The 57173-nt window shown below is 66.2% G+C and carries 49 protein-coding genes, 1 other RNA gene and 1 riboswitch (2 of these 51 cut by a window edge); of the genes, 28 read left to right on the plus strand and 22 right to left on the minus strand.

Going from position 1 to position 57173, the window contains the following annotated elements:
• Nucleotides 1-173 carry the start of an aminopeptidase N gene (gene pepN / locus BO1_RS00565; protein ID WP_028215866.1) on the minus strand. It extends 2518 nt beyond the left edge of the window, so only the first 173 of its 2691 coding nucleotides appear in the window; the start codon lies at nt 171-173; its stop codon lies off the left edge, out of view.
• A 252-nt stretch (nt 174-425) separates the two neighbouring features.
• Between pepN and BO1_RS00570 the strand changes: the two genes are divergently transcribed.
• Nucleotides 426-1124: a DUF4136 domain-containing protein gene (locus BO1_RS00570; RefSeq protein ID WP_028215867.1), complete on the plus strand. Its 699-nt coding sequence runs from the start codon at nt 426-428 to the stop codon at nt 1122-1124.
• 103 nt (nt 1125-1227) lie between these two features.
• On the opposite strand, the gene BO1_RS00575 is transcribed toward BO1_RS00570, so the two are convergent.
• The 8 genes from BO1_RS00575 to BO1_RS00610 all read right to left on the minus strand — a co-directional run bounded on the left by BO1_RS00575 (nt 1228) and on the right by BO1_RS00610 (nt 12226).
• Entirely contained in the window at nt 1228-1800 is a 573-nt protein-coding gene (locus BO1_RS00575) for a TMEM165/GDT1 family protein (RefSeq protein ID WP_028215868.1), read from the minus strand.
• Nucleotides 1801-1808: 8 nt separating this feature from the next.
• Nucleotides 1809-2032: riboswitch (yybP-ykoY riboswitch) on the minus strand.
• A gap of 59 nt (nt 2033-2091) precedes the next feature.
• A complete protein-coding gene (guaD, locus tag BO1_RS00580) occupies nt 2092-3399 on the minus strand; it encodes a guanine deaminase (RefSeq protein WP_028215869.1) in 1308 nt (435 codons plus the stop codon).
• Between the two features lie 186 nt (nt 3400-3585).
• Nucleotides 3586-4629 carry an adenosine deaminase gene (locus BO1_RS00585; protein WP_028215870.1) on the minus strand — a complete coding sequence of 348 codons (1044 nt, stop codon included), beginning with the start codon at nt 4627-4629 and terminating at the stop codon, nt 3586-3588.
• 33 nt (nt 4630-4662) lie between these two features.
• Entirely contained in the window at nt 4663-5808 is a 1146-nt protein-coding gene (gene xdhC, locus BO1_RS00590; RefSeq protein WP_028215871.1) for a xanthine dehydrogenase accessory protein XdhC, read from the minus strand.
• A gap of 12 nt (nt 5809-5820) precedes the next feature.
• Nucleotides 5821-8214, minus strand: a complete 2394-nt coding sequence (gene xdhB, locus BO1_RS49205) for a xanthine dehydrogenase molybdopterin binding subunit (protein WP_043283467.1) — start codon at nt 8212-8214, stop codon at nt 5821-5823.
• Entirely contained in the window at nt 8211-9785 is a 1575-nt protein-coding gene (xdhA, locus tag BO1_RS00600; RefSeq protein WP_028215872.1) for a xanthine dehydrogenase small subunit, read from the minus strand. Before xdhA ends, xdhB begins: the two co-directional genes overlap by 4 nt.
• Nucleotides 9786-10126: 341 nt before the next feature.
• A complete protein-coding gene (locus tag BO1_RS00605) occupies nt 10127-10657 on the minus strand; it encodes a disulfide bond formation protein B (RefSeq protein ID WP_028215873.1) in 531 nt (176 codons plus the stop codon).
• 168 nt (nt 10658-10825) lie between these two features.
• Complete coding sequence (locus tag BO1_RS00610) at nt 10826-12226, minus strand: amidase (protein ID WP_028215874.1); 1401 nt, start codon at nt 12224-12226, stop codon at nt 10826-10828.
• Between the two features lie 207 nt (nt 12227-12433).
• On the opposite strand from BO1_RS00610, the gene BO1_RS00615 reads away from it, so the two are divergent.
• The 3 genes from BO1_RS00615 (at nt 12434) to BO1_RS00625 (ending at nt 16820) form a co-directional block, all read left to right on the plus strand.
• On the plus strand, nt 12434-14200 hold the full coding sequence (locus BO1_RS00615; protein WP_028215875.1) for a cation:proton antiporter: 1767 nt from the start codon (nt 12434-12436) through the stop codon (nt 14198-14200).
• Between the two features lie 229 nt (nt 14201-14429).
• Nucleotides 14430-15896 (plus strand): gamma-glutamyl-gamma-aminobutyrate hydrolase family protein, encoded by a 1467-nt coding sequence (locus BO1_RS00620; protein WP_028215876.1) that lies wholly within the window; start codon nt 14430-14432, stop codon nt 15894-15896.
• Nucleotides 15897-16097: 201 nt separating this feature from the next.
• Complete coding sequence (locus tag BO1_RS00625) at nt 16098-16820, plus strand: DUF2968 domain-containing protein (RefSeq protein WP_028215877.1); 723 nt, start codon at nt 16098-16100, stop codon at nt 16818-16820.
• A 189-nt stretch (nt 16821-17009) separates the two neighbouring features.
• Here BO1_RS00625 and BO1_RS00630 read toward each other — a convergent pair whose 3' ends face one another.
• Both BO1_RS00630 and BO1_RS00635 read right to left on the minus strand, forming a co-directional pair.
• Complete coding sequence (locus tag BO1_RS00630; RefSeq protein WP_156992073.1) at nt 17010-18248, minus strand: hypothetical protein; 1239 nt, start codon at nt 18246-18248, stop codon at nt 17010-17012.
• Nucleotides 18249-18525: 277 nt separating this feature from the next.
• A complete protein-coding gene (locus BO1_RS00635; RefSeq protein WP_028215879.1) occupies nt 18526-19068 on the minus strand; it encodes a GNAT family N-acetyltransferase in 543 nt (180 codons plus the stop codon).
• 370 nt (nt 19069-19438) lie between these two features.
• Between BO1_RS00635 and tcuC the strand changes: the two genes are divergently transcribed.
• Complete coding sequence (gene tcuC / locus BO1_RS00640) at nt 19439-20734, plus strand: MFS transporter (RefSeq protein ID WP_028215880.1); 1296 nt, start codon at nt 19439-19441, stop codon at nt 20732-20734.
• Between the two features lie 105 nt (nt 20735-20839).
• Here tcuC and BO1_RS00645 read toward each other — a convergent pair whose 3' ends face one another.
• Nucleotides 20840-22804 carry a tetratricopeptide repeat protein gene (locus BO1_RS00645; RefSeq protein ID WP_028215881.1) on the minus strand — a complete coding sequence of 655 codons (1965 nt, stop codon included), beginning with the start codon at nt 22802-22804 and terminating at the stop codon, nt 20840-20842.
• 159 nt (nt 22805-22963) lie between these two features.
• Between BO1_RS00645 and BO1_RS00650 the strand changes: the two genes are divergently transcribed.
• The 3 genes from BO1_RS00650 (at nt 22964) to BO1_RS00660 (ending at nt 26250) form a co-directional block, all read left to right on the plus strand.
• Nucleotides 22964-23284 carry an ArsR/SmtB family transcription factor gene (locus BO1_RS00650; RefSeq protein WP_156992074.1) on the plus strand — a complete coding sequence of 107 codons (321 nt, stop codon included), beginning with the start codon at nt 22964-22966 and terminating at the stop codon, nt 23282-23284.
• Nucleotides 23281-24381 carry a cation diffusion facilitator family transporter gene (locus BO1_RS00655; RefSeq protein ID WP_028215883.1) on the plus strand — a complete coding sequence of 367 codons (1101 nt, stop codon included), beginning with the start codon at nt 23281-23283 and terminating at the stop codon, nt 24379-24381. The genes BO1_RS00650 and BO1_RS00655 overlap by 4 nt, the downstream gene beginning before the upstream one ends.
• A gap of 99 nt (nt 24382-24480) precedes the next feature.
• Nucleotides 24481-26250, plus strand: a complete 1770-nt coding sequence (locus BO1_RS00660) for an FAD-dependent monooxygenase (protein WP_028215884.1) — start codon at nt 24481-24483, stop codon at nt 26248-26250.
• Between the two features lie 96 nt (nt 26251-26346).
• On the opposite strand, the gene BO1_RS00665 is transcribed toward BO1_RS00660, so the two are convergent.
• The 4 genes from BO1_RS00665 to BO1_RS00680 are packed head-to-tail and all read right to left on the minus strand — an operon-like array spanning nt 26347 to nt 31633.
• Nucleotides 26347-26589 carry a formate dehydrogenase subunit delta gene (locus BO1_RS00665; protein ID WP_028215885.1) on the minus strand — a complete coding sequence of 81 codons (243 nt, stop codon included), beginning with the start codon at nt 26587-26589 and terminating at the stop codon, nt 26347-26349.
• A 16-nt stretch (nt 26590-26605) separates the two neighbouring features.
• Nucleotides 26606-29542, minus strand: a complete 2937-nt coding sequence (gene fdhF / locus BO1_RS00670) for a formate dehydrogenase subunit alpha (RefSeq protein ID WP_028215886.1) — start codon at nt 29540-29542, stop codon at nt 26606-26608.
• A gap of 13 nt (nt 29543-29555) precedes the next feature.
• A complete protein-coding gene (locus tag BO1_RS00675) occupies nt 29556-31121 on the minus strand; it encodes a formate dehydrogenase beta subunit (protein ID WP_028215887.1) in 1566 nt (521 codons plus the stop codon).
• Nucleotides 31118-31633 carry an NAD(P)H-dependent oxidoreductase subunit E gene (locus tag BO1_RS00680; RefSeq protein WP_028215888.1) on the minus strand — a complete coding sequence of 172 codons (516 nt, stop codon included), beginning with the start codon at nt 31631-31633 and terminating at the stop codon, nt 31118-31120. The genes BO1_RS00675 and BO1_RS00680 overlap by 4 nt, the downstream gene beginning before the upstream one ends.
• Before the next feature lie 131 nt (nt 31634-31764).
• On the opposite strand from BO1_RS00680, the gene BO1_RS00685 reads away from it, so the two are divergent.
• The 4 genes from BO1_RS00685 to BO1_RS00700 all read left to right on the plus strand — a co-directional run bounded on the left by BO1_RS00685 (nt 31765) and on the right by BO1_RS00700 (nt 35044).
• A complete protein-coding gene (locus tag BO1_RS00685; RefSeq protein ID WP_028215889.1) occupies nt 31765-32850 on the plus strand; it encodes a substrate-binding domain-containing protein in 1086 nt (361 codons plus the stop codon).
• 129 nt (nt 32851-32979) lie between these two features.
• Nucleotides 32980-33246 carry a hypothetical protein gene (locus BO1_RS00690; RefSeq protein ID WP_028215890.1) on the plus strand — a complete coding sequence of 89 codons (267 nt, stop codon included), beginning with the start codon at nt 32980-32982 and terminating at the stop codon, nt 33244-33246.
• 570 nt (nt 33247-33816) lie between these two features.
• A complete protein-coding gene (locus tag BO1_RS56145; RefSeq protein ID WP_156992075.1) occupies nt 33817-34734 on the plus strand; it encodes a hypothetical protein in 918 nt (305 codons plus the stop codon).
• Between the two features lies 1 nt (nt 34735).
• A complete protein-coding gene (locus tag BO1_RS00700) occupies nt 34736-35044 on the plus strand; it encodes a hypothetical protein (protein WP_028215892.1) in 309 nt (102 codons plus the stop codon).
• Nucleotides 35045-35141: 97 nt separating this feature from the next.
• Here the strand turns inward: BO1_RS00700 and BO1_RS00705 are convergent, their stop codons facing one another.
• From BO1_RS00705 to ompA, 6 genes are all read right to left on the minus strand, one after another.
• Nucleotides 35142-35456, minus strand: coding sequence for a hypothetical protein (locus BO1_RS00705; RefSeq protein WP_028215893.1), 315 nt, complete (start codon nt 35454-35456; stop codon nt 35142-35144).
• On the minus strand, nt 35449-35589 hold the full coding sequence (locus BO1_RS58755) for an Arm DNA-binding domain-containing protein (RefSeq protein ID WP_028215894.1): 141 nt from the start codon (nt 35587-35589) through the stop codon (nt 35449-35451). Before BO1_RS58755 ends, BO1_RS00705 begins: the two co-directional genes overlap by 8 nt.
• A gap of 184 nt (nt 35590-35773) precedes the next feature.
• Nucleotides 35774-36143: a transfer-messenger RNA gene (gene ssrA, locus BO1_RS56820) on the minus strand.
• A gap of 98 nt (nt 36144-36241) precedes the next feature.
• Complete coding sequence (gene gph / locus BO1_RS49215; protein ID WP_043283469.1) at nt 36242-36967, minus strand: phosphoglycolate phosphatase; 726 nt, start codon at nt 36965-36967, stop codon at nt 36242-36244.
• 24 nt (nt 36968-36991) lie between these two features.
• The gene (gene ubiG, locus BO1_RS00720) at nt 36992-37690 is read right to left on the minus strand and encodes a bifunctional 2-polyprenyl-6-hydroxyphenol methylase/3-demethylubiquinol 3-O-methyltransferase UbiG (RefSeq protein WP_028215895.1); all 699 of its coding nucleotides are present in this window, start codon (nt 37688-37690) and stop codon (nt 36992-36994) included.
• A 252-nt stretch (nt 37691-37942) separates the two neighbouring features.
• Nucleotides 37943-38605, minus strand: coding sequence for an outer membrane protein OmpA (gene ompA, locus BO1_RS00725; RefSeq protein WP_028215896.1), 663 nt, complete (start codon nt 38603-38605; stop codon nt 37943-37945).
• Nucleotides 38606-39192: 587 nt separating this feature from the next.
• Here ompA and gyrA point away from each other — a divergent pair.
• From gyrA to rfaD, 16 genes are all read left to right on the plus strand, one after another.
• On the plus strand, nt 39193-41796 hold the full coding sequence (gene gyrA / locus BO1_RS00730) for a DNA gyrase subunit A (protein WP_028215897.1): 2604 nt from the start codon (nt 39193-39195) through the stop codon (nt 41794-41796).
• Between the two features lie 204 nt (nt 41797-42000).
• The gene (locus tag BO1_RS00735; protein ID WP_028215898.1) at nt 42001-42606 is read left to right on the plus strand and encodes a DUF2059 domain-containing protein; all 606 of its coding nucleotides are present in this window, start codon (nt 42001-42003) and stop codon (nt 42604-42606) included.
• 216 nt (nt 42607-42822) lie between these two features.
• Nucleotides 42823-43905 carry a 3-phosphoserine/phosphohydroxythreonine transaminase gene (gene serC / locus BO1_RS00740; protein WP_028215899.1) on the plus strand — a complete coding sequence of 361 codons (1083 nt, stop codon included), beginning with the start codon at nt 42823-42825 and terminating at the stop codon, nt 43903-43905.
• A gap of 106 nt (nt 43906-44011) precedes the next feature.
• Nucleotides 44012-45094, plus strand: coding sequence for a prephenate dehydratase (gene pheA, locus BO1_RS00745; protein ID WP_028215900.1), 1083 nt, complete (start codon nt 44012-44014; stop codon nt 45092-45094).
• 171 nt (nt 45095-45265) lie between these two features.
• On the plus strand, nt 45266-46390 hold the full coding sequence (gene hisC / locus BO1_RS00750) for a histidinol-phosphate transaminase (protein ID WP_028215901.1): 1125 nt from the start codon (nt 45266-45268) through the stop codon (nt 46388-46390).
• A gap of 31 nt (nt 46391-46421) precedes the next feature.
• On the plus strand, nt 46422-47393 hold the full coding sequence (locus BO1_RS49220) for a prephenate dehydrogenase (RefSeq protein WP_043283471.1): 972 nt from the start codon (nt 46422-46424) through the stop codon (nt 47391-47393).
• Between the two features lie 66 nt (nt 47394-47459).
• Nucleotides 47460-48764 (plus strand): 3-phosphoshikimate 1-carboxyvinyltransferase, encoded by a 1305-nt coding sequence (gene aroA / locus BO1_RS00760; protein WP_028215902.1) that lies wholly within the window; start codon nt 47460-47462, stop codon nt 48762-48764.
• A gap of 28 nt (nt 48765-48792) precedes the next feature.
• Entirely contained in the window at nt 48793-49503 is a 711-nt protein-coding gene (cmk, locus tag BO1_RS00765) for a (d)CMP kinase (protein WP_028215903.1), read from the plus strand.
• Nucleotides 49504-49657: 154 nt separating this feature from the next.
• On the plus strand, nt 49658-51388 hold the full coding sequence (gene rpsA, locus BO1_RS00770; protein ID WP_028215904.1) for a 30S ribosomal protein S1: 1731 nt from the start codon (nt 49658-49660) through the stop codon (nt 51386-51388).
• A gap of 25 nt (nt 51389-51413) precedes the next feature.
• On the plus strand, nt 51414-51737 hold the full coding sequence (locus BO1_RS00775) for an integration host factor subunit beta (RefSeq protein WP_027817382.1): 324 nt from the start codon (nt 51414-51416) through the stop codon (nt 51735-51737).
• Nucleotides 51738-51797: 60 nt separating this feature from the next.
• Nucleotides 51798-52031 carry a hypothetical protein gene (locus BO1_RS58760; protein WP_156992076.1) on the plus strand — a complete coding sequence of 78 codons (234 nt, stop codon included), beginning with the start codon at nt 51798-51800 and terminating at the stop codon, nt 52029-52031.
• 18 nt (nt 52032-52049) lie between these two features.
• A complete protein-coding gene (locus BO1_RS00780) occupies nt 52050-52343 on the plus strand; it encodes a lipopolysaccharide assembly protein LapA domain-containing protein (protein ID WP_028215905.1) in 294 nt (97 codons plus the stop codon).
• A 105-nt stretch (nt 52344-52448) separates the two neighbouring features.
• Nucleotides 52449-53624, plus strand: coding sequence for a lipopolysaccharide assembly protein LapB (gene lapB, locus BO1_RS00785; RefSeq protein WP_028215906.1), 1176 nt, complete (start codon nt 52449-52451; stop codon nt 53622-53624).
• Nucleotides 53625-53768: 144 nt separating this feature from the next.
• A complete protein-coding gene (locus BO1_RS00790; RefSeq protein ID WP_028215907.1) occupies nt 53769-55184 on the plus strand; it encodes a UDP-glucose dehydrogenase family protein in 1416 nt (471 codons plus the stop codon).
• The gene (gene rfaE1 / locus BO1_RS49225) at nt 55165-56139 is read left to right on the plus strand and encodes a D-glycero-beta-D-manno-heptose-7-phosphate kinase (RefSeq protein WP_052409329.1); all 975 of its coding nucleotides are present in this window, start codon (nt 55165-55167) and stop codon (nt 56137-56139) included. The genes BO1_RS00790 and rfaE1 overlap by 20 nt, the downstream gene beginning before the upstream one ends.
• A 130-nt stretch (nt 56140-56269) precedes the next feature.
• Nucleotides 56270-57173: the 5' portion of an ADP-glyceromanno-heptose 6-epimerase gene (gene rfaD / locus BO1_RS00800; protein WP_028215908.1), read on the plus strand. Its footprint extends 89 nt past the window's final position; only the first 904 of its 993 coding nucleotides appear in the window; the start codon lies at nt 56270-56272; the stop codon falls past the right edge of the window.

Raw genomic sequence — 57173 nt, forward strand, 5'->3', positions numbered from 1 at the left:
AATTCGAGGTGCGCGTCAGGCTTGGCATCGGGGTTGCGGCGCACGCGCAGCGTGCTCTTGACGAGGGTGCGCTCGGGCACGAGGTCGAATTCGAGGTCGACGGTGTCGATCAGGAAGGCGGGCGGCGCGTACTCTTCGCGGCGGATCACGGTGGGCGTGGCGGTATCGGACATGGTCTCGTGCGGGAAAGCTTCGGGTCGGATGGCGATATGGGGAGGCCGCGCCTTGACGGTCAATGCGGCGGCCGGTCGTCCCATTGTACAAAGGCTCGGTCGGCTTGTCCGAAGTGGCCCGAAGGCGTGGGCCGCGGCACGGCGCCGAACTTTCGCGCCGGCGCGCGAGTCAGTATGATCGGGGCCTGTCGCGAAGACGACTGTGAGACGACAGCCTTTCACCACCCCTGGCAAGACTGCAACGAGAAGACCATGATGCCCGACCGATGGACCCACCGCGCGCTGCTGATGCTGGCGGCGCTTGCCGTGACGCTGTCCGGCTGCACCACCTACGTGACAAGCCAGGTGACCGCGTTCTCCGCGTGGGAGGGCGGCAGCGACGCCACGCGCACCTACGCGTTCACGCGCAATCCGGACCAGCAGCAAAGTATCGAGCAATCGACCTACGAGAATCTCGTCGCGGGCGGCCTCGCCCCGTATGCATTCCGCCAGGTGCCCGAGCAGCAGGCGCGCTATCTCGTGGGCCTCGCCTACGGCAGCCGCATGGACACGGTGACGGTCGCGCAGCCGGTCTTCTACAACCCGTGGCCTGCCCCGTACTGGGGGCCGTTCAATCCGTGGGGGCCTTGGGGTCCCTGGGGCCCCGCCTACGTGAACCAGACCTACCCGGTGTATTCGCATGCGCTTGGCATACGCATCACGGAAAAAGCGAGCGGGAAGGAAGTCTATAACGTCACGGCACGCACATCGGGCGACGATCCTTCGCTCGTGCATGTGATGCCGTATCTGGTGCGCAGTGCGCTGTCGAACTTCCCGCTACAGAACGGCTCGGTGCAACAGGTCAGGCTGCCGGTGGACAAGAACGGCGGGGCGCCGAACGAGGCGCCGGCCGCCGCCGCGTTGCCGCCGGCGGCTACAGCGGCGCCGGCAGGGGCTGCCCCGGCAAAGTGACCGGTCAACCTGACGGTTGGCATGAGTGAACGAAAGCGCGCCGGACTCGAAGGTCAGGCGCGCTTTGCTTTTGGGGCGCTCACGCGTCCCGTTCCCCGTTGCGTCAGACGCCCACGCCCATGATCGCGAGCACGCCGAGCACCACGAACAGCACGGCGGCAATGCCGTGCACGAGCTTCGTCGGCAGCTTGTGCGCGAAGCGGTCGCCCAGCAGGATCGCGGGCACGTTCGCGATCATCATGCCGAGCGTCGTGCCGGCCACCACGCCGAAGAAGTCGTGAAAGCGCGCGGCGAGCGCGACGGTCGCGATCTGGGTCTTGTCGCCCATCTCGGCGAGAAAGAAGGTGACGACGGTAGCCCCGAACACGCCCAGCCGCGTGCGATTGACGTTGGCTTCGCCTTCGTCGAGCTTGTCGGGCACGAGTATCCACAGCCCCATCGCCACGAAGGATGCGGCAAGCGCCCAGCGCATCACCGAAGGCGTGACGAGCGAGCCGAGCCAGGTGCCGAGCGCGCCCGCGCCCGAGTGATTGACGAGCGTGGCGACCAGCACGCCGAGGATGATCGGCATGGGCTTGCGATAGCGCGCCGCGAGCACGAGCGAGAGCAACTGCGTCTTGTCGCCGATTTCGGCGAGCGCGACCGCGCCTGTTGAGACGAGAAAGGCTTGATTCACGTTTTGATGATCCTCGGGCCGAGATGAGTGCGAGCGACGACCCACGACCCGCCGGGCCCTGTAGCGGCGGTCATGAGTCATCGGTCTCGCCAGGCCCGAGGCTGCATCCGCCATGGCCACGCAGGCCAAGTCTGTTGACGGACGCCCCCGCCTCACGTGCGCGGCGCGCGGCAAACCATGAAGGCTGGCCGGGTGGCACGAGGCGGGGCGGCTACTCCCCAATGAACGCCGGATTATAACACCGGCATTTTCCGACAAGATGCGTTACCGATCCTGTCGGATCGACGGTTCTCAGCGCTTCGCTTCATCACGGCTGTGCACGCGTGCACCGGCCGCGTAGGTCTCGAACACGGCGCGGTCGTCGCCGAGCAGGGCGAGCGCGAACAGCAGCTCTTCGAGCGATTCGGCGCGCGCGGTGCGGCGCGCGAGCAGCGGCGTCGCCTGCGGGTCGAGCACGACGAAGTCCGCTTCGCTTTGCGGCGCGAGCGTGCCGATCTTGTCGGCGAGATCGAGCGCGGCCGCCGCGCCCGCCGTGGCGAGCCAGAACATGCGCGTGGCGGTCAGGTGATGGCCGCCCATGCGCGCGACCTTGTGCGCCTCGTTCATGGTTTGCAGCATCGAGAACGACGTGCCGCCGCCCACGTCCGTCGCGAGCGTGACGGGCATCTGCGAGGCCTGGGCCTTGTCGAAGTCGAACAGGCCGCTGCCGAGGAACAGGTTCGAAGTCGGGCAGTGCGCGGCAACCGTGCCGGTCTGCGCCATGCGCTGGCGGTCTTCGTCGTCGAGCCAGATGCAGTGGCCGTACACGGCGCGGCGACGCAGGAGTCCGTAACGATCGTAGACGTCGAGATAGCTGCGCTGGCGCGGGAACAGCTCCTTCACCCACTTCACTTCGTCGAGATTCTCCGCGACGTGGCTCTGAATGAAGATGTCGCCGTGCGCCTTCGCGAGTGCTTCGCACGCTTCGAGCTGCGCCTCGGTCGAGGTGGGCGCAAAGCGCGGCGTGAGCGCGTACATCTGACGGCCGTTGTTGTGCCAGCGCGAGATGAGCTCCGCGCTGTCGTCGTAGCCGGTCTGCGGCGTGTCGCGCAGGAACTCGGGGCAGTGGCGGTCCATCAGCACCTTGCCCGCGATCATGCGCATGTTCTTCGCCGCGCTCGCCGTGAAGAGCGCGTCGGCCGACTGCTTGTGCACCGTGCAGTAGACGAGCGCCGTGGTCGTGCCGCAGGCGAGCAGCTCGTCGACGAAAAAGCGCGCCGTGTCGCCCGCCACGCCTTCGTCCGCGAAACCGCGCTCGGTCGGGAACGTGTACGTTTCGAGCCACGGCAGCAGACCCGGCGCGGGCGACGCGATCATGTCGGTCTGCGGGTAGTGAATGTGCGTGTCGATGAAGCCCGGCACGATCAGCTTGTCGCGCAGGTCGTGCACCGTCGCGCCGTCGGCCACGCTGGCGCGCAGCGCCGACCAGGCGCCCGACGCGGCCACGCGGCCATCTTCGACGATCACGACGCCGTCTTCGTGGAACACGGCGGCATCGGGCGACTGCGCGGGGTCGCCGGTGAACGTCAACAGTTTTGCGCGATAAGCCGATTGAGTCATGGGAACATCGTCTCCAAAAATTTCAGGTATTCATAAGCAGGATTCGCGCGTGCCTTGCGTCTTCGCAGATGGCGCGCTGCGTGCGCGCCGCTCCTGAAAACGCGGCGCGCAAAAGCCCTGGGGCCGGCGCTCGCGCGCCGGTCCCTGTAAAGGGTGAAGCCCTAAGTTGGGACGTCCTGCGCGGGATCAGACCACGGCGCCGCTCCAGTACTGATCGAGCTTCGCGATCAGCGCAGCGCGTTCTTCGGGCGTCACGAACGACGCCTCGAAGCCGTTGCGCAGGATCGTGTACACCTCCTGGTCGTCGAGCTTCAGCGCGCTGATGATGGCGCTGTAGTTCTCGTTCACGTAGCCGCCGAAGTAGGCGGGATCGTCGGAGTTGACGGTCACCGCGACGCCTTCGTCGAGCAGTTGCTTGAGCGTGTGCTTCGTCATGTCGTCGAACACGCAGAGCTTGAGGTTCGAGAGCGGGCAGACGGTGAGCGCGACGCGCGTGTCGGCGAGGCGCGTGACGAGCGCAGGATCTTCGATGCTGCGCACGCCGTGATCGACGCGGTCGACCTTGAGCAGGTCGAGCGCTTCGTAGATGTAGGCGGGCGGGCCTTCCTCGCCCGCATGCGCGACGAGCTTCAGGCCCTTCGCGCGCGCCTTCTCGAACACGCGCTCGAATTTCGAGGGCGGATGGCCGCGCTCGGACGAGTCGAGGCCTACGCCGATCATGCGCGGATAGCGGTCGAACAGCGGCAGCGCGGCGTCGAACGTGGCGAGCGCATCGGCTTCGCTCAGATGGCGCAGGAAACAGAGGATCAGCTTGCTCGTGAGGCCGCGCTTTTCGGCGTCGGCGAGCGCGCGGTCGATGCCCGCGACCACGGTTTCGATCGCCACGCCGCGCTCGGTGTGCGTTTGCGGATCGAAGAATATTTCGGTGTGCACGACGTTGTCCGCGAGCGCACGCTCGCAGTAGGCCATCGTCATGTCGTAGAAGTCCTGCTCGGTGAGCAGCACGCTCGCGCCCGCGTAGTAGATGTCGAGGAACGACTGCAGGTCGGTGAACGCGTAGGCCGCGCGCAGGGCTTCGATCGACTCGTATGCGAGCTTGACGTGGTTGCGCTGCGCGAGCGCGAAGATCAGCTCGGGCTCGAGCGAGCCTTCGATATGGATGTGCAGCTCGGCCTTCGGTGCGCGCGCAGCTTTCTGCACGAGCGGGTTCGCAGGGGTCGTGATGGTCATGGTTCGCTCAATCGAGTTCGTTAGTGAATGACATCACGCGGAATGGATTGTGCCGGGGACCGCAACGCCAGCGTGCACGGATGCATGCAGGCCAGCCGCGGCGGCCTCGATCGCCTGCAGCAATTGCGCGGCGGCCGAGATCGCGATGACTTCGGGCGACTTGTCGACGATGCCGTCCACGCCGAGCGGACACTGCATGCGCGCGATCTGCAGCGGGTCGATGCCGCGCGCGGCGAGCCGGTGCTCGAACTGCTTGCGCTTCGTGTGCGAGCCGATCATGCCGAAGAACACGAAGTCGCCGCGGCGCAGGATGCGCTCGGCAAGATCGAGGTCGCGCGAATGATCGTGCGTCATCACGATGAAGCTCGTGCCGGGCGGGGCGGCGTCGATGGCTTCGTCGGGTGCGTCGTTGGCGTCGATCGCGACGTTGGGCGCACCCAGTGCCGCGAACGCTTCCGGCGAGGGAAACGCGGCGTCGCGCTCGTCCACCCAGCGCACATGGCACGGCAGCGTGCCGAGCACGCGCACCAGCGCCGCGCCCACGTGGCCCGCGCCGAACAGCACGACGGGCCAGTCGTTTGGCGCGATGGTCTCGGTGAGCAGCATCGTGCCGTCGCCTTGACCGGGCGTGCCGGTGTCCCAGAGCAGGCAGTCGGGCGTTTCCACGCCTGGCTCCGGCTCCGAAAGCATGACGGTCGCAACCGCCGCGCTTTCTGCGCTCGCGTCTTGCCGATCCTGACCAGCAGCGTGGCGAACTGCGCCGCCCGACGGCGTCCCATTCCGCGAGGAGCGGAATGATACGCTACGCACGGTCGATGCGCCCGCCGCGAGCCGGTGCGCGAGCGTCGAGAGCCAGCCGAGGTCGGACACGTCGAGGCGCTCGAACGCGAGCACGACGGCGCCGCCGCAGCACTGGCCGAGGCTCGGCCCAAGCGCGAAACGCTCGAGGCGCCGCGCATGCGGCGTGCGCATACCCTCGCGCAGCACCTGGCGCGCGGTCTCGATGGCCTTCCATTCGAGGTGACCGCCGCCAATCGTGTGGCGGGCTGCTTCGCGCGTGACGATCATCTTCGTGCCGGCTTCGCGCGGCGCCGAGCCTTCGACGCGCGCGACGGTCACGAGCACGGCGGCGTCGCCATGCGCGAGCAGATGCTGCAGATCGGTGAGCCAGGCTTGCATCCGGCAGTTCTCCTACTTGACGACAACTTCAATGGGGGCGGCGGCCTGCGCGCTGGCCGTGCGCGCACGCAGGGCATCGAGCGCGTCGAGGATCGCTTCGGGCGTGGCGGGCGCGATGAGCGGCGCGGCCTCCCGGGCCCCGGGCACGGCGGCGCCGATCGCATCGCGGATCGCGAGGAGCACCGAGAACGGCAGCAGCAACGGCGGCTCGCCTACGGCTTTCGAGCGGAACACGGTGGGCTCGGCGTTCTCGTTGCGGTAGAGCTGCACGTTGAACGCCACGGGCGTATCGCTGATCGCCGGAATCTTGTAGGTGGACGGCGCGTGCGTCATCAGCTTGCCGTCGCGGTTCCACCAGAGCTCTTCGCTCGTGAGCCAGCCCATGCCCTGGATGTAGCCGCCTTCCACCTGGCCGATGTCGATGGCGGGGTTGATCGACTGGCCCGCGTCGTGCAGCACGTCGGCGCGCACGAGCTTCCATTCGCCCGTGAGCGTGTCGATGACCACTTCGGACACCGCCGCGCCATAGGCAAAGTAGTAGAACGGATGGCCGGTGAGCGTTTTCGCGTCCCAATGCACTTTGGGCGTCGCGTAAAAGCCATCGGACCATAGTTGCACGCGCTTCAGATACGCGAATTCCACGAAGTCCGCGAACGCGATTACCTGGCCGTTTGCGTGGACTTTGCCGTCTTCGAACACGATTTCGCCGGGCGTGCCGCCGTGCTGTGCGGCAGCGAGTTCGGCGAGGCGCGCGCGGATCGAGAGCGCCGCGTCTTCGGCGGCCTTGCCGTTCAGATCGCTGCCGGTCGAGGCGGCGGTGGCGGAGGTGTTGGCCACCTTCGACGTGTCGGTCGCGCTCACGCGCACCTGTGCGAGCGGCAGCCCGAATACGCCGGCCACCACCTGTGCGACCTTCGTGTTGAGCCCCTGGCCCATTTCGGTGCCGCCGTGATTCACGAGCACGGAGCCGTCGCGATAGACGTGCACGAGCGCGCCCGCCTGGTTCAGGTGCGGGACGTTGAACGAGATGCCGAACTTCACCGGCGTGAGCGCGATGCCGCGCTTGAGCACGGGGCTCGCGCGGTTGAACGCGGCGAGCGCGGTGCGGCGTGCGGCGTATTGGCTCGACGAGAGCAACTCGTCGGTGAGCGGAACGAGCACGTTGTCCTCGACACGCTGCCCATACGGCGTGACGTCGCGCTCGCCGACGCCGTAGTAGTTCGCGCGACGCACCTCGAGCGGATCGCGCCCGAGCGCCCTGGCGATGCTGTCGAGCATCACCTCCATCACGAGCGCGCCCTGCGGTCCGCCGAAGCCGCGGAACGCCGTGTTCGATTGCGTGTTGGTTTTGCAGCAGAGCGCGACGATCTCGACGTCCGAAAGGTAGTAGGCGTTGTCGAAATGGCAGACCGCGCGCGTGGCGACCGCGCCCGAAAGATCGGCGGAATAGCCCGCGCGCAGCGCGATTTCCACGCGCGCGCCGAGTAGGCGGCCTGCGTCGTCGTAGCCGGCTTCGTATTCGTAGAGCGCGTCGTGGCGCTTGCCGGTGATGAGGAAATCGTCGTCGCGGTCGGCGCGCAGCTTCACGGGGCGCCCCAGCTTGTGCGCGGCGAGCGCGGCCACGCAAGCGAACAGCGCTGACTGCGATTCCTTGCCGCCGAAGCCGCCGCCCATGCGCCGACATTCGCACATCACGCGATGCACGGGCCAGTTGAGCAAGTGCGCGACCAGCTGCTGCATCTCGCTCGGGTGCTGCGTCGAGCTGTAGACGAGCATGCCGTCCTGTTCCTCGGGCAGCGCGTACGCGACCTGGCCTTCGAGATAGAACTGCTCCTGGCCGCCCACGGCGAATGTTCCGGCGATACGGTGCGGCGCCGCCGCAATGCGCGCCGCCGGCTCACCGCGCGTGAGGCGCAGCGGTGGCAGGACGTATTGCTGGCGCGCTTTCGCGTCGGCGATGGTGAGCACCGGCTCGAGCGGCTCGTAGCGCACCACGTCTTCGCTTGCGGCGAGCGCGGCCGCGCGGCGCGCGAGCGCGTGGCTCGTCGCGATCACGGCGAACACGGGCTGGCCGAGATACTGCACTTCATCGTGCGCGAGGACCGGGTCGTCATGCAGGACCGGGCCGCAGTTGTTCTCGCCGGGGATGTCGGCGGCGGTGAGCACCGCGACGACGCCCGGCATGGCGCGTACGCGCTCGAGATCGAGCGATGCGATGCGCGCATGCGCATGGCGCGAGAGGCCGAGCGCGGCATGCAGCGTGCCGTGCAGTTCGGGGATGTCGTCGGTGTAGCGCGCTTCCCCGCTTACGTGCAGGTCGGCGGACTCGTGCGGCAACGGCGCGCCGAGCGCAGCCTGGGCCGCATGCGCGGTTTGTGCAACGAACGGATCGGACTGGCGGTTCATGGTGCATCTCCCGCAAGTGCAGCGCCGGGGGCCACGCCGGTTTCGTCGACGACTTCCGCCTCGGAGGCAAACACGAAGGCGTTCACGTCGCACAGCGCGAGCGGCGCGTCGTCGCGCGTTTCGAGCCAGCAGCGCCAGAGCAGATTGCGCGCGACCTTCAGACGATACGCGGCGCTCGCGCGCATGTCGGTGAGGGGCTGATAGTCGGCGTCGAGCGCGGCCATCGCGCGCTGCGCGGCCGCTTCGTTCCAGTGTGCACCCGTGAGTGCCGCTTCGGCATGCGCGGCGCGCTGCGGGATCGCAGCCATGCCGCCGTACGCGATGCGCGCGTTGACGATCGTGCCGTCCTCGCCGATCTCGAGCGCAAACGCCGCGCAGACCGCCGAGATGTCCTGGTCGTAGCGCTTGGACACCTTGTAGGTGCGAAACCGCAGCGTCGGCACGGGGCGCGGCACGCGGATCGCCTCGACGAACTCACCGGCTTCGAGCACGCTCTTCTGATAGCCGGTGTAGAACGCCGCGAGCGGCAGCATGCGCACGCGCGCGGCGCGGCGCAGCACGACCACGGCGTCGAACGCGAGCAGCGCCGGCATCGAGTCGCCGATCGGCGAGCCGTTCGCCACATTGCCGCCCAGCGTGCCCGCGTTGCGGATCGGCAACGAGGCGAAGCGCGCCCACAGCTCGGCGAGCTCGGGATAGTCGACGGCGAGCGCCGCATAGGCATCTTCGAGCGGGACGGCGGCGCCGATCGTGAGCGTCTGCGCGTCGCGCGCGATGGCCCGCAATTCGGCGACCTGGCCGGTGTAGATCACGTCGCCCAGATCGCGCAGCTGTTTGGTGACCCACAGCCCGACGTCCGTGCCGCCCGCGAGCACGCGCGCCTGCGGATGCTCGGCGCGCAGCGCGGCGAATGCTTCGAGCGTGCGCGGCGCGAAGAACGTGGCATGGCCGTGCACGGCGCCACGCGCGTCGGGGCCTTCGTAGACGAAGGTTTCGCTGCGCGCGATCGAGCGCAGCGCGGCTTCGAGCGGCTCGCGCGCGAGCGCGACGCGCGGATAGCTCGCCACGTCGAACATGCGTTGGGTCGCGTCGATGATCGGCCGGTAGCCGGTGCAGCGGCACAGATTGCCGGAGAGCGCCTGATCGATTTCGTCGCGCGTCGGCAGGCCCGCGTCGGCGCCCTGGCGCTCGTAGAGCGCCCACATCGACATGACGAAACCGGGCGTGCAGAAGCCGCACTGCGAGCCGTGGCAGTCCACCATGGCCTGCTGGACGGGATGCAGCGCGCCGTCGTGGGCGCGCAGGTCTTCGACGGTGAAGAGCGCGCGGCCGTCGAGCGTGGGGAGAAACTGGATGCAGGCGTTGACCGCCTTGAGCGCGAGATGGCCGTCCTCGTCGAGTTCGCCGATTACGACCGTGCAGGCGCCGCAGTCGCCCTCGGCGCAGCCTTCCTTGGTGCCACAGACGTGCAAATCCTCGCGCAGGTGCTGGAGCACGGTGCGTGTGATGGGCGCGTCATGCACCTCGTGCACGGCGCCACGACGGACGAAGCGGATGGTTTGCGTTGTCATGTGAAACCCGGGAGACATTGCGGATCAGGCGCGCGTTACGCAGGGAGCCGGGGCGCGCCTTGACTGCCAGTCCGGCCTCGCGCACGTAGATCGCCATCCAGTTCCGAATTTAGCACCGACAGCGGCCGGAAAGTATTCCTTCTGGAAGATGGGGGTTATGCGGCGGCGCCCATGACAGAACGCTGCATGATCCGGCCCTTTCGGGCGGTGGCGAGGAGGGGGACGCGCCGCCGGATGAGGGGCGGCGCGGGGGAAAGGGTCGTGCCTGGCCGGGTATGCGAGGCGGGTGGATGGCGCCGCAAACGCCGGTGGTTATGGGGCGGCGCGCGGCGCGACGGCGCTTAGCGCCGGATGCCGGGCCACGCCACCTGGCGGCGGCGGTTGCGCCACAGGCTGGCGAGCACCACGATGAACATGACAGCGAAGGCGAGCACCGACCAGAGCGGCAGCGTGAGGCCGAGGATCGGCGGATAGGTGGTTTCGCACAGGCCCTGGACCTTGAAGACGCCGGGCAGCCAGTGCGCGGGTGGCAGCGCGTCGACGATGGGCTGCAGCGTGTCGAAGCCGCAGCTGAAGCTCGGCACGGCCTGCACCCAGGCGAGCTTGGCGGAGGCGAAGATGCCGCCCGCCGCCGAAATCACCACCAGCGCTTCGAGCGTGCGGACGGCGCGCCAACTGGCGAAGCGCGCGCCAAGGAACGCGAAGATCGCAATCAGGATGAAGAAGTAGCGCGAGAGGATGCACAGCGGGCAGGGGTCCTGGTGCTCGACGTACTGGAAGTAGAGCGCCCCGCCCAGCAGCGCGAGGCAGATCAGGCCGAGGAGGACCAGCAGGCGGCGCTCGCGGCGCAGCCGCGCGTTATCGTCGTTCATGTGACTCGTTTATTCGGGTTGAACAGCGCAGCCGGCCTCGGGCAAGTCCTGGTAGCGGCGGCTGCAGCGGCGTTTCGCGATTCTAGCGCGAAGGGGGGATCGCGCGAGCGAGCGCCCTTGACCCCGCGCAGGCGAAGCCTGCACGGGTCACCGCGCCCCTTTTTACGGTTAGCGCAGTGGGGCGAGCACCGCTTCCACGCCGCGGCCGATCGCGAGGATCGTGTCGTCGGCGTAGGGGGCGCCGGCCAGCATCAGCCCCACCGGCGCCTCGCCGGGATGGTGGATCGGCAGCGAAAGGGCGCAGGCGTCGAGAAAGTTGAAGGCGCTCGGGTTGCGCAGCACGAGCGCATTGGCGCGCGCGAACGCGTCGTCGTCGGCGACGAGCGGGGCGAGCGCGGGCGGCGCGATCGGCACGGTCGGGGCGATCACGGCGTCAAAGCGCGACCAGAGCGTGGCCTGCGCCTCGTCCATCAGGGCGGCGCGCGCGGCGATCAGGTCGAGATAGTCGGCGGCGCTCGCAGGCTCGCCCTTGAGGATGCGCACGAGCACGCGCGGGTCGTACTGGTCGCGGTGTTGCGCGAGCAGCGGGCGATGCCACGCGTAGGCCTCGATCGGCGAGAAGCCGATGCGGTTGATCCCGGCGAGGCGCTCGAATGGCGAAAAGCGCACCTCGTTCACGATCGCACCGGCTGCATCGAGGTGCTTGAGCGCCGTGTCCAGCGCCTCGGCCACGTAAGGGTCGATGTCGTCCGTCACGTAGTTCGTGAGGACGCCGATGCGCACGCCGTCCAGATGCCGCGTCGCGGGCACGTGCGGGGCCAGCCCGGCGAGGATGCGGTCCACGAGTGCACAGCACGCCACCGTGTTGCCGATCGGGCCGAACGAGTCGAGCGTGGGCGAGAGCGGCACGCCGCCCGTCTTCGGGATGCGCGCGGCCGTGGGCTTGAAGCCGGTGAGGCCGCAGAACGCAGCCGGGATGCGGATCGAGCCGCCCGTGTCGGTGCCGAGCGCGACGGCGGACATGCCATCGGCGACCGAGGCCGCCGCGCCCGACGATGAGCCGCCCGCGATGCGCTCGTCGCCGGCCACGCCGCGCCGGTAAGGCGAGAGCGGCGTGCCGTAGTGCGGGTTCAGGCCGAGCCCGGAGAACGCGAACTCGCTCATGTTGGTGCGGCCGACGAGCACCGCGCCCGCATGGCGCAGGCGCGCGACCGCGGTCGCGTCGGCGCTCGCGGGCGCCGCGTTCGCGAGCACCGTGGAGCCGGCGCGCGTGACTTCGCCTTGCACGTCGAACAGGTCCTTCACCGAGACGGGAATGCCCGCGAGCGGCGAAAGCACCGTGCCCGAGGCGCGCAGCCGGTCGTGCGCATCGGCGGCGGCGCGCACGCGCTCAGGGTCGACGTGCGTGAACACGGTGGCGCCCTGGCCGGACGCGGCGGCGATGCGCTCGAGCGCGGCCTCGGCGAGCGCGCGGCTCGTGGTGCGGCCCGCGGCGAGGTCGGCGGCCAATTGGGCGAGCGGAGGGAATGGCGTGAAAGCGGATGGGGAGGTTGAAGGCGTGGCGGTCATGGCAGCGGGGGCATCGATGGCAATACGGTGGGCGGGGGTGCCGCGGGCGCGTCGTGACGCGTACGACGGCCGTGCAATGCGGCCATGCGCCGCGGCAAGGGACACATCATTGTAGAACGTGAATTTTTCTTGAGTAGCGATTTGGCGAGTCGCACGCATCGGGTAACATTCAACTTTTCGATAGCATTTTGTAAGGATATTCTGCCCATGCACCAGGGAATCGGCTTCATTCAGGATCTGGCAGTCGTGATGGCGATCGCGGGGATCGTCACCGTGCTGTTTCATCGCCTGAAGCAGCCGGTGGTGCTCGGCTATATCGCGGCGGGCGTGATCATCGGGCCGTACACGCCGCCGTTCCAGCTCATCCACGACGAGCAGACCATCCAGACGATGGGCGAGCTGGGCGTGGTGTTCCTGATGTTCTCGCTCGGGCTCGAATTCAGTCTGCGCAAGCTGTTCCAGGTGGGCGCGACCGCCATCGTGGCGGCGCTATCCGAAATCGTGGTGATGCTGTGGATCGGCTACGAGATTGGCCGCGCGTTCGGCTGGGCCGCCATGGATTCGCTGTTTCTCGGCGCGATCCTCGCCATTTCTTCCACCACCATCATCGTCAAGGCGCTCGCCGATCTGGGCGTGAAGCGCGAGCCGTTCGCGCAGCTCGTGTTCGGCATCCTGATCGTCGAGGACATTCTCGGCATCGCCATGCTCGTGCTGCTCGGCGGCATTGCCCAGACGGGCGAGCTCTCGCCCGGCATCGCGTTCGTCACGCTCGGCAAGCTGTTGCTCTTCATGACGGTGTCGCTGCTCGCGGGCATCCTGATCGTGCCGCGCGTGCTCGGCTACGTGGCGCGCGTGGGCAGCGACGAGATGCTGCTCGTTGCGGTGCTCGGCTTTTGCTTCGGCTTTTGCCTGCTGGTGGTGAAGCTCGATTACTCGATTGCGCTCGGCGCGTTCCTGATCGGCGCGATCATGGCCGAGTCGCGCCATCTGCCACGCATCGAGCATCTGGTCGCGCCGCTGCGCGACGCGTTCTCGGCCATCTTCTTCGTGACGATCGGCCTGATGCTCAATCCGCTCGTGCTGGTCGACTACGCGTGGCCGATCGCGGTGATCTCGCTCGCCGTGGTGTTCGGCAAACTCGTCTCGTGCGGGCTCGGCACCTTCCTTGCCGGCCGCGATGGCCGCACGGCGATGCGTGTCGGGATGACGGTGTCGCAGATCGGCGAGTTCTCCTTCATCATCGCTTCGCTCGGCCTCACGCTGAAGGTGACGAGCGCCTTTCTCTATCCGATCGCCGTGACCGTCTCGGCGATCACGACACTCACCACGCCGTATCTGATCCGCTTCGCCGATCCGCTCTCGCAGCGGCTTGCGCGCGCGATGCCGCCCGCGGTGTCGAACGTCTTCGGCATGTACAGCCAGTGGCTGCGCTGCCTGATGCCGCGCTCGGATGGCACGCAGGGCCCGACGCTGTTTGCGCTCACGAAGCGCATCGTCGTGCAGGTCGCGGTGAATCTCGCGCTGGTCGCGGCGATTTTCATCGGCGCGTCGTATGGCGCACGCTACGCGTTGCCGGTGCTCGCGGGCTGGGTGCCCGACGAGCGCATCCAGCGCGTGGTGCTCTGGAGCGCCGCGCTGCTGCTCGCGATTCCGTTTCTGGTCGCCGTCTGGCGCAAGACGCAGTCGCTCGCGCTGTTGCTCGCCGAGGTGAGCGTGCAGCCAGAAAAGGCGGGGCGCTTCACGCGTGCGCTGCGTCATGCGATCGCCGAGCTCGTGCCGGCCGTCTCGATGATCGGCGTGTTCGTGCTGGTCGCCGCGCTCTCGGGGACGATCTTGCCGCCCACGGGCTTCCTGATTGGCGTGCTGGTGTGCGCGGCGGGGCTCACGATGCTGCTGTGGCGCTGGTGCGTGAAGATCCACGCGAGCATGCAGATCGCGCTGCGCGAGACCTTCGACGAGCGGCCGGAGCCGTAAGGCCGGCGCACGGTTGTGCGCAGGTTAAGTGCAGATTGGGTGCGGGACCTGCCCGTGCCTGAGCGGCCGCACCTGACCGGCCGTACCTGACCGGCCGTACCTGACCGGCCGTACCCAACTGCAACGGAATGTGAGCGTTTGTGCACGGGGGTGGCGGCGATATGCGGTGCGACGCATAATCGAAACCCTGTTCATTCGTTCGCGCGCGCGGCGCGCCCGACCCCACGTTATGAGCGAAAACAAATCCGACCACCCCGAGGTTCCCGGCGGCGCTGACCGTCCTGCCAAAGCCGATGCTCCCGGCGCGCCCGGCTCTTCCGCTTCTCCCCACGCAACGCCCGCCGGCGCACCCGGTGCCGCCACGTCCGGTTCTTCGGGCGCGGCACCCGCGGGCGAGGCTGCGGAGCGCGCATCGACCGACGCGCCCGCGAGCGCCTCGGCGGTGACGCCGGACGCAGCCGGCGCGGACAGCTCGGGCAGTGGCAGCGACGAGGAGCCGGTCTCGGCGCAGGTGGGGGCCGCTTCGAGCGCGCCGCAAGCCGGCGAGCCGCGCGACGAGGCGGCGCGCACCGTGGCGCGCCAGCAGGCCGAAGCGGCCGGCGCGCCACGCATTCCGATCGAGGTGGTGGGCGAGGTGGGTAAGGAGGTGCCGGCGCCTACCGAGACCGGGACGAAGGACACCACAACGCAAGCCGAGCCTTCGCCGCCGCAAGCCGGGGCCAGCCCGCGACCGGGCGCGGCGCCTGCCGGTTTCGGCCAGGCGCCCGACTTCACTGCGCAGCATCCCCCGCCACCGCACGCCATTCCGCCTGAGCCGCCGCGCTATCTGCGTCCGAGCGATTCGGCATGGTCGGTGTTCGGCCGCATCATCGCGGCGCGCGCACGGCAATTGTTCGACCGCGCCGGTCAGCGCATCACCCAGCGTACGTTGCGCATCGGCGTCTCGGCTCGCATCTTTCACCCGGAACCGGGCGCAGCGGGTCTGCGCGGCAAGACACTGCAATATCTCGAAGAGTCGATCGCGCATTGGGTCATGTCGCGCGACGTGATCGTCTTCATGATTCCGACGGTCGGCCATCAGGGCATGCTGCACCCGAGCAACATCCGCCTGCGCGACTATGCGAAGCACCTCGACGGCCTCCTGCTGCAAGGCGGCGCCGATGTCTCGCCGCAAACCTACGCGGAGACTGCGCCGCGTCCGGAGTGGCCCGGCGACCGCGTGCGGGACATGTACGAGCTGGAGCTGCTGCACGAATTCATCGAGTCGGGCAAGCCGGTGCTGGGCGTATGCCGCGGCTGCCAGCTCATCAATGTCGCGTTCGGCGGCTCGCTCTATCAGGACATCGCCACCGATGTGCCCACGGCGGGCGTGCACGTGAGCGAGCACTACGACCAGCATCGCCACGCCGTCCACTTTCCGGAGGGTTCGTCGCTGGCCAGCATGTTCCCGGGCAGGCGCGAGGCCATCGTCAACTCGATCCACCATCAGGCGGTCAAGAGCCTTGGCCGCGATCTGACAGTCGAGGCCGTTTCGTCCGGTGACGGCCTGATCGAAGCGGTGCGCTACCGGCGCGCGCCGTTCGTCGTGGGCGTGCAATGGCACCCGGAGTTCCACCGCGCGGGCGGCCCGGAACTGCTCGACTGCACACCGCTGCTCGATACGTTTCTGCGGTCGGCGCGCGAGACGCGGTTCTGACGAAAAAGGGGGCGGCCGCCCCCTTTTTTGATATCGATCGACATCGATGCAGATTCCAACCACGCATTCCTAATCAGGAGTAGGTGATTTCGGACAAGTAATTGGCTGCTCTGTCGGTTATCCGAAATTAATCGACGTTTATGAGATTTTCTGGCGGTGATAATAAGCGGTTACTCGGAATCCTGAACGGAACAGGCAGTCATGAAGCAATCAACCCCGCTGCGTCGCGCCTTGCTGGGCGCCGCGGTCTTTACGCTCCTGCAGCACGGCGCGCTCGTATGGGCAGGCGCACCCGCTAGCGATGTGGCTCCAGTGGCGGGCAACCGGCCGTCGCTCGGCAGCCTGACGCCGCAGCCGGCGAACACGCCGCCGCCCGCGGGCATGGTGGACGATCAGGCGACCGCCGGGGCTTCGCAGGGCGACGTGGCCACGCTCATGCAGCTCATCCACGACGCGCAGCTCGTCGAATTGCGCACGACCTATAACGCCAGCTACGGCGCGAGCCTGTTCTTTTATCCGCCCGAGATGACGTATTACGTGGTGCTGTTCCAGGACAAGCACTTCTGGCGTGTGATTCGCTCGCAGGACGACACGCGCGCCGAAGCCATCTATGCGAATTTCGTGCAGCAGACCCAGCGCCTCGCCGAGGTGGAGATTCGCCGTACCCAGATCGAGGCGCAAAAGGCGTTCATCGATCGCGTAATCGCGATCAATGAGGACCGCGCGCGCCGGTTGCAGGCGGACCTCAACGTGGCGCGCACGCAGCAGGCCCGCGTCGACGACTATCAACGCCAGATGCAGGGCAATGCGCGGGCGCTCAATGCCGAGAAGCTCCAGGCGCAGACCCAGTTGCGCGATCTTCAGAATCAGGTGGATCAGTTGCAACGCGAGACCGAGGTAGGTTTGCCCGGCTCCCGGCGCTAACGACCCGTTGGGTCCTCATCGTGTCGTGCCGCTGGGAGGAGGCGGTGCGGCGCGGCAGGACAAGTGGAGAAGCAGGCATGCAAAAAGCCCGGCAACGAAGCCGGGCTTTTTTGTTGTTGTGCTGGGCGTGAATCGCAGGTGCCACCCGCTCGCGTGCGTACGAGCGGGCGCTGCGTGTTGACTGGCGGCTTACTTCGCGAAGCTGTCAGGCACCTCGGTCACGCGGCGTTGCGAAACGTGATTCACCCATTCCGTGTTGTCGACGTTCACCGTTGCGCGGCTTGCTGGCGGCAGCGCCGTGCGCGTGCCCGCGTAGGTCGTGAGCGAGGGATAGTCGTCGCTCGACGCCGCGCTCGAGCGGAGCGGCGAATAATCGGCGGCTTCAGAATACATGCCACGCGTACGCTGGGTCGTCACGAGCGGCGCGCTCCGGTGCGGCGCGAAATCGTGCGCCGGATGGCGGCCGGCTTCCTTGTACGCCGTGTTCTCCCTGGCGCCGGTGGCCTGGCGGCCCTTGGCGAGCTTCACCGCCTTGGCTGCCCGGTCGCCTGTGAGCGTGGCTTGGGGTGTCAGCGTGGCGCGCTGCGGTGTGCTCGCCTGTGTGCGTCCGGCGTAGTCGGGGCGCACGGCGGTAGCCGGCTTCGAGGGCGAGGCCGTTGCAGGGGCGCCGGCGCGTGTGGGAGCGGGCCGTGCTTCCGGCGTGATGATCATCGGAGCGGACGCAGGACTTTGCTGCGGCGTCGCATTGGCCGCCGCCAACGTCGTTGCGGTGGGTTGCGTGCCCGCAGCCGGCACGCTTGCCGCGCGCGTCGTGGTTGCCGCGGACGTATCCTTGCTGCTCCCTGCGCCGCTGGACATCGCGAGGTCGTGCTGCGCGCGTTCGTCGGAAAGACGCGCCGACACGCTCGCGTCGGTGCTCGAAACAGGATTCGCTGGCGTATGCAGGGCCGTCTTGTCCTTGCCGTCGCCAAATTGCGTATGGCTGGCCACGATCCAGGTGAGCAGCACTGCGGCGCCAATGGCAATGGCGGTGGCCGCGAGCTTGTGCGACGACGGCGGTGTGCGCTCGACACGAGCGGCGGCGCGGGGGGGCCGCGCACCGGCTGCCGGGCGCTGCAAGGTATCGGCGGCGGCTTGCTGGGCCTGCGCCGCGTCGAGCGGGCCGCCGACGGGCGCCGCGGCGGGGCGCGGCGGCTCGGGAACGAAGCGGCGATGCAAGTCCCAGCGGCACGCCTGGCGGAACGCTTCGGCGCTCAGGCACACCGTGCGCAGGAAGGCGGCATAGAGCGCCTGGAGTTCGGTGCGCAAGCTGAAGTGCGGAGGCATGAGCGCCCAATCGCGGCCAAACGGCGGCGGGACGCGGGTGAGTGGACGCATGCGCGGTATCGCGAGTTCGCCTTCCACCTGGACTAACGGAAAAGTTGACATGGATCTCTCGCTGCCTTGGCGTGGTAGGGCACCAGAACACGGTGGAGCCCGAAAGACGCGCGTTTTGCCAGCGCTGCAATGCCTTGTGCGGGTCAATCGTTTGGATTCGAATGATGCGGGTCAGACTTGCGGCAATCCATCGGAAACGTCTGAAAATCAGACGAAAAATGTAGTCGGTACCTGTTTTGGGGCGCGCCAGTGTGCGCCCGCGCCGCGGCGCAGTGGGCGATCCGGCGGCCAGACCGTCTGCGGGTACGCGAATCCGCTGTCCCTCAAGTTATGCGGCGTCGAGCCGGTAGACGTAGCGCAGGGCGGTAATGTCGATGCCGCCCATATGGTCAGGCTCCGCCCCAGAATATTCCCAGCCTTGGCGCTCATAGAACGCAATGGCGGACGCGTTGCCCTCGAGCACGTACAGATAGAGTTGCGTTTCGCCCTGGGCGCGCGCCCAGGCCTGGGCGGCCTGCATGAGCCGCTTGCCTACGCCAATGCCCTGATGTGCCGGCAGCGCATGGAGATTGTCGAGCAGCACGCCCCAAGGCGACCCGGGCTGACGCTCGGCGCAGACGAAACCGACCGGCGTGCGCTTTGCCGATTGCTCCCCCAGTTCGGCGATCAGCACGAGGCGGCGTTCCACGCCGGGCGCTTCCATGCGCGCGCGCCAGTAAGCGGCGCGTTCGGCGTCGACTTCCTGCTCGAGGAACGCGGCCGGCAGCAGATCGCGATACGTGGCCTGCCAGCTCGCGGCATGCATGGTGGCAAGCAGGGGGGCGTCGGCGGTCGTGGCCGGGCGCAGTGTCAGGGCAGCGGCGGTGGTCATGCGGGGCATCGGGCAATGGGGGCGGACGGCGCGAAACGAAGCCGGCCGCGTCATCGCGTTATTGTGCACGATAGGCGGGCCGGCGCGGCTCAAGCGCTGTTCCGGCGCCAGCGAAAAGGTCCGGCGTTCCGCCAGGCAGACGGAATTTCAGGCGCAAAGCCCTTCGCGATGTGCGTATTGTGGTGTAGTCGGGAGTAAAGTGTCAGACAGCGTTCCGGCTGCAGGGGCGCACGGCACGATGGGCGTCCGCCAGGCACGCTCACGCGTGAGAACCGATTGTGGCGGGCGCTTGTGCTCCCTCAGATCATGTCGGACGGGGCGCTCGGAGGCATCATCCGCATCTCATCTGGCGAGATCTCGAGGGAATGTCATGTCTACCGCGTCTCATGCTTCCTCCAGCGAATCGAAAGTCCGGACGGTTTTCCGCGTCGTCAGCGGCAACTTCCTGGAAATGTACGATTTCATGGTCTACGGCTATTACGCTTCGGCGATCGCCCGGACCTACTTCCCCAGCAACAACGCCTTTGCTTCGCTGATGCTGTCGCTGTCCGTGTTCGGCGCCGGCTTTCTCGTGCGGCCGCTCGGCGCCATCGTGCTTGGCGCGTATATCGACCACCACGGGCGGCGCAAGGGCCTGATCCTCACACTCGGCCTGATGGCGCTCGGCACGCTCACTGTCGCGCTCATACCGGGTTACGCGACGATCGGCGTGCTCGCGCCGGCGCTCGTGCTGTGCGGGCGCCTGCTGCAGGGCTTTTCCGCCGGCGCGGAGCTGGGCGGCGTCTCGGTCTATCTTTCGGAGATCGCGACGAAGGGCAACAAGGGCTTCTACGTGTCGTGGCAATCGGGCAGCCAGCAGGTGGCCGTGGTGTTCGCGGCGCTGTTCGGCGTGCTGCTGCATCGCATTTTGCCGGTCGAGGACATGACGTCATGGGGCTGGCGCGTGCCGTTCATCGTCGGCTGCTGCATCGTGCCCTTCCTGTTCCTGATCCGCCGCTCGCTGCAGGAAACCGAGGAGTTCGCGCGCAAGAAGCATCGTCCGTCGATTAGCGAAATCCTGGCGTCGATGGTGCAGAACTGGGTCATCGTGCTCGGCGGCATGGGCATGGTCATCATGACGACCGTGTCGTTCTACATGATCACGGCCTACACGCCGACCTTCGGCAAGGAAGTGCTCAAGCTCAGCGAGATCGACACGTTCGTCGTGACGGTCTGCATCGGCTTGTCGAATCTGTTCTGGCTGCCCGTGTCCGGCGCGGTCTCCGACCGTATCGGCCGCCGCCCGGTGCTGCTCGTCTTCACGATCCTCACGATTCTGAGCGCATATCCGTCCGTACAGTGGCTCGTTGCCGATCCGTCGTTCGGCCGCCTGCTCGTGGTCGAGCTCTGGCTCTCGTTCCTGTATGGCTGCTACAACGGTGCGATGGTCGTGGCCTTGACCGAAGTCATGCCCGTCGAGGTGCGGACGGCCGGCTTCTCGCTCGCCTACAGCCTCGCCACGACGATCGGTGGCTTCACGCCGGCCATCTCGACCTGGCTGATTCACATGAGCGGCAACAAGGCGGCACCGGGTGCCTGGATGGGTGTCGCGGGCATCTGCGGCCTGATCGCCACGCTCGTGCTCTATCGGACGACCGAAGCGCGCAATCAGTACAAGACGGTCTGACGCAGGTCTCGCCAACCCATGAAAAAAACCCGCTAAGGCGGGTTTTTTTCATGGGGCCGGTGCCTTTCGTGCAGGCGTGCGAAGGGGCATATCGAGCCTCCGCTATCAGGCGTCTCGCAGCGCATCCGCGATGCGCGCAACCACGTCGTCCCATGCGCCTGGCCGCGGCTGGCGCACGAGGCGCGCGCGCGGATACCAGGGGCTCGCGTCGGTGCCGGCGAACCAGCGCCAGTCGGCGGCGAACGGCAGCATCAGCCAGAGTTTCGCGCCCAGCGCGCCCGCCAGGTGGGCAATCGAGGTGTCGATGGAGACCACGGCGTCGAGGCGCTCGATGACGGCGGCGGTATCCGCGAAATCCTCGAGCTTGCCGTCCAGCCGATGTATCGTGCGCGCGCGCGGATGCGCGTCGAGTGCCGCGTGCTCCGCCGCGCTCAAGTGCGGCTGGAGCACGATCCAGTCGATGCCTTCCAGTGCGAACAGCGGATCGAGCGCGGCGAGCGGCAGCGTGCGGTTCTCGTGCTTGTGGATGCGGCCCGACCACGCCAGCCCGATCTTGCGCTTGGCCTGCCCGCCGAGCGAGCCGCGCCACTTGCGCAGATAGGGGGCGGGGGCCGCGAGATACGGCATCGGCGCGGGCACGGTCTCGAAGGTCGTGCCGAGCGCGAGCGGCAGCGAGAGCAGCGGGCAGTGCAGGTCGACGGCGGGGCGGGGCGCGCCTTGCGCGATCAGCGTAATGCGCGCGACGTGGGCGGCCGGCGCGATGAGCGGCACGAGTGGCGCCTGCACTTCGAGCACGATGCGCGCGCCGCTGTGGGCCAGCGCCACGACGTTCGGCACGAAACGCACGAACTGGAGCGTGTCGCCGAAGCCTTGCTCCGCGTGGATGAGCAGCGTGCGGCCGGCGAGCGGCTCGCCGCGCCAGCGCTGCACGTTGGCCAAGGCGGCGCTGGCGGCCGCGGTGGCTTGAGGATCGGCGGGCGGCGGCGCGCTGGCCATCGAAACCCCGGCGGCGTGCCCGGCGCAGGCGACGCCCGCTGCGCCAGTCACGCTTTCACGCGCGGCCGGGTCGAGCCGCCACTCATAGGCGGGCAGGCCGCGCTGGAAGTCGCCAAGCGTGAGCAGGACCTGCGCGCGGTTCAGATGCGCGGCGGCGAGGTCGGGGCGCACGCGCAGCGCTTCTTCGAATGCGCGCAGCGCGGCGGCGTGGCGGCCGAGCGCGTGCTGCGCCGTGCCGAGCGCGAGCCATGCGAGCGCGAACTTCGGATCGAGGCCGATCGCGCGCTCATAAGCGCCGAGCGCGTCTTCGTGCCGCCCGAGCGCCGCCAGCGCGTTGCCGAGCCCGAACAGCGCGGGCGGGAACTGCGGCTGCAGGGCGAGGGCGGCCTCGAAGCCCGCAGCGGCTTGCGCGTGATAGCCGGTCGCGTCGAGCGTGTTCGCCAGGTTGAAATGCGCGGCGACAAAGCGCGGCTGGACGCGCAGCGCCTTCTGGAAATGTTCGACGGCGCCCGCGCTGTCGCCGAGCGCGTTCAGCGCCATGCCGAGGTTGTTGTGCGCGCCCGCGTGGCCCGGACGGATCTTGAGCGCGCGGCGAAAGGCCTCGGCGGCTTCGGCATGGCGGCCGAGCGCGTGCAGCGCGTTGCCGAGGTTGTTGTGCGACGAAGCGTCGCCGGGCTGCAGGCGCACCGCGTGGCCGAACGCGTACATCGCGTCCTCGTGGCGGCCGGTTGCCGCGTAGGCATTGCCGAGGTTGTAGTGCGCGAGCGGGAAGGTGGGCGCGAGGGTGAGCGCATTGCGAAAGCGCTCGATCGCCCCATCGAGCTGGCCGAGCGCCTTCAGCGCGTTGCCGAGGTTCAACTGGAGCGCGGCGTCGTCGGGCCGCAGCTCGACCGCCCGGCGCACGAGGTCCGCGGCTTCGGCGTGCTGGCCCTGCTGGTGCCGCAGCACGCCGAGCATGTGCAGCGCATCGACGTGCACGGGATCGGTGGCGAGCGTCGCGCGGTAGCCGCGCTCGGCGTCGTCCAGCCGGCCGTCGCGATGTGCGGCGTACGCGCGGACAAAAACCTGTTCCATAACCGAAAGGCAAATACTTGGGAGAAGCGAAGGCGGCATTTTCCCATACTCGGGCGGGCGCACCCCGAACCTTGCGGGCGTGGCCTTCGGGGAGGGCTTGACCTGTTGCTGTGCTGCAACTAACATATGAACACATGTTCATATGTGTGTGTCATTATCATGCCTCCCAATTCCGAGGACGAGCGCGTCGTGCCGCTCGCCGACCTGTTCCGCCTGTTGGGCGACCCCACGCGCCTGCGTATCGTGCTGGCCTGCGTGCAGGGCCGTCGCGCCGTGGGCGCGATAGCCGATGCGCTCGGGCTCTCACCGTCGCTCGTGAGCCATCATCTGCGTCTGTTGCGCGCCGCGCGCGTCGTGCGTGCGGAACGGGAGGGCAAACAGGTGTTTTATGCGGCTGCGGACGCGCATATCAGCGCGATGCTCGCGGGCATGCTCGAGCATGTGGCTGAGCCTGTGTCCACGTGGCAGGAGCTCACATGAAGAACGTCGATTCCGGGCGCGCAGGCGAGGGCGCCGCGCCGCTCCATGCGCATGGCGCACATGGACACGACCATGGCGAAGCTCACAGCCATACGCATGGCGACGAGCACGAGCATGGACACGAGCATGAGCACCGCGACGACCACGGCCATGGGCACGGCGACAACCACGGGCACGGCGCGCATGGCCACCATCATCATCACCATGCACCGGCCTCGGGCCATGGGCGCGCGTTCGCACTCGCTGTCGCGCTGAACATCGTCATCGTGGTCGCGCAGGCGGTCTATGGCGTGATCGCGCATTCCACGGCGCTGCTCGCCGACGCCGGCCACAACCTCTCCGACGTCCTCGGCCTGTTGCTCGCCTGGGGCGCCGCGTGGCTGGCCACGCACCGGCCCTCGGGGCGCTACACCTTCGGCTTCGGCAGTTCGTCGATCCTCGCCTCGCTCGCGAATGCGGCGCTGCTGCTGGTCGCCTGCGGCGCCATTCTTGCCGAGGCGATCGGACGTCTGATCCATCCCGCGCCCGTGGCGGGCCTCGACGTGTTCATCGTCGCCACGCTCGGCATGGTGGTCAACGGCTTCTCCGCGTGGCTCTTCATGCGCGGCCAGAAGGACGACCTCAATATCCGCGGCGCCTTCCTGCACATGGCCGCCGACGCCGCCGTTTCGGCCGCGGTCGCCGTGAGCGGCCTCGTGATCCTCGCGACGGGCTGGAGCCGGGTCGATCCGGTGATGAGCATCGTCGTCGTGCTCGTGATCGTGCGCGGCACGTGGGGGCTGTTGCGCGAGTCGGTGCGGCTGGCGCTCGCCGCGGTGCCGGAAGGCGTCGATATCGAGCGCATCCGCGTTTTTCTTGCGCAGCAGCAAGGCGTGACCGATGTGCACGATCTTCACATCTGGGCGCTCTCGACCACGGGCAATGCGCTTTCCGCGCATCTCGTGATGCCCGCGGGCCATCCCGGCGACGCCGCGCTCGACGCCATCGTGAGCGCGCTCGGCGTGCGCTTTCGCATGACGCACGTGACGCTGCAGGTGGATCTGGGCACGAGCGCGCATCGCTGCGCGCTCGATGGTGCGCCGCAAATGCATCCTTGAGCACACGCTCGCGCGCCTGCGCGTGCGCTGCATCCTGGCGTTCGGCGTGGTGAGGAGCGGGCGTACACTACGACTCATGTCGATCGCATGGAGGTCTGCATGACCGTGGCTCCTTCCCAGCCGTCCGTGCTCATCGTTGGCGCGGGACCGACCGGTCTTGCCGCCGCCCTGAGTCTTGCCCGTGCGCGCATTCCGGTCCGCCTGATCGATCGCGCGCGAGAGCCCGGACGTCACACACGTGCTATCGGCATTCAGGCGCGCACGCTCGAACTGTTCGAGCAGCATCGGATTGTCGCGCCCTTTCTCGAGCACGGTCATCGCGCGCACGTCGCCAATCTCTATTCGAATGGCCAGCGCCGCGCGCGCCTCGACTTCGATCCCCTGTTCACACGCTATCCGTATCTGCTGTTCATCGATCAGACCGAGACCGAGCGCATTCTCGCCGCCCACCTCGCGACGCTCGGCGTGGAAGTCGAGCGCGGCGTCGAACTGGTCGAATTCAATCAGGGTTCCGCGGGCGTGAGCGCGGACCTGCGTCTTGCCAATGGACGCACCGAAGCCTTGCGCTGCGCCTGGCTGATCGCCGCCGACGGCGCGCACAGTACGGTGCGCCACCACCTGGGTATGCAGTTCGATGGCGAGTCGCTCGAGCAGTCGTTCCTGCTTGCCGACATCGCCGCGACCACGCCCTGGCCCGAGGACGAGTTCCACGTGTTCGCCTCGGGCGACGGGCTAGCCGCGATATTCCCGTACGGACACGGCCGTTTCCGCCTTATCGCCGATCACAAGGCGATGCTGCCCGCCGCGCCCGAGGGGACGCTGCCCGTGCCGACGCTCGAGGAATGCCGCTCGATCGTCGAGCGCCGCATGCATCATCCCGTATCGGTCGCCGACATGAGCTGGGCCTCGTACTTCCACGTGAACAGTCGCATCGTGCGCTTCCTGCGCATGGACCGCGTCTTCCTCGCGGGCGATGCCGCGCACGTGCATAGCCCCGCAGGCGCACAGGGGATGAACACGGGCATCCAGGAGGCGTTCAATCTGGGCTGGAAGCTCGCGCGCGCGCTGGGCGGTGCGCCCGATCGGCTGCTCGATACTTACCACGCCGAACGTTATCCGATCGAGCGCATCGTGTTGCGGCAGACGAGCTTCATGACGCAGCTCGTCGAAGCCGATCACGGGCCGCTGAAACTGTTGCGCGAGCGCGTGATGCCGGCGCTCGTCGCGCTCGGCCCATTGCGCGATGCGGCGCGCGAGGCACTGAGCGAGCTCTCGATCCAGTACCGGCGCAGCCCGCTTACGCTCGAGCGCGTGCTCGACGGCGGACCGCGCGCGGGCGAACGCGCCCCCGACGCGTTGGTGCGCGTGGTCGATGGACCGCTCGGCAAGGCGCCGGAAAAAGGCCGCATCTTCGATCTGCATGACCCGGCGAGTTTCTCGCTGTTCCTGCTGGTGGACGGTGAAGCCGCGCGCGCTGCGGATGCCGCTGAGCATGCGGAGCAGGGGAGTGCCGCGAATACGCCCGGCGTGGCGGACGGGGCAGGCACGGCTGGGGCGAGTGGCGCGGCCGTTGCGGCGAGCGGCCTGGCAGTGCTCAAGCCGTTCGCCGAAGCCGTCGAACGGGTCTTGCCGCAGGCGGTGCGCGTCTGGTGGGTGGCGGACCTGGCAGACGCGGAGGCGCCATTGGCGGGCGAGGGCGCACCGTCGCTCGGCGACGCCTACGGGCGCACGCGGCCCGCGTTCTATCTCGTGAGACCCGACGGCTACATCTGCGCGCGCGGCCGCACAGGATCGGACCTGCACGGCCTGCTGCGCCATTGCGAGCTGTGGTTCGCGCCTGCGCCCGCTCCGCGGCCGGCAGCGCAATAAATAGTCGAGTGCCGGCCGAGGCAAGGCAGCGCGCTCGCGAGGCCGCGCGAAAGCACGCCGTGCGCGTGCTTCGCGTGACCTCCCGTGGCGAAGCGCTCAAGCCGTAGCTGCGGGCGCGAGCGAGTCGCGGTACTTCGTGAGCGCGGCGACCACGATCTCGGTAAAGCCCGCTTCCTGCGCGTTGCCGTCGAGCGCGGCAAGCAGCGTGCGGCGCATGCGCGGCTCCCAGAACTTGCGGATGTGCTCGGCGATGCCCGTTAGCGCTTCCTCGCGATCGGGCAACGAGTCGAAGAACATGCCGATCTGGTTTGCCATCTCGATCAGGTGATCTGCTTTCATCGCATTATTTCCCTGCTCATTTGCCCGAAGTCGTCAGCGAATCGCGCTGGCGCAGCAATTCGAGCTGCGTCGAGTTGAAGCGCGAGTACTCGCGCTGCCAGTCCGACGGCTGCTGCACGTGGCTCACCTGCACGGCGGTCACCTTGTACTCGGGGCAGTTGGTAGCCCAGTCCGAGGCGTCCGTGGTGATCACGTTCGCACCCGATTCGGGGAAGTGGAACGTCGTGTAGACCACGCCCGGCTGCATGCGCGTGCTGACCTTCGCGCGCAGCACCGTGTGCCCCGCGCGCGATTCGATGCCCACCCAGTCACCTTCGCGGATGCCGCGGTCCTCCGCATCGACCGGGTGAATCTCCAGCCGGTCCTCCTCGTGCCAGCGCGAGTTCTCGGTGCGGCGCGTCTGCGCGCCCACGTTGTACTGCGAGAGGATGCGGCCCGTCGTGAGCAGCAGCGGGAAGCGCCGCGTGACCTTTTCCGGCGAGGCGATGAACTTCGTGATCACGAACTTGCCCTTGCCGCGCACGAACTCGTCGATGTGCATGATCGGCGTGCCTTCGGGCGCCTCGTCGTTGCAGGGCCACTGGATGCTGCCCATCTCGTCGAGTTTCTGGTACGAGACGCCGTGGAAAGTGGGCGTGAGACGCGCGATCTCGTCCATGATCTGCGACGGATGCGTGTAGTTCATCTCATAGCCGAGCGCGCGAGAGAGCAGGATCGTCGCTTCCCAGTCGGCGTAGCCGGCGATCGGCGGCATCACCTTGCGCACGCGCGAGATGCGGCGCTCGGCGTTGGTGAAGGTGCCGTCCTTCTCGAGGAACGACGAGCCCGGCAGCAGCACGTGCGCGTATTTCGCCGTCTCGTTCAGGAAGATGTCCTGCACGACGATGCATTCCATCGCTGAAAGCGCCGCCGCCACGTGCTGGGTGTTCGGGTCCGACTGGACGATGTCCTCGCCCTGGCAGTAGAGGCCCATGAAGGTGCCGTCCATCGCCGCGTCGAACATGTTCGGAATGCGCAGGCCCGGCTCGCTATGCAGCGCGACGTTCCAGGCGTTCTCGAACTCACCGCGCACGGTTGCGTCGCCCACGTGGCGGTAGCCCGGCAGCTCGTGCGGGAACGAGCCCATGTCGCACGAGCCCTGCACGTTGTTCTGGCCGCGCAGCGGATTCACGCCCACGCCTTCGCGGCCGATGTTGCCCGTGGCCATCGCGAGATTGGCGATACCCATCACCATGGTCGAGCCCTGCGCGTGTTCCGTCACGCCGAGGCCGTAGTAGATCGCCGAGTTGCCTTGCTGCGCGTAAAGGCGCGCAGCGGCGCGCACTTGCTCCGCCGGCACGCCCGTCACTTCGGCCATGGCCTCGGGCGAGTTCTCGGGCAGCGCCACGAAATCGCGCCATTGCTCGAACGCACGCGTCTCGCAGCGCTCGGCCACGAACGCCTCGTTCACGAGCCCTTCGGTGACGATCACGTGCGCGAGCGAGTTGACCATCGCGACGTTGGTGCCGGGGCGCAGTTGCAGGTGATGCTCGGCCTTTACGTGCGCGGTGTCGACGATGTCGATGCGGCGCGGATCGACGACGATCAGCTTCGCGCCCTCGCGCACGCGGCGCTTCAGCCGAGAGCCGAACACGGGGTGGCCGTCGGTGGGATTCGCGCCGATCACCATGATCACATCCGAGTGATCGACCGAGGCGAAGGTTTGCGTGCCCGCCGATTCACCGAGCGTGGTCTTCAGGCCATAGCCCGTGGGCGAGTGGCACACGCGCGCGCAGGTGTCGACGTTGTTGTTGCCGAACGCGGCGCGCACGAGCTTCTGCACGAGATACGTTTCTTCGTTCGTGCAGCGCGAGGACGTGATGCCGCCGATCGAGTCGCGGCCGTACTTGTCCTGGATGCGGCGGAACTCGCTCGCCGCGTATTTGATCGCTTCGTCCCAGCTCACTTCGCGCCACGGATCGGTGATCTTCGCGCGGATCATCGGCTTCTTGATGCGGTCCTTGTGGGTGGCGTAACCCCACGCGAAGCGGCCCTTCACGCAGGCGTGGCCTTCGTTCGCCTGGCCGTTCTTGTGCGGCACCATGCGCACGACCTCGTTGCCCTTCATCTCGGCCTTGAGCGAGCAGCCCACGCCGCAATACGCGCAGGTCGTCACGACCGAGTGTTCGGCCTGGCCCAGCATCACGACCGACTTCTCCTGCAGCGTCGCGGTCGGGCAGGCGGCCACGCACGCGCCGCACGAGACGCACTCCGATTCCATGAACGGCTCGCTCGCACCCGCTGCGACGCGTGATTCGAAGCCGCGCCCGGCGATGGTCAGCGCGAAGGTGCCCTGGGTTTCCTCGCAGGCGCGCACGCAGCGGTTGCAGACGATGCACTTCGACGGATCGTAGGTGAAGTACGGATTCGACTCGTCCTTTTTGTCCTTGAGGTGGTTCGCGCCGTCGAAGCCGTAGCGCACTTCGCGCAGGCCCGTCACGCCCGCCATGTCCTGCAGCTCGCAGTCGCCGTTGGCGGGGCAGGTGAGGCAGTCGAGCGGGTGATCGGAGATGTAGAGCTCCATCACATTGCGGCGCAGCTTTTGCAATTGGTTGCTTTGCGTGCGCACCTTCATGCCGGCCTCGACGGGCGTCGTGCACGAAGCGGGATAGCCACGGCGGCCTTCGATCTCGACGAGGCACAGCCGGCACGAGCCGAACGGTTCGAGCGAGTCGGTGGCGCAGAGCTTGGGCACGTTGATGCCGGCCTCGATGGAGGCGCGCATCACGGACGTGCCAGCGGGCACCGTGACGGACTGGCCGTCGATCTCGAGCGTGACGTCCACATCGGCATGACGCAGCGGCGTGCCGAAGTCGGTGTCGTCGAAAGGCGAGCGTTGCTTCATCGCCGCCGATTTGCAGGCGCAATTGCCGGAGCCGCAACCGCCGGCTTGGGACATGAGCGTGTCGGACATGGTGGTTCCTCGTTCAGGCGGCCGCCGCGTCGGCGGCTGGCTGGACAGGTTCAAGACCGAAATCTTCGGGGAAATAGTTCAGTGCGGAGATCACCGGATAGGGCGTCATGCCGCCCATCGCGCAGAGCGAGCCGGATACCATCGTTTCGCACAGATCGCGCAACAGCGTGACCTGCTTCTCCGAGGTGTCGCCCTTGCGGATCTTCGCGATGACCTCGACGCCGCGCGTCGAGCCGATCCGGCACGGCGTGCACTTGCCGCACGATTCGAGCGTGCAGAACTCCATCGCGTACTGGGCGAGATCGGCGAGGTTCGCGGTGTCGTCGTGCACGACGAGCCCGCCGTGACCCACCACCGCGCCCACTGCCGCATACGCTTCGTAGTCCATCGGAATGTCCCACTGGCTTTCGGGCAGATAAGTGCCGAGCGGGCCACCCACCTGCACGGCGCGCGCGGGACGGCCGCTGGCGGTGCCGCCGCCGTAGTCGAACATCAGCTCGCGCAGCGTCACGCCGAACGCGATTTCCACGAGTCCGCCGCGCGCAATGTTGCCGGCGAGCTGGAACGGCAGGGTGCCGCGCGAGCGGCCCATGCCGAAGTCCTTGTAGTACGCCGCGCCCTTCGCGAAGATGATCGGCACCGTGGCGAGCGTGATGACGTTGTTGATGACCGTCGGCTTGCCGTAGAGGCCGGCGAGCGCGGGCAGCGGCGGCTTCGCGCGCACGATGCCGCGCTTGCCTTCGAGCGATTCGAGCAGCGCCGTTTCCTCGCCGCACACATAGGCGCCTGCGCCCTTGGCCACGAACAGGTCGAAGCGCTTGCCGCTGCCGAGCACGTCGTCGCCGAGCCAGCCCTTGGCGCGCGCGCGGGCAATCGCCGCTTCGAGCGCGGCGATCGAATGCGGATACTCGCTGCGCACATAGATGTAGCCGACGGTGGCGCCCACCGTGATGCCGGCGATCGTCATGCCTTCGATCAGGACATAGGGATCGCTTTCCATCACGAGGCGGTCGGAGAAGGTGCCCGAGTCGCCTTCGTCGGCATTGCAGACGATGTACTTCTGGTCCGCCTGGGCCTGGGCGACGGTGCGCCACTTGATGCCGGCCGGAAAGGCCGCGCCGCCGCGCCCGCGCAGGCCCGATTCGATCAGCGCTTCGCAGGCTTGGGTGCCGGTCATCGCGAGCGCATTGCGCAGGCCTTCGAGCCCGCCATGTGCGACGTAATCGTCGGTCGAGAGCGGGTCCGTGATGCCGATGCGCGCGAACGTGAGTCGCTGCTGCTTGCGCAGATACGGAATCTGCTCGACGAGGCCGACCGAGCGCGCATGCTGCGCGCCTTGCAGGAAGCCCGCGTCGAACAGACTCGCCGCGTCGGCTTCTTCGACGTTCGCATAGCCGACGCGCCCATCGGGCGTTTCCACTTCGACGAGCGGTTCGAGATACAACAGGCCGCGCGAGCCGTTGCGTACGAGCTCGATGGCCACGCCGCGCGCGGCGGCTTCGCGCTCGATGGCGGCCGCGACGTCATCGGCGCCGAGCGCGAGTGCCGAAGAATCGCGAGGAACATAAATGCGCGTCATACGGCCTCCTCGGTACGGACGACGGCGGCCATCGCTTTTGCCAGCAACGCGTCGAACTTTTGCGGGGTCACGCGCGCATGCAGCGTGCCGTTGATCATCATGGCGGGCGAGAGCGCGCACTGGCCGAGGCAATAGACCGACTCCAGCTCGACTTCGCCCGCGTGGTCGTGCACGTGCTCGCTCGCGTGGCCGTGCTGCTTGAAGCGGCAGCCGGTGTGCGCTTCGGCGTGCTGCGCGAGGGCTTCGCTGCCCATGCTGCGGCACGCCTCGGCACGGCACAGCTGCACGACGACGGGCGCCGGCGGCGCGGTACGGAAGTGGTGGTAGTAGGTGATGACGCCATGCACTTCGGCGCGCGAGAGGTTCAGCGCCTTCGAGAGCGGGGCGACCGCGGCGGGCGGCACGAAGCCGGCTTCGTCCTGGATCGCATGCAGGATCGCGAGCAGCGTGCGGCCCGGCTGGGCATGGCGCCGTACGAGATCGTCCGGCGCGCTGGCGGTTGTCTCATCCACTGTAGAGCTCCTGCGGAGGCATATATGCGCTTGCTATTCATAAAGTGCGCATCTATGCTGGGGTTGTTTTCTTGTATGCCCGAACAATAGGCCCGTAGAAAGGCGGATGCAATAGGAGGCGAGACTTCATAATGATCAAGGTCGAATGTCAGGCGCAACTGGTCGTGCGCGATGCGCAAGGCCGCGAGGCAAGCCTGACGGACGTCGTGCCGCTGCTCGCGCTCGTCGCTGAAGAAGGCAGCATTGCGCAGGCCGCGCAGCGTAAGGGTTTGTCCTATCGTCACGCGTGGGGCCTGTTGCGCGATCTGGAAGAGCGCCTGGGCGGCGCGCTGATCACCAAGGCGCGCGGGCGCGGCTCCGTGCTCTCGGAACTGGGCGAGGCGGTGCTGCGCTCGCAGCGTCTGTGCGGGGAGCGCCTGACCGGCAACCTCCAGGCGCTCGCGAGCGAAGTGGCGAGCGACCTCAACCGCTGGCTTGCGCCCGACAGACAGGACCTGCGCATCCACGCCTCGCACGGCTACGCGGTGGCGGCGCTGGTCACCGCGCTCGTGGCCGACCAGGTGCCGGTGGAGATCAAGTACCGCGACAGCGCCGACGCCATCACGGCGCTCGCGCGCGGCGAATGCGATCTGGCAGGCTTCCATCTGCCGCGCAGCGACTTTCGCGAAGCCTGCGCCGATGCCTACCGCAACTGGCTCGATCCGCAGCGCCACGTGCTGATCCACCTCACGCGCCGCAAACAGGGCCTCTTCGTCGGGCGTGGCAACCCGCGCGGGATCGCCGGCCTCGCCGACCTCTCACGCGCCGACATCCGCTTCGTGAACCGGCAGCCGGGCTCGGGCACGCGCCTCTTGATCGATTTGCTGCTCACGCGCGTGGGCGTCGATCCGGAGCGGGTGAACGGCTATGCCTCGTCGGAGCTCACGCATTCGGCGATCGCGGCATTCGTCGCGAGCGGCATGGCTGACGTGGGCTTCGGTGTGGAGCCGGCAGCGCATCACTTCGGGCTCGATTTCATCCCGATCGCCGACGAGGACTACTTTTTCGCCTGCGAGCGCGCGCAACTGGAGCGCGAGCCTCTGGCGAGCGTGCTCGAGCTGCTGCGCGGCGCGCCGTTTCGCGAGTCGGTGGCGCAACTGGAGGGCTACGATCCCGGCGAATGTGGGGCCATCGTGCCGCTCGGGGTGGGCTGGTCGGGGCAGGCGCAGGCGCGCTGAATGGCAGGTCTTTGTAATACGAAGCAATATGGCGGTCGGTTGGCGCTGCAGAGTGCGCCACTTTTTGTGATACTTTGGGCCGGTACTGGCTCTACTGTTTTGGATGCGCGTTGCTCGCGCCGATCGACCATGAAATTCTTGCTTAATATCTGTACAGCCGCGGCAGCTGCGGCCGCGCTCTTTGCAACCGTCAACATCGCTTTCGCGCAGAACTCGCCGGGCGTGCCGGGCGGCATCCTCACCGACCAATTCAAGCTCAACGAGCATCCGCAAATGCCGTTCGCGGCATCGGCGCCTTCGGACAAGTATCAGCACGGCAAGCCGTCGGCGATGCGCAAGAAGGGCGATTTGGGCGACCCGAACGGCTGTAATCTGCAGTGCCCGCAGGATAATTGATCTGCGGAATGGCTGGCGGCGCGAGGGCGCCGCATGGGCGCCTGATGCTGCAATTGACGCGCGATTAAATCCGGGCGTTAAAAAAAGAAAACTTGCGAAGCTTTTGGGCTGTCGCGAGTTTTTACTTTCTTTCAGGACCGGCGATACAAAATTAATCGCTGTAACGCCCGCTCAGAAAGGCTCCGAAAATTACGGGTCCGAAAGCTACCCCCAAAGTTACCCCTGGATCGTCCCCATTGGATGCTGGCGGAAGGGTTACGAAATCTGGCGGGTTAGCTGTATGCCTAAACCTCGGCGGACCTGAGCAAACCTGAACATTCCCACTGTCGCCGTGACCCGCATTTTCGAAATTGCAGGAGCTGTTGTGACCGGCAGCGTTGCGGGGGACAGTCTGTGGGTGATGCACATAGCATCAACCGCGTACCAGTCCACGTAGCGCAAGGTCAGCCGCCTGGTGACGTGCTACTAAACACGTCACAACCAGGCGGAGGTGACATGTCGTTACCCGAATGGGGCAATTCTTATAACGCGCTCTACGTACCGCTCAAGGGTGGTTGGCAGTGCGCGCTAGTGCCCGCTCGCGATATCGAAGCGGTAGACCGTGGCTGGCGGCTGTCTTTCGAGGAGCGCCAGAAGGCGCGAAAGGCGCGCGAAGACCAGATGGAGCAGGACAGGCGGGATTTCGATCAACTGTTCAGGGTAGCCATTGCTCGCCGCGAGTCGCGGGCCTCAGGCGATTTCAGCGCCTACGCGGACTTTATCGGCAAGCATGTACGTGGGCCATGGCACACGCCGATCGATGGCGAAGACATCACGCGCATTCTGCGCGAAGCGGTGCGAGATGGCCTGATCGTCCCGGTCATTGATCGTGACTGGCACGGCAGTGTCGGCGTATCGAAGCGCTACTCGCCGCAAACCTGGAGCGAAACATATCGAAGCGGAGGCGGGGGCGCAGTGGCCGCCGCCGGTCCGCGCGGCAAGACATTTCACCAGTCGGTGATGGAATCGATGGGCCTTGATGCCGACGGCGCGACGGCCTATATCGAAAAGTACAACGCGATGGTCGAGCGCATCGACGCAATCCAGGCAGCGAACGCTGCGAAGCGCGCAGCAGCCGCAGCGGCCGGCAATGGCGACGACTTGCTCGGCGCAGTGGAGGCGACAGCCGGGGCGGTGCTCGGCGGCGGCGATGATGGCTCGGATGGAGACGACGCGGCTGACGATACCGGTGGCGATGACAGCGGCGACGGTTCAACGCCGCTCGGCGACGCACAGCCGTTCGATTATCAGCCAGACGCACCAAGCGATGACGGGATGGACATTGCTGCGCGTGGGATCAGCGAGGAAGATGAAGCCGAGTGCGACGCGTTGTATGACCGCGATATGGAGGAATGCAATTTCGCGCGGGCGATTTACCTGGATCCGCGCACTTACGCCTTGTGCTCGGAGCGAGCATTCATGAATTACCAGAGTTGCAGAGGATACTGATATGGCAAAACCTCCACGAGCGACAATCATTTTTTACGACGAAGATGTACAGCAACTGCGCATGTGTACCGTGTTCCGGCGTGAAGTGCAGTCCGTCATTGACCGTGAAATTGCCCGAAGCGGAGGCATGATGGTCCCGCCGGATGCTGAGGAACATGGTTCGCAACCGATTGGAGACGAGGATGCTCGCAGGCTCGGCGCTATGGCGATACTCATGCAGGCCGGTGTGCATGCCGAACTGCGCGAACGCCTTCAGATCACGACAGCGGAGCCGATCAGCTGGACAACGCCCAAGCCGCCTTCGGAGTGACGCGAGGTAGGTCTAAACGCAAAAGCCGACTCTCGCGGGCGGCTTTTTGTGCCCCGGCACCAGCGGGAAAGCGCGCCGGGCGTGCGGGTGCCAGTGCCTACGCTTTCGGCGGCTCGACCAGCGCCGCCAGCCGCCTGATCTCCAGCGCCATCGTCAGATAGTGCGGCACCCAGCCGGGAATGGACGTGTGGCCGCGCGTCCATCGGCTCGGCGTGTTCTTGTAGGTGTCGGTCTTGCGGCAGAAGTCGGCCTGCTTCCAGCCCAGGCAGGTGAGGGCGTCGGTGAATTCGTTGGGTGTCGTGGCGGGTTGTCTCGCGTGCGCGTTGCGGCAGGGTGACGGCCGTGCTGGCGTCGGGTACCGGGGAATGCTGCTTTGCCATGTAGAACCTCGCAAAAGGTTGCGGTTAAACATGGCTTCTCATCTTCAGCCGCCACCACTTACCCCCAGACGGCGAGACGATCAGATACATGCCGCGTTCGTCGGAGAGCTTCTGCTGTTTCGCCGCGGGCTTCGCGTTGCGGATGAAGAGGTCGGTCAGCGCCATGTCTTTGCAGCTTCGTGGTTGGGGGTAGCAGGCCTGGAGTGCTGGTCATTTACCCCCCAGACTTACCCCTGCTCGATGGTGGTGACTGTTGGTAGACCATTGTCGACGATGGAAACAAAAAACCCCGCGGAGCCAAGCTCGGCGGGGGTTTCTTGTGAAACGTGGTGAACGTTTGGAAGATATTTGGTGGAGCCGGCGGGAATCGAACCCGCGTCCAGAAGCAGTCCATAACCAGTTCTACATGCGTAGTTCTGTCATTTGATTTAACCGCAGCGACGCGGACGAACACGCTGCGCTACGGCGATTCACTAGATTTTCGACTCTGGCGTCGTGACGCCGACAGAGCTTAACTGACGTATATGACCTCTGGCGGTATTGCTACCGGTCTTGCGACGCTAGCCCGTCAGTGAGCCAGGCAGAGGACGGCGGCCGTTAGGCTGCCAGTGCGAACGTATCGTCGTTTGCAGTTACGTTTTTCCCATTGATTAACGAGGTGACGGGTCCTCGGCATGCCCTGATTACTTCATAACCCCTGTCGAAACCAGGTCGGCCCCGGGGAACAACAATTATCCCATAGTTCGGCAGATGAGGCTAACCACACCCGAATCAAGGGCGCGTACGTCAACACTCTCGCAGGGCAATGGCCCTGGCGTCAGGCGCGCCGGCCCACACGCTGGAGCAGGGCGAGCAGCGATTCGGCGGTATCGGCCACGTAATCGGCGTTCCACTGCGACGGTGGCTCAACGTCGCCACAGTAGCCATAGGCCGCGGCGATCGTCGCCATGCCGGCCGCGTGGCCCGCCTGCACGTCGCGCAGGTCGTCGCCCACGTAGACCACGCGCTGCGCCTCGACGCCGAGCGCCTGTGCCGCGTGCAGCAGCGGGGCGGGATGGGGCTTCGAGTAGGGCGTGGTGTCGCCGCTCACGACGCAGGCCGCGCGCGTGTCCAGATGCATGAGCTTCACGAGCGGATCGGTCAGCCGCGCGACCTTGTTGGTGACGATGCCCCAGCGCACGCCGCGTGCGTCGAGGTCGTCGAGCACCGCGTCGATGCCCGGGAAGAGCGCCGTCTCCACGCGCAGGTTGGCCGCGTAGTTGGCGAGGAACTCTTCGCGCATGGCGGCGAACTCGCGGTCGTCGGGACCGACGCCGAATGCGCCCCCAATCAGGCCGCGCGCGCCCGCCGAGGCGAGTGGGCGCAGCTTCTCGTAGGGCGCAGGCGCGAGGCCGCGCGCGTGGCGCATCTGGTTGACCGCGGCGGCGAGGTCGGGCGCCGTGTCGGCGAGCGTGCCGTCGAAGTCGAACAGCACGGCGTCGAATGCGTCGAGCGCCGCGCCCGGGCCCCGTAGAGGCGTAGTTTCAAGCTGGGTCTGAGTCATGTCGGAGGAGGCGCGCAGGCGGCTTCAGGCGTCGCGCCGGCAGGCAATCATGTAGTTGACGCTGGAGTCGTTCGACAGTGCGAAGCGGCGCGTGAGCGGGTTATAGGTGATGCCCTTGATTTCGGCGGGGCGCAGGCCGGCTTCGCGCGCGAAACCCGCGAGCTCGGAAGGGCGGATGAAGCGCGCGTAATCGTGCGTGCCCTTGGGCAGCATCTGCGCAATGTACTCCGCGCCGATCACGGCAAGCAGGTACGACTTCACGTTGCGGTTCAGCGTGGAGAAGAACACCCAGCCGCCCGGCTTCACGAGCGTTGCGCAGGCCTTGACCACGCTCAGTGGCTGAGGCACGTGCTCGAGCATTTCCATGCAGGTGACCACGTCGAACGAAGCGGGCTCGCGCGCCGCGATGGCTTCGGCCGCGATCTCCTCGTATTCCACCGTGATCCCGCTTTCCAGGCTGTGCAGGTCCGCGACGCCCAGCGCTTCGCTGGAGAGGTCGATGCCCTTGACGTTCGCGCCGAGGCCCGCCATCGATTCTGACAGGATGCCGCCGCCGCAGCCGATATCGAGCACGCGCTTTGCGCTCAGGTGTGCATGGCTATCGATCCAGCCGAGGCGAATGGGGTTCAGTTCGTGCAGCGGCTTGAATTCCGCGTTCGGGTCCCACCAGCGATGAGCGAGATCGCTGAATTTCTGCAGCTCGTGGGGATCGGCGTTGGTCATGTCGGAGAGGCCGCTGGCGCGCCAGGGCCGGTGAGAATAAGTAATCCCCGAGTATATAGGCGGGGGCGTGCGGCGGCAAAATGGGTGGCGATGCCATCGCCCTCAATGCCGGGAAGTTGGGCGCAGGTTCGGCGGCAGATAGGGGTAATTGCCTGCGTGATACGAAACAGGCGGCGGAAAAGCAGGGAAGCCAGAGCATAAAAAAAGCCCCGCCTGAGCGGGGCTTTGAGACTTGCTGTCGCAGCTCGCAGATTACTGTTGCGGTTGCGCTTCGGTCTTCTGCGTGCCGACAACTTCGACTTCCACGCGACGATCCGGTGCGAGGCAGGCGATGAGTTGCTTGCGGTTCTTCTGGTTGCAGCCCGTCGTAACCGGGTCGCGCTTGCCCTTGCCTTCCGTGTAGACGCGCTCTGCCGGAACGCCCTTGCTGACCAGGTACGACTTGACGGCTTGCGCACGGCGCAGCGACAGACGGTCGTTGTAGGCAGCCGAGCCGATGCGGTCGGTGTAGCCCGTTGCAACGACGACTTCGAGGTTCAGCGCCTGAATCTTGCTTGCCAGATCGTCCAGCTTTTCCTTGCCAGCCGGCTTCAGGATAGCCTTGTCGAAGTCGAACAGGGCGTCAGCCTGATACGTGATCTTCTGGCTCGTGATGGCCGGCGGCGGCGGAGCGACCGGCGGTTGCGGTGCCTGGGCGACCAGGGCGCCATCGCACTTTGCGTTGGCGGTGGCCGGCGTCCAGAAAGCATCGCGCCAGCAAAGCTCGTTCGTGCCGTTCATCCACACGTATTCGCCGGTACCATTCACCCAGTTGTCATTGACGGCTTGTCGCGACGCCGGCACCGACTGTGCCTGAGCGGATGCAGCCACAACTGCGGTAGCTGCAATGAACGCGAGCTTTGAAAGTTTATTCATATTTCTCCTCTCGAAATTGAGATTACCGCAGGTTTACTGCGAGCCATATGACGAAGACTAGTCATACATTGCTCGAAGTATAACATTGGCGAGTTGTGAGACACGTCTTGTGTAGACTTCGAGCGGTGTCTAACTTTGTGCGTTGGCATTTTGCCATATCGTTCCCGTCCGACGATAAAAAAAATCCGCCCCTTTCATTGAGGCTCGCTGAATGTGGTACACCCGCAACAAAAAGTTCCCGCTCGATCTCCTGGTAGTGTGCCTGGTTGATCGCGGAGTGCAAGGGGACTTTTAGCGGGTGCTGCGCCTGGTCACCCGAAAGGTGTCCGGACCTCGTTGGCGCACGATATTTGCCGGCACGCTTTAACCTGTTTGAACCGCTCTGCGCCGTTCTGAGCCGCTCGGGCTCGCCCCACTAATAGGTATACGCACATGGCGTCCTGGAGGCGGGCAGGGGCCCCGCGCATGATAGAATCATAAGATTGCGCTGCGTCTGCGGCGTCCATGCGACAGCAGGGCGCGTTGCGCGGCTTGTCCGGCCTGCAGGCTAGCCGGGCAGGCCCGTGCGCCCGACAACGACATCGATAATGGATCAATTCGCCAAAGAGACTCTGCCTATCTCCCTCGAGGAGGAAATGCGCCGCTCGTATCTCGATTACGCGATGAGCGTGATCGTCGGGCGGGCGCTTCCGGATGTGCGTGATGGCTTGAAGCCCGTGCACCGGCGCGTGCTGTACGCGATGCACGAGTTGAACAACGACTGGAACCGCGCTTACAAGAAGTCGGCGCGTATCGTCGGCGACGTGATCGGTAAATACCACCCGCACGGCGATACGGCCGTCTACGACACCATCGTCCGGATGGCGCAGGACTTCTCGCTGCGCTACATGCTGGTCGACGGCCAGGGCAACTTCGGCTCGATCGACGGCGACAACGCCGCGGCCATGCGTTACACCGAAATCCGCATGGCGAAGATCGGCCACGAGCTGCTCGCCGACATCGACAAGGAAACCGTCGACTTCGGGCCGAACTACGACGGCAGCGAAAGCGAGCCGCAGATCCTGCCCGCGCGCATCCCGAACCTGCTCATCAACGGTTCGTCGGGCATCGCGGTCGGCATGGCCACGAATATTCCGCCGCACAATCTCAACGAAGTGGTCGACGCTTGCCAGCACCTGCTGAAGAATCCGCAGGCCACCATCGATGAATTGATCGAAATCATCCCGGCGCCGGATTTCCCGACCGCCGGCATCATCTATGGCGTCGCCGGCGTGCGCGACGGCTATCGCACCGGGCGCGGCCGCGTCGTGATGCGCGCGGCCACGCACTTCGAGGAGATCGATCGCGGCCAGCGCATGGCGATCATCGTCGACGAGCTGCCGTATCAGGTGAACAAGCGCTCGTTGCTGGAGCGCATCGCCGAGCTCGTCAACGAAAAGAAGCTTGAAGGCATTTCTGACATTCGTGACGAGTCCGACAAGAGCGGCATGCGTGTCGTGATCGAGCTCAAGCGCGGCGAAGTGCCCGAGGTCATCCTCAACAATCTGTATAAGGCGACGCAGCTGCAGGACACGTTCGGCATGAACATGGTCGCGCTGGTGGACAACCAGCCGAAGCTGCTGAACCTGAAGGAAATGCTCGAGCATTTCCTGTCGCACCGCCGCGAAGTGCTCACGCGGCGCACGGTATACGAACTGCGCAAGGCGCGCGAACGCGGCCACGTGCTCGAAGGCCTCGCGGTCGCGCTCGCGAACATCGACGACTTCATCGCCATCATCAAGGCCGCGCCTACGCCGCCGATCGCGAAGCAGGAGTTGATGAACCGTCCGTGGGATTCGTCGCTCGTGCGCGAGATGCTCACGCGCGCGGAGCAGGAGAACGCCTCCGCCGGCGGCCGCGAAGCGTATCGTCCAGAAGGTCTGAACCCGCAGTACGGCATGCAGGCAGACGGCCTCTACCGTCTGTCCGATACGCAGGCGCAGGAAATCCTGCAAATGCGTCTGCAGCGCCTGACGGGTCTGGAGCAGGACAAGATCATTGGCGAGTACCGCGAAGTCATGGCGCAAATCGCCGACCTGCTCGACATCCTTGCGCGCCCCGAGCGCGTAACGACCATGATCTCCGACGAACTCACCTCGATCAAGAGCGAATTCGGCGATGCCCGCCGCTCGAAGATCGAGATGAACGCGACCGAGCTGAACACTGAGGACCTGATCACGCCGCAGGACATGGTGGTGACCATGTCGCACGCCGGTTACGTGAAATCGCAGCCGTTGTCCGAATATCGCGCCCAGAAGCGCGGAGGTCGCGGCAAGCAGGCGACGTCGATGAAGGACGACGACTGGATCGACACGCTCTTCATCGCCAACACGCACGACCATATCCTCTGCTTCTCGAACCGCGGCCGGGTGTACTGGGTGAAGGTCTATGAAGTGCCGCAGGGCTCGCGCAACTCGCGCGGCCGTCCGATCGTCAACATGTTCCCGCTCCAGGACGGCGAGAAGATCACCGTCGTGCTGCCGGTGAAGGAGTTCTCGGCGGACAAGTTCGTGTTTATGGCGACGGCCCTCGGTACGGTCAAGAAGACGCCGCTCGAAGCATTCAGCCGCCCGTTGCGCAAGGGTATTATTGCGGTCGGCCTCGACGACGGCGATTATCTGATCGGCGCGGCCATCACGGACGGCGAGCATGACGTGATGCTGTTCTCGGACGCGGGCAAGGCGGTGCGCTTCGACGAAAACGATGTACGCCCGATGGGCCGCGAAGCGCGCGGCGTGCGTGGCATGCAACTCGAAGACGGCCAGCAGGTCATCGCGCTCCTCGTGGCCGGCGACGAGCAGCAATCGGTGCTCACCGCAACGGAGAACGGCTATGGCAAGCGCACGCCGATCACCGAGTACACGCGCCACGGCCGCGGCACGAAGGGCATGATCGCGATCCAGACCTCGGAGCGTAACGGCAAGGTGGTGGCGGCAACGCTCGTCGACTCCGAAGCCCAGATCATGTTGATCACGACCACGGGTGTGCTGATCCGCACGCGTGTCTCGGAGATCCGCGAAATGGGCCGTGCAACGCAAGGTGTTACACTCATCAGCCTCGACGAGGGCACGAAGCTTTCGGGTCTGCAGCAGGTCGCGGAGGCCGATGCCGAGGGCGATATCGCCGAAGGCGAGGGTGAAAGCGAGGAGTAATCTTCGCGCAGATTGATGTGGCCCGGCGGCCCGCGTGAGCGGGCCGCTTCGTGTCAGGAATGCCGTGGGCAATTCGAGTGGCCAACGGTGCTGAATGGTGCCGGGCGGATCGCTGGATCGGGCGGCGGGCGTGCAAGACGCACCCCGGAGCGCCCCACGGTCCGCGCGGCAGGCAGTTCGATTATTTTCTCAGAGGGAGTAATGATGCAAAAACGATTCAAGCAGGTAATGTTGCTGGCCGCTCTCGTGCCGACGTTCGCAATGGCTCAGGCGCTTCAGAACCAGGAGCCCGCCATGGCGCCGGCTGCTGCCGCAGCACCGATCGATCCGGCCAAGCAAGCCGCGATCAAGGACCTGCTGGACGCGATCGATGCGCAGAAGCTCGTCGGCGCAATCGGCAACAGCGCGCAAATGCAGGCGAAGCAGCTCGTCCCGGCGATCCTGTCGGACGCGCTGTCGGAAAACAAGACGATGACGGACAAGCAGAAGCAGGCTTCCGTCCCGACGCTGCAGAAGAACGCCGTGCCGAAGCTGGTTGACTCGGCAGGGCAGGTCTTCACGACCCCCGCCTTCCAGCAAGACGCGATGCAAGCTCAGTACGACGCTTACGCGAAGTACTACAGCACGCAGGAAATCAAGGACCTGACGTCGTTCTACCGCAGCCCGACCGGCCGCAAGTTCATCCAGGTTCAAGACCAGGTGGGCCGCGACGTCGTCAATGGCCTGATGCAGAAGTACATGCCGCAGTCGATCAAGGCGACGCGCGACCAGGCCGACAAGGAAGTCGCTTCGGTCAAGCCGACCAAGTAAGCCTCGTCCGCGGCACCTCGTTCGGCCCATTCTTTCGCGCGCCTCGCGGTGCATAAAGACGGGCCAGATCGGGGTGCATCGCCCGGGAGGCCCGCGTTGGCGGGTTCCCGGCGAGAATGCGATAATGGCCGTTTGTGCGATAAGCACAAGCGGCCATTATCTTTTTCCGGCGCATCCGGCTCGTTGCCGTAGCGCCTGCCTCGGGAATCCCTTTAGATGCGCGTCTTCAACTTCTCCGCCGGACCGGCAGCATTGCCCGAAGAGGTGCTCCGCCAGGCCGCCGACGAAATGCTCGACTGGCACGGCAGCGGCATGGGCGTGATGGAAATGAGCCATCGCGGCCCGGAGTTCATGCAGATCCACAGCGAGGCGCTGCTCGATCTGCGTGAGCTGATGCAGGTGCCGGCGAGCCACCAGATCCTGTTCCTGCAGGGCGGCGGCATCGGCGAGAACGCGATCGTTCCGCTGAACCTGTTCGGCACGAAGCCGCGCGCCGACTTCGTGATCACGGGTTCGTGGTCGCAGAAGTCGCAGAAGGAAGCGCTCAAATACGGCGCGGCGCATATCGCCGCGACGGGCCGCACCGAAGCGGGCTTCACGCATTCGCCGGCGCGCAGCGAGTGGAAGCTCTCCGACGATCCCGCCTACGTGCACCTGTGCACGAACGAGACGATCGACGGCGTGGAGACCTTCGAGATTCCCGACCTGGGCGACACTCCGCTCGTGGCCGACGCCTCGTCGCACATCCTCTCTCGCCCGATGGATATCGCCAAATACGGCGTGCTCTACGGCGGCGCGCAGAAGAACATCGGCATGGCGGGCGTGACGGTCGTGATCGTGCGCGAAGACCTGCTCGACCGCGCGATGGCCATTTGCCCGTCGGCGTTCGAGTGGAAGACGGTTGCCGCGAACAATTCCATGTACAACACGCCGCCCACCTATGCGATCTATATCGCGGGGCTCGTGTTCAAGTGGCTCAAGCGCCAGGGTGGCCTCACGGCCATCGAGGCGCGCAATATCGAAAAAGCGCAGTTGCTCTACGACACGATCGACGCGAGCAGCTTCTATCTCAACAAGGTGGAGCGCCGCGCGCGCTCGCGGATGAACGTCCCGTTCTTCCTCGCCGACGAGACACGTAACGATGATTTCCTGGCCGGCGCGAAGGCGCGCGGGCTTCTGCAGCTGAAGGGCCACAAGTCCGTCGGCGGCATGCGGGCGTCGATTTACAACGCGGTGCCGCTCGAAGCAGTGCAGGCACTGGTCGAGTACATGAAGGAATTCGAGGCGAAGCACGCCTGACGAGGCCTCACGCCTTCAGTCGAGCGCGCGGCGCGCGTGCCGGCCCGGACGCATCCTGCATTGATCCGGGCCGTGTGCATCTCCTTTCAGATTGCCGGTTTCACGCATGGACGACGAACTCAACACAAAACTCAAGCCGCTGCGCGAGCGCATCGACGCCATCGATGCCCAGCTCATTGCGCTCCTGAACCAGCGCGCGGCGGTCGCGCTCGAAGTGGGCGAGGTCAAGAAGCATTTCAACGCGCCCGTGTTTCGCCCGGAGCGCGAGCTTCAGGTGATCGAGCGCCTGCAGAACCTGAGCGCAGGCCCGCTCGGCAACGATCACATCAGCGCGATCTGGCGCGAGATCATGGCCGCGAGCCGCTCGCTCGAAAAGACGATCTCGGTCGCGTTCCTCGGACCGGTCGGCACCTATAGCGAGCAGGCGATGTACGGGTACTTCGGTCAGTCGATCGAGGGCCTCGCCTGTCCTTCCATCGACGAAGTGTTCCGCGCGGTCGAGGCGGGCGCCGCCGAGTTCGGCGTCGTGCCGGTCGAGAATTCGGCCGAGGGCGCGGTGTCGCGCTCGCTCGACCTGTTCCTGCAGACGCAGCTCGTGATTGGCGGCGAAATCGCGTTGCCGATCCAGCACAACCTGATGACGCAAAGCGGCAAGCTCGACGGCGTGACGCGCGTATGCGCGCACCCGCAGGCGCTCGCGCAATGCCAGCGCTGGCTCACGGCCAACGCGCCGCAACTGGAGCGCCACGCCGTCTCGAGCAATGCCGAGGCCGCGCGCCTCGCGTCGCAAGACCCGACGATGGCGGCCATCGCCGGCGAGAGCGCGGCCACGCACTATGGCCTGTTGATCGCCAATGCGCTGATCCAGGACGACCCGCATAACCGCACGCGCTTCGTGATGATCGGCAAGCAGCCGGCGGGCGTCTCGGGTCACGACCAGACTTCGATGATCGTCTCGGTGAAGAACGAGCCGGGCGCGGTCTACAAGCTGCTCGAGCCGCTCGCGCGGCACGGCGTGTCGATGACGCGCTTCGAGTCGCGACCGGCGCGCGTCGGCACGTGGGAGTACTACTTCTACATCGACTTCGAAGGCCATTGCGACGATCCGGCCGTGGCTGCCGCGCTCGAAGAACTGGGCAAGAAGGCCGCGTTCCTGAAGATTCTCGGTTCGTATCCGCGCGCGCGCTGAACACGGCGTATTCATTTTCGCCGCTGTTGTTTCGCTTTTGCTTCGCGCTTTTCCTTCGCTTTCGCTTTCGCCGCGCGCCTCACGGCCGCGCGGCGGGCGAGGCCAGCAAGTTTCCTGCATGGGGTGAGTCCGCGCGCTGCGCGAACGCTCACCGGGACTGGAGAAACACGCATGAACACGCAATTCGGCCCTTCCTATGTGCGCGCCATCGCGCCGTATGTCGCCGGCAAGCCGATTTCCGAAGTCGCCCGCGAGTTCGGCCTCGACGAGGCGCGCATCGTGAAGCTCGCGTCGAACGAGAATCCGCTCGGGGTGCCCGAGTCGGCGCAGCGCGCCATCGCCAGGGCGGCAAGCGAGTTGGGCCGCTATCCGGATTCGAACGCATTCGAGTTGAAGGCCGCGCTCGCCGCGCGCTACGACGTGCCGCCCGAATGGATCACGCTCGGCAACGGCAGCAATGACATCCTCGAAATGGCGGCGCATGCATTCGTTGAGCGCGGCCAGTCGATCGTCTATTCGCAGTATTCGTTCGCGGTCTACGCGCTCGCGACCCAGGGGCTCGGCGCGCGCCATCTCGTGACGCCGGCCGTGAAGTACGGCCACGATCTGGACGCGATGCTCGCCGCGATTGCCGACGATACGCGCCTCGTCTTCGTTGCGAATCCGAACAATCCGACGGGCACGTTTATCGACGGCGCCGCGCTCGAGGCGTTCATCGCGAAGGTGCCGAGCCATGTCGCGGTGGTGCTCGACGAGGCTTACACCGAGTATCTCGCGGCCGACAAGCGCTACGACTCGATCGCGTGGGTGCGTCGCTATCCGAATCTGCTCGTCTCGCGCACGTTCTCGAAGGCGTATGGGCTGGCGGGCCTGCGCATCGGTTTCGCGATCGCGCAGCCCGAGCTGACCGATCTGCTCAACCGTCTGCGGCAGCCGTTCAATGTGAACACGCTCGCGCAAGCCGCGGCGATTGCGGCGCTCGGCGACACCGCCTTCCTCGAAAAGAGCGCGGCGCTCAATGCAGAAGGCTATCGCACGCTCATCGCCGCGTTCGAGCGCATGGGCCTCGAATATGTGCCGTCGGATGGCAATTTCGTGCTCGTGCGTGTAGCCCGCGACGATAAAGCGGACGACGCGGCCGGCGAGCGCGTCAATCTCGAGTTGCTCAAGCAGGGCGTGATCGTGCGTCCGGTCGGCGGCTATGGCCTGCCGCAGTGGCTGCGCGTGACTATCGGCCTGCCCGAGGAGAACGCGGCGTTCCTCGCAGCGCTCGACCGCGCGCTCGTTTCCGCATGAGCGCGCAATTTTTCTTTTTTCCGGTGATGGTGTGAGCGCGTTTTCCTTCAACAAGCTGGTGATTTTCGGCGTCGGCCTGATCGGCGGGTCGCTCGCGCGCGCGTTGCGCGAGCGTAGTGGCGCCACGGGCCGGGTGATCGGCGTGGGCCGCCGTGCACACTCGGTGGCGCGCGCGCTCGAACTGGGCGTGATCGACGCATCCGCGACGCTCGACGACGAAGCGGCGCTGGCCGCGGCGCTCGAAGGCGCGGACCTCGTGCTGCTCGCGGCGCCTGTCGCACAGACGCAGGCGCTGCTCGAACGCATCGCGCCGCATCTCGAGCCGCAGACCATCATCACCGACGCCGGCAGCACCAAGGGCGACGTGATCGCCGCCGCACGCGCGGCGCTGGGCGCGCGCATCGGCCAGTTCGTGCCGGGGCATCCGATCGCGGGCCGCGAGTCGAGCGGCGTCGAGGCGGCATTGCCGGACCTCTACGTGGGCCGCAATGTCGTGCTGTGCCCGCTCGAAGAGAATGCGCCCGAGGCGGTCGAGCGCATCGCCGCGATGTGGCGCGCCACGGGCGCCGTGATCGGCCAGATGCCGGCGGCGCAGCACGACCGCGTCTTCGCGTCGGTGAGCCATCTGCCGCATGTGCTCTCGTTTGCGCTCGTCGACCAGATTCTGGCCACGCCCGACGCCGAATTGAAATTCTCGTTCGCCGCGGGCGGTTTCCGCGACTTCACGCGCATCGCCGCGTCGAGCCCCGAAATGTGGCGCGACGTCTGCCTCGCGAACCGCTCGGCGCTGCTGGCCGAGCTCGACGCCTACACTGAGGTGCTGGCCAAGCTGCGCGCAGCCATCGACGCCGGCGACGGCGCCGCGCTCGAAACGGTGTTCGCGCGCTCGCGCGCGGCGCGCGAGGCATGGCAGGAACGCGGCGGCAAGCGCGCAGGCGGCGCGGCGGCAGGGGTTTCGCCAGCCGTCGGCAATGATGCCGCCGACGCGGCCCCCGGCAAGTAGGCAACCGTCATGCGGCGCGGCGCATCATCCTGAAGCCCGCCGTCATCGAACTATCAGGACACGCTCATGGAATACCTCGATCTCGGACCGTTCACCCGTGCGTCCGGCACGGTTCGCCTGCCTGGCTCGAAGAGCATCTCGAACCGCGTGCTGCTGCTCGCGGCGCTCGCCGAGGGCGAAACGACGATCACGAACCTGCTCGACTCCGATGACACGCGCGTGATGCTCGACGCGCTCGAAAAGCTCGGCGTGAAGCTCACGCGCGAAGGCGACACCTGCGTCGTGCAGGGCACGCGCGGCGCGTTCACGGCGAAGCAGGCGGACCTGTTCCTCGGCAACGCGGGCACGGCAGTGCGCCCGCTCACGGCGGCGCTGGCGGTCAATGGCGGCGACTACCGCATCCATGGCGTGCCGCGCATGCACGAGCGGCCCATTGGCGACCTCGTCGACGGCCTGCGCCAGATCGGCGCGAAGATCGACTACGAGGAGAACGAGGGCTATCCGCCGCTGCGCATCCGCCCGGCGCAAATCTCGGTCGATGCGCCCATCCGCGTGCGTGGCGACGTGTCGAGCCAGTTCCTCACCGCGCTCCTCATGACGCTGCCGCTCGTGCGCGCCCAGGGCGGCGTGAGCGTCGTCGAGGTGGACGGCGAGCTGATCTCGAAGCCCTACATCGAGATCACGATCAAGCTGATGGAGCGCTTTGGCGTGAAGGTCGAGCGCCACGACTGGCACCGCTTCGAAGTGCCGGCGGGCGTGCGTTACCAGTCGCCGGGCAAGATCATGGTCGAGGGCGATGCCTCGTCGGCTTCGTACTTCCTTGCGGCGGGCGCCATCGGCGGCGGTCCGCTGCGCGTGGAAGGCGTGGGCCGCTCGAGCATCCAGGGCGACGTCGCCTTCGCGGCCGCGCTCATGCGCATGGGCGCGAACGTGACGGTGGCCGACGACTGGATCGAGGTGCGCGGCATCGGCAACGATCACGGCAAGCTCGACCCCATCGACATGGACTTCAACCTGATCCCCGACGCGGCGATGACCATCGCCGTGGCGGCGCTCTTTGCCGATGGCGCGTCCACGCTGCGCAACATCGCGAGCTGGCGCGTGAAGGAGACCGACCGCATCGCGGCGATGGCCACCGAATTGCGCAAAGTGGGCGCCGACGTGGAAGAGGGCCCCGACTACCTGGTCGTGCGTCCGCCCGAAAAGCTCACGCCGAACGCCGCGATCGACACCTACGACGATCACCGCATGGCCATGTGCTTCTCGCTCGTGAGTCTCGGCGGCGTGCCGGTGCGCATCAACGACCCCAAGTGCGTCGGCAAGACGTTCCCCGATTATTTCGAGCGCTTCCTGGCGCTCGCACAACCTTGATTCCTCCGCAGCCGAATTCCTTTGCCGCATGAAACCGACCCGTCCCTTTTATCCGACGCCCGTGATCGCAATCGACGGCCCGACCGCCTCCGGCAAGGGCACGGTGGCCACGCTGGTGGCCGCGCATCTCGGCTTTCACCTGCTCGACAGCGGCGCGCTCTATCGGCTCGCCGCGCTCGCGAGCGTGCGCTATGCGATTGCGGCCGATGACGCCGACGGGCTGGCGAAGCTGATCGACGATCTCCACATCACGTTCCGCGAAGGCCTCGCGCAGCTCGACGGCGTTGACGTTTCGAATGAAATCCGCGCCGAGGAAGTGGGCAACCGGGCTTCCGTGATCGCCGCGCATGGTTCCGTGCGCACCGCGCTGGTGGCCCGTCAGCGGGCGTTCCGCAAGCTCCCGGGACTCGTCGCGGACGGCCGCGACATGGGCACCGTGATCTTCCCGGACGCCGACCTGAAGGTGTTCCTGACGGCCAGCGTGGAGGCCCGCGCGGCCCGCCGGCATAAGCAATTGATCCAAAAAGGTTTTTCTGCTAATATGGATGACTTGCTCCGGGATTTGCGTGAACGCGACGCGCGCGACAGCAATCGCGCGGCCGCGCCGCTCAAGCCCGCAGCGGATGCGAAGCTGCTGGATACCTCGGCGCTGTCCATCGACCAGGCGGTCGAACAGGTCGTGCAGTGGTATCAGGCCTTGCCAGTGCGCTATCCCGATGGCCATGGCAAATCGCAGTAAGAGGCAGTTGTAGTAAGCGTTGGTGCCCTGCTGGGAAGCGGGGCGTTTGTTAAACCCTTTAACCCCGTATGGCTTTTGCATCTGTGCCGCGAGCGTAAGCGTTCCGGCCTCAACGCACCACCGGTCAAGACTGGCCAAAGGTGCAGCGAAAACCATGCAAATCCAGATTTTTATGTCCGACCTGCAAACCTCCACCCCGAATACCGAATCTTTCGCGGCTCTGTTCGAAGAGTCGCTGACCCGCCAGGACATGCGCGCCGGCGAAGTCATCTCCGCTGAAGTCGTGCGCGTCGACCACAACTTCGTGGTCGTCAACGCTGGCCTGAAGTCCGAGGCATACATTCCCATCGAGGAATTCCTGAACGACCAGGGCGAAGTGGAGGTTCAGGCGGGCGATTTCGTTTCCGTCGCGATCGACGCGCTGGAAAACGGCTACGGCGACACCATCCTGTCGCGCGACAAGGCGAAGCGTCTCGCTTCGTGGCTGTCGCTGGAAAAGGCCCTCGACAACAACGAACTCGTGACCGGCACGATCACGGGCAAGGTCAAGGGCGGCATGACCGTCATGGTCAACGGCATCCGCGCGTTCCTGCCGGGTTCGCTCGTCGACACGCGTCCGGTCAAGGACACGACGCCGTACGAAGGCAAGACGCTCGAATTCCGCGTCATCAAGCTCGACCGCAAGCGTAACAACGTCGTGCTGTCGCGCCGCGCAGTGATCGAAGCCACGCAAGGCGAAGAGCGCGCAAAGCTGCTCGAGACGCTCAAGGAAGGCGCGATCGTCAACGGCGTGGTCAAGAACATCACCGACTACGGCGCGTTCGTGGACCTCGGCGGCATCGACGGCCTGCTGCACATCACCGACATCGCATGGCGTCGCGTGCGTCACCCGAGCGAAGTTCTCTCGGTTGGCCAGGAAGTCACCGCGAAGATCCTCAAGTTCGACCAGGAAAAGAACCGCGTTTCGCTCGGTATCAAGCAACTGGGCGACGATCCGTGGGAAGGCATCTCGCGCCGTTACCCGTCGGGCACGCGTCTGTTCGGCAAGGTCACGAACATCACCGACTACGGCGCGTTCGTCGAAGTCGAATCGGGCATCGAAGGCCTGGTTCACGTGTCGGAAATGGACTGGACCAACAAGAACGTTGCTCCGTCGAAGGTTGTCCAGCTGGGCGACGAAGTCGAAGTCATGGTCCTTGAGATCGACGAAGACCGCCGCCGCATCTCGCTCGGCATGAAGCAGTGCAAGCCGAATCCGTGGGATGACTTCAGCCGCAACTTCAAGAAGGGCGACAAGCTGCAAGGCGCGATCAAGTCGATCACCGACTTCGGCGTCTTCATCGGTCTGCCTGGCGGCATCGACGGCCTCGTCCACCTTTCGGACCTGTCGTGGTCGGAAACGGGCGAAGAAGCCGTTCGCAAGTACAAGAAGGGCGACGAAGTCGAAGCCGTGGTTCTGGGCATCGACGTCGAGAAGGAACGCATCTCGCTCGGCATCAAGCAACTCGAAGGCGACCCGTTCAGCAACTTCGTCGCGATCAACGACAAGGGCGCAACGGTCGACGGCGTCGTGAAGTCGGTGGACGCGAAGGGTGCGGTCATCACGCTGACGGCGGACGTCGAAGGCTACCTGCGTGCTTCGGAAATCGCGCAAGACCGCGTGGAAGATGCTCGCAACGTGCTGAAGGAAGGCGACAAGGTCAACGCGATGATCATCAACATCGATCGCAAGTCGCGTGGTATCAACCTGTCGATCAAGGCCAAGGATTCGGCTGAGACGCAGGAAGCGCTGCGCAGCATGTCGGCTGATTCGGGTCAGGCTGCCACCGGCACGACCAACCTCGGCGCGCTGCTCAAGGCCAAGCTCGACGGCCAGAACCAGTAAGCCTCAAACGGGGGCAAGCTGAAGTATGACCAAATCTGAATTGGTCGCGCAGCTGGCTACGCGATTTCCGCAACTGGTTCTCAAGGATGCGGATTTCGCGGTCAAGACGATGCTCGATGCGATGTCCGAGGCGCTTGCCAAGGGCCATCGCATCGAAATTCGCGGCTTTGGCAGCTTCGGCCTGAATCGTCGGCCGTCGCGCGTGGGACGCAATCCCAAGTCGGGTGAAAAGGTGCTGGTGCCTGAGAAGTTCGTGCCGCATTTCAAGCCGGGCAAGGAGTTGCGCGAGCGCGTCGACCGCAATTCGGGCGAGCCGCTGAAGGCAGACGAGCCGGACGACGATCTGTAAGCGCCGCAGGGGTTTTGCAGCGGTTGCAGCCGTTGGCGGTCAATGCCAGATGGCCAGTGCATGGACCGGAAAAAGCGCAGGGTTTTTCGAAACCCGGCGCTTTTTTTTCGTCCACAGTTTTGGGAGGGTGGCGGGCTCCCCGAGCGCGGCCTTGCGCGCGCGTATTGCCCACGCGCGGCTTGCGGCTTCGCGCACGTGCCGGCTCGCAAGCCGTTCCATTACAATACGGGACACTTCGGCGCGGCCGATGCTGCGGTGCGGCAGACAATCCGCGCCGGCGCTTCTTTCCTGTAACTGCCAAGAGAATCCTTCATGAGATTGATCGCCTGGGTGATCCGTGTGCTGGTGTTCGTACTGCTGCTGGTGCTTGCACTGGGCAATACGGATCCCGCGACGCTGCACTTCCTGGCCGGCTATTCGTGGCAGGCTCCGTTGATCCTGATCGGCCTCGCGTTCTTCGTGGTCGGGCTGCTGGCCGGGCTGCTTTCGGCGCTGCCGCCCCTGTTCCGGCTGCGCATGGAGAACGGCCGCTTGAAGCGCGATCTGCGCAGCGCGAAGGAAACGCCGGCGACGCCCGCGGAACCGCCGCTGCCGCCGCTCATTTGATTCGATTTGCCGTGCCGTATGTCGTAGATGTCTCATAGGCGCTTGCCAGGCGTTTCATAGGTATCCGCGGCGCGCGGCCTGATTACCGCTCATACCATCGCTCGCATGGATCTCGATTTTTGGTGGCTGCTCGTCATTCCCGTCGCGTTTGCGCTCGGCTGGATGGCGTCGCGCTACGACCTGAAGGCGCTGCTTTCCGAAAGCGCCAATCTGCCGCGCTCGTATTTCCGCGGCCTGAACTTCCTGCTCAACGAGCAGCCCGATAAGGCCATCGACGCTTTTATCGAGGTCGCCAAGCTCGACCCTGAAACCGTCGAGCTGCACTTCGCGCTCGGCAACCTGTTTCGCCGCCGCGGCGAGACCGATCGCGCGATTCGCGTGCACCAGAATCTGCTGTCGCGCCCGGACCTGCCCGTGAACGAGCGCGATCACGCGCTCTATGAACTCGGCCAGGACTTCCTGAAAGCCGGCATGCTCGATCGCGCCGAAGAGACGTTCAGCATGCTCAAGTCCGGTGACTATGCGCAGGGCGCGCAGCGTGCGCTGCTCACCATCTACGAGATCGAAAAGGACTGGAACCGCTCGATCGAGACCGCGCGCCTGCTCGAAACCATGGGGGCGCCGTCGCTCGACCTCGAAATCGCGCAGTTCCATTGCGAGCTCGCGCAAGAGGCGCTGCAGCGCAAGAACCCGGACGAGGCGCGGCGCCAGCTCGCGCTCGCGCTCAAGGCCAATGAGCAGAACGTGCGCGCGACGATACTCGGGGGCGACGTGGATGCCGCGAGCGGCGACTGGCAAGCCGCGCTCGCGCAGTGGAAGCGCGTCGAGGCGCAGAATCCCGCCTATCTGCCGCTGGTGGCCGAGAAGGTCATGAAGGGCTACGAGGCGCTGGACCGCGCGCAGGAGGGGGCGCAGCTGCTCACCGAATGGGTCGACCGCCATTCCTCGAACGATCTGCTCGACGTCGCCTATAAATACGTTGCCGAGCTGAGCGGCCCGGACGCGGCCCACACGCTCGCCCGCACGCAGATGCAGAAGTCGCCGAATCTCGCTGGCATGACGCGTCTGCTCGAAGCGCAGCAGGCCAGCGCCGAAGAGCCGCGGCGCAGCGAGCTCGAGCTCATGCGCAAGCTGATCCAGCAGCGCACCAAGAATCTGCCACGTTACACGTGCCAGAACTGTGGCTTCCGGGCGCGCCTGTTCTACTGGCAGTGCCCCGGCTGCAGCGGCTGGGAAACCTATGCGCCGCGCCGCGTCGAGCCCATCCCGGCATCGAGCTGATGCGCGAGGCGCCCAATTTGAAGGCGCATGGCGTGCGCGTTTGCGAGGCCCGACGCCGACGCCACTGAGCGAGCGGGCGCCGCCTGCCGGGTGCGCAGCGGCGCCTATGCAACACCTACTTCCGAATCTGTCACCGGAGCGCGTATGAAAATCACCATTATCGGTACCGGCTACGTCGGCCTCGTCACCGGGGCGTGCCTTGCCGAAATCGGTCACGACGTGTTCTGTCTCGACGTCGATCCGCGCAAGATCGACATCCTGAACGGCGGCGGCGTGCCGATCCACGAGCCGGGTCTGCTCGAACTCATCCAGCGCAACCGCAAGGCGCGCCGCATCACGTTTTCCACCGACGTCGCCGCGAGCGTCGAACATGGCGAAGTGCAGTTCATCGCCGTGGGCACGCCGCCCGACGAAGACGGCTCGGCGGATCTGCAGTACGTGCTCGAGGCCGCGCGCAGCATCGGCCGCTACATGAACGGCTTCAAGGTGATCGTCGACAAGTCGACGGTGCCCGTGGGCACCGCCCAGCGCGTCCAGGACGTGCTCGCCGAAGAGCTCGCCAAACGCGGACTCGGCGCGAGCAACCAGCACCGCTTCTCGGTGGTCTCGAACCCCGAGTTCCTGAAGGAGGGCGCGGCCGTCGACGACTTCATGCGCCCGGACCGCATCATCATCGGCATCGACGAAGATGCGAACGGCGAGCTCGCGCGCGAGAAGATGAAGCGCCTCTACGCGCCGTTCAACCGCAACCACGAGCGCACCATCTACATGGACGTGCGCTCGGCCGAATTCACGAAGTACGCGGCCAATGCCATGCTCGCGACACGCATCTCGTTCATGAACGAGATGGCGAATCTCGCCGACCGCGTGGGCGCCGACATCGAGTCGGTGCGGCGCGGCATCGGCTCCGATCCGCGCATCGGCTATCACTTTCTTTACGCGGGCTGCGGCTACGGCGGCTCCTGCTTCCCGAAGGACGTGCAGGCGCTGATCCGCACGGCCGCCGAGTCGGGCCAGAACCTGCGCATCCTGGAAGCGGTCGAGGACGTGAACCACGGCCAGAAGGACGTGCTCGTGGACAAGATCGTGAAGTCGATCGGCGCGGACCTCACGGGCAAGCACTTCGCCGTGTGGGGTCTCGCGTTCAAGCCGAACACCGACGACATGCGCGAGGCGCCGAGCCGCCGCCTGATTGCCGAGCTGCTCGCGCGCGGCGCGACGGTCTCGGCCTACGATCCGGTTGCGACCGACGAAGCGCGGCGCGTGTTCGCGCTCGATCTCGCCAACGCGCCGGATCAGCACGCGCGCCTCACCTTCGCAGCGAACCAGGACGACACGCTCGCGGGCGCGGATGCGCTCGTGATCGTCACCGAATGGACGGCATTCAAGGCCCCCGACTTCGAGTATCTGAAAGAGGAGCTGAAGGCGCCGCGCATTTTCGACGGACGCAACCTCTATGAGCCGGACGCGATGGCGGAGCTCGGCTTTGACTATCACTCGATTGGACGGCCTCATGTCAAACTCGTCAACCAAGCAAGCGATGCAACCCCAGCAGCCTGAGAACGCGACGCTCGCGCCCGAGGTGACGGTCGTGCCGCGCGAGAAGTTCGCCGCGTCACGCGTGCTGGTGGTGGGCGACGTGATGCTCGACCGCTACTGGTTCGGCGATGTCAACCGTATCTCGCCGGAGGCGCCGGTGCCCGTGGTGCACGTGCAGCGTCAGGAAGACCGCCTCGGCGGCGCAGCCAACGTCGCGCGCAACGCGGCGGCGCTCGGCGCGAGCGCCGGGCTCCTGTGCGTGGTGGGGCATGACGAGCCGGGCGAGCGCATCGTCGAGCTGCTCGGCGAGAGCCATGTGAACGCGTATCTCGAGCGCGATCCCGAGCTGCCCACCACGATCAAGCTGCGCGTGCTCTCGCGCCAGCAACAGTTGCTGCGCGTGGACTTCGAAAAGTCGCCGACGCATGAGGCCCTGCTCGCGGGCCTCGCGCGCTTCGACGCACTGCTGCCCACCCACGACGTGATCCTCATGTCCGACTACGCCAAGGGTGGCCTCACGCATGTCACGCAGATGATCTCGAAGGCGCGCGCCGCGGGCAAATCGGTGCTGGTCGATCCGAAGGGCGATGACTGGGAGCGCTATCGCGGCGCGAGCATCATCACGCCGAACCGCGCCGAGCTGCGTGAAGTGGTGGGCACCTGGAAGTCCGAAGCAGATCTGCTCGCGCGCGTGACGAAGCTGCGCCACGAATTGCAGTTCGACGCGCTGCTGCTCACGCGCTCGGAGGAGGGTATGACGCTCTTTTCCAATGACGGCGTGCTGCACGCGCCGGCCGTCGCACGCGAAGTGTATGATGTCTCGGGTGCCGGCGACACCGTGATCGCGACCGTCGCGGCCTCGCTGGGCGCGGGCCTTTCGCTCGTCGAGGCCGTTGCGCTCGCGAACCGCGCCGCCGGTATCGTGGTCGGCAAGCTCGGCACCGCCACCGTCGACTACGACGAACTCTTTCAATGACGTTCCGCGCGTGGCCGCGCTGCTGAACTCCATGAGCGCAATGAGCGTGGCTACTCGACGGGCGCGGTGAGGCAGGGATTTCCGGAGAGTTTTCCCGGCCTCGCATGAACCTCTTCACCGCAGAACTATCATGACCCTCATTGTGACCGGCGCGGCCGGCTTCATCGGCAGCAACATCGTCAAGGCGCTGAACGAACGCGGCGAAGACCGCATCATCGCCGTCGACAATCTCACCCGCGCGGACAAGTTCAAGAATCTCGTCGATTGCGAGATCGACGATTACCTCGACAAGACCGAGTTCGTCGAGCGCTTTGCGCGCGGCGATTTCGGCAAGGTGCGCGCGGTGTTCCACGAAGGCGCCTGCTCGGACACCATGGAATCCGACGGCCGCTACATGATGGACAACAACTTCCGCTATAGCCGTGCGGTGCTCGACACCTGCCTCGCGCAGCGCGCGCAGTTTCTCTATGCATCGTCGGCGGCGATTTATGGCGGGTCGAGCCGTTTCGTCGAAGACCGCGAAGTGGAAGCGCCGCTGAACGTCTACGGCTATTCGAAGTTCCTGTTCGACCAGGTGATCCGCCGCATGCTGCCCACCGCGCAAAGCCAGATTGCGGGCTTTCGCTACTTCAATGTGTACGGTCCGCGCGAGACGCACAAAGGCCGCATGGCTTCGGTGGCGTTCCATAACTTCAACCAGTTCCGCGCCGAAGGCCGCGTGAAGCTGTTCGGCGAGTACAACGGCTATGCGCCGGGCGAGCAGACGCGCGACTTCGTTTCCGTCGAAGACGTCGTGAAGGTCAACCTGTTCTTCTTCGATCATCCCGAGAAGACCGGCATCTTCAATCTCGGCAGCGGCCGCGCCCAGCCGTTCAACGACATCGCGAGCACGGTGGTCAACACGCTGCGCGTGATGGAAGGCAAGGGCGCGCTCACGCTCGAAGAGCAGGTGCAGCAGGGGCTCATCGAGTACATCGCGTTCCCCGACGCGCTGCGCGGCAAGTACCAGTGCTTCACGCAGGCCGATCTCGGCA

This window comes from Paraburkholderia oxyphila NBRC 105797 (assembly GCF_000685075.1).
Taxonomy (GTDB): Bacteria; Pseudomonadota; Gammaproteobacteria; order Burkholderiales; family Burkholderiaceae; genus Paraburkholderia; species Paraburkholderia oxyphila.

What these genes read in the sequence shown, in the direction of transcription:
- BO1_RS00570 (WP_028215867.1), top strand. Translation starts at nt 426, where the DNA reads ATGATGCCCGACCGATGGACCCACCGCGCGCTGCTGATGCTGGCGGCG.
- guaD (WP_028215869.1), bottom strand. Translation starts at nt 3,399, where the DNA reads ATGACTCAATCGGCTTATCGCGCAAAACTGTTGACGTTCACCGGCGAC.
- BO1_RS00585 (WP_028215870.1), bottom strand. Translation starts at nt 4,629, where the DNA reads ATGACCATCACGACCCCTGCGAACCCGCTCGTGCAGAAAGCTGCGCGC.
- xdhC (WP_028215871.1), bottom strand. Translation starts at nt 5,808, where the DNA reads ATGCAAGCCTGGCTCACCGATCTGCAGCATCTGCTCGCGCATGGCGAC.
- xdhB (WP_043283467.1), bottom strand. Translation starts at nt 8,214, where the DNA reads ATGAACCGCCAGTCCGATCCGTTCGTTGCACAAACCGCGCATGCGGCC.
- xdhA (WP_028215872.1), bottom strand. Translation starts at nt 9,785, where the DNA reads ATGACAACGCAAACCATCCGCTTCGTCCGTCGTGGCGCCGTGCACGAG.
- BO1_RS00605 (WP_028215873.1), bottom strand. Translation starts at nt 10,657, where the DNA reads ATGAACGACGATAACGCGCGGCTGCGCCGCGAGCGCCGCCTGCTGGTC.
- BO1_RS00610 (WP_028215874.1), bottom strand. Translation starts at nt 12,226, where the DNA reads ATGACCGCCACGCCTTCAACCTCCCCATCCGCTTTCACGCCATTCCCT.
- BO1_RS00615 (WP_028215875.1), top strand. Translation starts at nt 12,434, where the DNA reads ATGCACCAGGGAATCGGCTTCATTCAGGATCTGGCAGTCGTGATGGCG.
- BO1_RS00620 (WP_028215876.1), top strand. Translation starts at nt 14,430, where the DNA reads ATGAGCGAAAACAAATCCGACCACCCCGAGGTTCCCGGCGGCGCTGAC.
- BO1_RS00625 (WP_028215877.1), top strand. Translation starts at nt 16,098, where the DNA reads ATGAAGCAATCAACCCCGCTGCGTCGCGCCTTGCTGGGCGCCGCGGTC.
- BO1_RS00630 (WP_156992073.1), bottom strand. Translation starts at nt 18,248, where the DNA reads ATGTCAACTTTTCCGTTAGTCCAGGTGGAAGGCGAACTCGCGATACCG.
- BO1_RS00635 (WP_028215879.1), bottom strand. Translation starts at nt 19,068, where the DNA reads ATGACCACCGCCGCTGCCCTGACACTGCGCCCGGCCACGACCGCCGAC.
- tcuC (WP_028215880.1), top strand. Translation starts at nt 19,439, where the DNA reads ATGTCTACCGCGTCTCATGCTTCCTCCAGCGAATCGAAAGTCCGGACG.
- BO1_RS00645 (WP_028215881.1), bottom strand. Translation starts at nt 22,804, where the DNA reads ATGGAACAGGTTTTTGTCCGCGCGTACGCCGCACATCGCGACGGCCGG.
- BO1_RS00650 (WP_156992074.1), top strand. Translation starts at nt 22,964, where the DNA reads ATGCCTCCCAATTCCGAGGACGAGCGCGTCGTGCCGCTCGCCGACCTG.
- BO1_RS00655 (WP_028215883.1), top strand. Translation starts at nt 23,281, where the DNA reads ATGAAGAACGTCGATTCCGGGCGCGCAGGCGAGGGCGCCGCGCCGCTC.
- BO1_RS00660 (WP_028215884.1), top strand. Translation starts at nt 24,481, where the DNA reads ATGACCGTGGCTCCTTCCCAGCCGTCCGTGCTCATCGTTGGCGCGGGA.
- BO1_RS00665 (WP_028215885.1), bottom strand. Translation starts at nt 26,589, where the DNA reads ATGAAAGCAGATCACCTGATCGAGATGGCAAACCAGATCGGCATGTTC.
- fdhF (WP_028215886.1), bottom strand. Translation starts at nt 29,542, where the DNA reads ATGTCCGACACGCTCATGTCCCAAGCCGGCGGTTGCGGCTCCGGCAAT.
- BO1_RS00675 (WP_028215887.1), bottom strand. Translation starts at nt 31,121, where the DNA reads ATGACGCGCATTTATGTTCCTCGCGATTCTTCGGCACTCGCGCTCGGC.
- BO1_RS00685 (WP_028215889.1), top strand. Translation starts at nt 31,765, where the DNA reads ATGATCAAGGTCGAATGTCAGGCGCAACTGGTCGTGCGCGATGCGCAA.
- BO1_RS00690 (WP_028215890.1), top strand. Translation starts at nt 32,980, where the DNA reads ATGAAATTCTTGCTTAATATCTGTACAGCCGCGGCAGCTGCGGCCGCG.
- BO1_RS00700 (WP_028215892.1), top strand. Translation starts at nt 34,736, where the DNA reads ATGGCAAAACCTCCACGAGCGACAATCATTTTTTACGACGAAGATGTA.
- BO1_RS00705 (WP_028215893.1), bottom strand. Translation starts at nt 35,456, where the DNA reads ATGTTTAACCGCAACCTTTTGCGAGGTTCTACATGGCAAAGCAGCATT.
- BO1_RS58755 (WP_028215894.1), bottom strand. Translation starts at nt 35,589, where the DNA reads ATGGCGCTGACCGACCTCTTCATCCGCAACGCGAAGCCCGCGGCGAAA.
- gph (WP_043283469.1), bottom strand. Translation starts at nt 36,967, where the DNA reads ATGACTCAGACCCAGCTTGAAACTACGCCTCTACGGGGCCCGGGCGCG.
- ubiG (WP_028215895.1), bottom strand. Translation starts at nt 37,690, where the DNA reads ATGACCAACGCCGATCCCCACGAGCTGCAGAAATTCAGCGATCTCGCT.
- ompA (WP_028215896.1), bottom strand. Translation starts at nt 38,605, where the DNA reads ATGAATAAACTTTCAAAGCTCGCGTTCATTGCAGCTACCGCAGTTGTG.
- gyrA (WP_028215897.1), top strand. Translation starts at nt 39,193, where the DNA reads ATGGATCAATTCGCCAAAGAGACTCTGCCTATCTCCCTCGAGGAGGAA.
- BO1_RS00735 (WP_028215898.1), top strand. Translation starts at nt 42,001, where the DNA reads ATGCAAAAACGATTCAAGCAGGTAATGTTGCTGGCCGCTCTCGTGCCG.
- serC (WP_028215899.1), top strand. Translation starts at nt 42,823, where the DNA reads ATGCGCGTCTTCAACTTCTCCGCCGGACCGGCAGCATTGCCCGAAGAG.
- pheA (WP_028215900.1), top strand. Translation starts at nt 44,012, where the DNA reads ATGGACGACGAACTCAACACAAAACTCAAGCCGCTGCGCGAGCGCATC.
- hisC (WP_028215901.1), top strand. Translation starts at nt 45,266, where the DNA reads ATGAACACGCAATTCGGCCCTTCCTATGTGCGCGCCATCGCGCCGTAT.
- aroA (WP_028215902.1), top strand. Translation starts at nt 47,460, where the DNA reads ATGGAATACCTCGATCTCGGACCGTTCACCCGTGCGTCCGGCACGGTT.
- cmk (WP_028215903.1), top strand. Translation starts at nt 48,793, where the DNA reads ATGAAACCGACCCGTCCCTTTTATCCGACGCCCGTGATCGCAATCGAC.
- rpsA (WP_028215904.1), top strand. Translation starts at nt 49,658, where the DNA reads ATGCAAATCCAGATTTTTATGTCCGACCTGCAAACCTCCACCCCGAAT.
- BO1_RS00775 (WP_027817382.1), top strand. Translation starts at nt 51,414, where the DNA reads ATGACCAAATCTGAATTGGTCGCGCAGCTGGCTACGCGATTTCCGCAA.
- BO1_RS58760 (WP_156992076.1), top strand. Translation starts at nt 51,798, where the DNA reads ATGGACCGGAAAAAGCGCAGGGTTTTTCGAAACCCGGCGCTTTTTTTT.
- BO1_RS00780 (WP_028215905.1), top strand. Translation starts at nt 52,050, where the DNA reads ATGAGATTGATCGCCTGGGTGATCCGTGTGCTGGTGTTCGTACTGCTG.
- lapB (WP_028215906.1), top strand. Translation starts at nt 52,449, where the DNA reads ATGGATCTCGATTTTTGGTGGCTGCTCGTCATTCCCGTCGCGTTTGCG.
- BO1_RS00790 (WP_028215907.1), top strand. Translation starts at nt 53,769, where the DNA reads ATGAAAATCACCATTATCGGTACCGGCTACGTCGGCCTCGTCACCGGG.
- rfaE1 (WP_052409329.1), top strand. Translation starts at nt 55,165, where the DNA reads ATGCAACCCCAGCAGCCTGAGAACGCGACGCTCGCGCCCGAGGTGACG.